The organism is Streptomyces sp. NPDC001137, from assembly GCF_040298885.1.
In the GTDB taxonomy this organism is placed as follows: Bacteria; Actinomycetota; Actinomycetes; order Streptomycetales; family Streptomycetaceae; genus Streptomyces.
Window position 1 is genome coordinate 1 of the sequence record NZ_JBEPBA010000046.1, and the last position, 44,958, is coordinate 44,958.

Sequence of the window (44,958 nt, forward strand, 5' to 3'; positions counted from 1 at the left end):
CCAGAAGCTGGACCGGGCGCCCACGGTGGCGGAGCTCGCGGAGCGCCTCGAGCTGACCAGGGACGAGGTAGCAGGACAGCGCCCCCTCTGCCGTATGAGCCGGTCGTGCGGGCCCTAGAACTTGTTCTTCGGGGTGATCCCCAGCGACAGCCCCGAAAGGCCGCGCTGGCGGCCGCCCAGCTTGCCCGCGATGCCGCGCAGGGCCGCGCCCGCCGGGGAGTCGGGGTCGGTCAGGACCACCGGCTTGCCCTCGTCGCCGCCCTCGCGGAGGCGGACGTCGATCGGGATGGCGCCGAGGACCGGGACGGTCGCGCCGGTCGTGCGGGTGAGGCCGTCGGCCACCGTCTGGCCGCCGCCCGTGCCGAAGACGTCGACCATCTCGCCGCAGTGCGGGCAGGGCAGGCCGGACATGTTCTCGACCACGCCGACGATCTTCTGGTGGGTCTGCACGGCGATGGAGCCGGCCCGCTCGGCGACCTCGGCGGCCGCCTGCTGCGGGGTGGTCACGACCAGGATCTCGGCGTTCGGGACCAGCTGGGCGACCGAGATGGCGATGTCGCCCGTGCCCGGCGGGAGGTCGAGGAGCAGGACGTCCAGGTCGCCCCAGTACACGTCCGCGAGGAACTGCTGCAGCGCGCGGTGGAGCATCGGGCCGCGCCAGACCACCGGGGCGTTGCCGGGCGTGAACATGCCGATGGAGATGACCTTCACGCCGTTGGCCGAAGGGGGCATGATCATGTTCTCGACCTGGGTGGGACGACCGTCGGCGCCCAGCATGCGCGGCACCGAGTGGCCGTAGATGTCGGCGTCGACGACGCCCACCTTGAGGCCGTCGGCGGCCATCGCCGCCGCCAGGTTCACCGTCACCGAGGACTTGCCGACGCCGCCCTTGCCGGACGCGACCGCGTACACACGGGTCAGCGAGCCCGGCTTGGCGAAGGGGACCTCGCGCTCTGCCGTGCCGCCGCGCAGGGCGGCCGCCAGCTCCTTGCGCTGCTCGTCGCTCATGACGTCGAGCGTGACGTCGACGCGGGTGACGCCGTCGACCCGGGAGACCGCCTCGGTCACGCGCTGCGTGATCGTCTCGCGCATCGGGCAGCCCGAGACCGTCAGGTACACGGTGACCGCGACCGTCCCGTCCGCGCCGATCTCCACCGACTTCACCATCCCGAGTTCGGTGATGGGCCGGTTGATCTCGGGGTCGTTCACCGTCGCCAGTGCCTCGCGCACCGCGTCTTCGCTAGCCATAGGAACGATGGTACGGCTCGGTAGCCTGGCCCCGGAAAGCCCGTCACCGGTCGTCTACGTCACGTCCGCGCGACCGTTCTGCCGGGAATACGGCATGTTCGTGGTGGCCGTCCTGCCGTCCCTCCAGCTCCTTGACCAGGTCCTGCAGCTCGGAGCGGATCCAGTCGCGGGTCGCCACCTCGCCGAGGCCGATGCGCAGGGCGGCGATCTCGCGGGTCAGATACTCGGTGTCGGCGATGGAGCGCTCGTTCTGCTTGCGGTCCTGTTCGAGGTTGACCCGGTCCCGGTCGTCCTGCCGGTTCTGCGCGAGCAGGATCAGCGGGGCCGCGTAGGAGGCCTGGAGCGACAGCATGAGGGTCAGGAAGATGAACGGGTAGTTGTCGAAGCGCAGGTCGTGCGGGGCGAAGACGTTCCACAGCACCCACGCGATGATGACGACCGTCATCCAGACGATGAACCGCCCGGTGCCCAGGAAGCGCGCGATGCGCTCCGAGAGCCGTCCGAAGGCCTCCGGGTCCCACTCGGGCAGGATCCGGCGGCGGGGCGGGCGCGGCTGGTCGAGGCGGGGCCGCGTGCGCGTGGTCGCCGTCGCGCCCGCCGGGGTGCGCTCGCGGCCGGTCTCGCGCTCAGGAGGCATGGGGGGCCGCCCCCTCGTCGTCCTCGTCCTCCAGGTGGAACTCGGTCTCCCGCCAGTCCTCGGGCAGCATGTGGTCCAGTACGTCGTCCACGGTCACCGCGCCGAGCAGCGACCCGGCCTCGTCGACGACGGGCGCCGCGACCATGTCGTACGTCGCGAAGAACCCGGCGACCAGGGGCAGCGTGGCGCTCGGGGCGAGGGCCTGCAGGTCGTCGTCGACGACTGCGCTGACCAGCGTGTACGGCGGCTCGCGCAGCAGGCGCTGGAAATGGACCGTACCCAGGTACTTGCCGGTCGGCGTCTCGTCGGGCGGGCGGCAGACATAGACCTGTGCGGCCAGGGCGGGCGACAGGTCCGGGTTGCGCACGCGCGCGAGGGCGTCGGCGACGGAGGCGTCGGGGCGGAGCACGATCGGCTCGGTGGTCATGAGCCCGCCGGCGGTCTTCTCCTCGTACGCCATCAGGCGGCGCACGTCCGCGGCCTCGTCCGGCTGCATCAGCGTCAGCAGCCGCTCCTTGTCCTCCTCCGGGAGCTCGGCGAGCAGGTCGGCCGCGTCGTCCGGGTCCATGGCCTCCAGGACGTCGGCGGCGCGCTCCTCCTTCAGCTTGCCGAGGATCTCGATCTGGTCGTCCTCGGGGAGCTCTTCGAGCACGTCGGCGAGGCGGTCGTCGTCGAGGGCGGCGGCCACCTCGGCGCGGCGCTTGGCGGAGAGGTGGTGCAGGACGTTCGCCAGGTCGGCGGGGCGCAGCTGCTCGAACGTGGCGAGAAGACTCTCGGCGCCCTGTCCGTGCTCCTCCAGGGAGAAGCCGGTGACGGCGGACCACTCGACGGTCAGCGTCTCGCCCTTGGCCCGCCGGAAGGCGCCGCCCTTCCTGCCCTTGCGGACGAAGACACGGTCGACCTCCCAGTCCCGGCGGGCCGGCAGCTGCTGCACCGAAACGTCGAGGACGGTGACCTCCTCGCCGGTCTCGGCGAGCGTGACGCGCCGGTCGAGGAGCTCGCCGAACACGAGGCGCTCGGTGGGGCGCTGCTCGAAGCGGCGGACGTTGAGCACGCCGGTGGTGATGACCTGGCCGGACTCGATGCTGGTGATCCGGGTCATGGGCAGGAAGATGCGGCGCCGGCTGGGCAGTTCGACGACCAGCCCGAGCACGCGCGGGGGCCGCCGCCCGACGCGCAGCATCACGACCAGATCGCGCACCCGGCCCACCTGGTCGCCGTTCGGGTCGAAGGCGGCGACGCCGGCGAGGTGCGAGACGAAGATCCGGGGCGCGCCCGCTGCCATGGCTGCGCCTCCCTTTCGTACGGGTGTCCAGTGCTGTGTGTCGCTGCTGTGCATCTTTTCCGAATTGCCCGCTCGGATGGGCTTCAGGCTAGCCCGTACCGATCGGATCCGCCCTGGTGGGAGCTCCGGAGGAACGGGCTCCGCTCGGCCGCCGGGGCACCCGTTACTCTGCCGTACGCTGCTGGGGCCCTGCCCCGCGCCCCCCGACTGAAAGGCAGCCCCACCTGTGACTGCGATTGCCCTGGGCCGGACCCGTCGGACCTCGCTGGTGAGCGCGGTGTGCGCGCTGGTGGTGACGGGGACGGGGCTGCTTGCGGGATGCAGCGAGGACCCGGACGCGGGCACCAACGGCGTCGGCAAGCTGCCGGCCGCCAAGATCCAGTCGAGGACCAGGGCGGCCGCCGAATCCGCTGAAGCGGTACGGCTCTCCGGGACCGTGGTGACCAACGGGCGGACGTACACACTCGACATGCGCCTGAAGTCCGGCGGCGGCAGCGGCTCGGTCACCTCCCAGGGGGTGGCCTTCGGGCTGCTGAGGATCGGTGAGCAGCTGTATCTGAAGGCCGGCGCGGAGTTCTGGAACCACGCGGACGGCAACACGTCTGCCGGGGGCTCACTCGACGGCAAGTACGTGAAGGTGCCGCAGGGCGACCCCTCGTACAAGAAGTTCAGCGGGTTCACGGACAAGGACGTCCTGCTCGACGGTCTGCTGACCCTGCACGGCGCGCTCGCCACGGACGGCCACCACGAGCAGGCGGGCACCCGCACCATCCGCATCACGGGCGACAAGGGCTCCGGCGGCACGCTGGACGTGTCCCTGGAGGGCACCCCGTACCCCCTCCGCCTGGAACGCGCAGGCGGCGCCGGCACCCTGACCTTCTCCTCCTGGGGCAAGGACTTCCCCCTCACCGAGCCGAAGAAGAGCGAGACGGTGGACTACGGCAAGAAGCTGCCGACGTAGGTGGACCGCGCCCCGAAGGGGCGCGGGGCCGTATCGACATGCGGCTCCGCCGCGTGGGCGCGACCAGCCACGACGGCGCCGCAGACGGCAAACAGCCGATCACGGCACTACGAGCGGCAGCTCACCGCCGCCGCCGCTTCCGGAAAAGCAGCCGCGGCAACCCCTCGGGGATCGGCTGACGGGTCGTGGCCGGCGACGGCAGCGGCGCCTCCGCCAGGCTGCCGTCGGGCAGGGGGCCCGACACCCCCGCAGGCTCCAGACGGAGCACCCGGCACTCACGGGCCCAACGCTCCGTCATCGCCTCGCCGTCGGGGGCGTTCAGCCGCTTGCCCTTCAGCTCGGCGACCGCCGCCTCCCACTCCGCGGAGCCGGACGGCAGCTCGGACACGGTCGCCGCGAACGTCACCAGCCGCCCGCCCTTGTCCTTGCTGCGCACGGTCACCTCGGCGGAGCCGCCGTCGGTCAGCCCCGGCAGCGGCTGCTCCCCGGGCCCGTCGCCGACCAGGCACACCGCACCCTCGTGCCACACGTGCCACAGCGCACGGGCCGCGGAACCCGGGCCCCTGACCCAGATGAGGCCGGACTTCTTGGTGGCCTCCTCGACGAGGGCCTGGTCGAGCAGCTCGCTTGTCATGAGCCCAGCCTATCGAGGCGCCTCAGAGCCAGCCGTTCCGCTTCAACGTGCGGTGGATGCCCAGGCAGACGACTCCGGTGAGCATCATGATCACCGGGTAGCCGTACTTCCAGTGCAGCTCCGGCATGTACTTGAAGTTCATGCCGTACACCCCGCACACCATCGTCGGTACGGCGATGATCGCGGCCCAGGCGGTGATCTTCCGCATGTCCTCGTTCTGTGCGACGGACGCCTGGGCGAGGTTGGCCTGGAGGATCGAGTTGAGCAGCTCGTCGAAGCCGATGACCTGCTCCTGGACCCGGGCGAGGTGGTCGGCGACGTCCCGGAAGTACTTCTGGATGTCGGGGTCGATCAGCCGCATCGGCCGCTCGCTCAGCAGCTGCATGGGACGCAGCAGCGGCGCCACCGCCCGCTTGAACTCCAGCACCTCACGCTTGAGCTGGTAGATCCGCGCCGAGTCCACACCGCGCGAGACACCGCCCCGGCGCCCCGGCGAGAACACCTCGGTCTCCACCTCGTCGATGTCGTCCTGGACGGCGTCGGCGACCGCGACATAGCCGTCGACGACATGGTCGGCGATCGCGTGCAGCACCGCCGAGGGTCCCTTGGCGAGCAGCTCGGGGTCGTCCTGGAGCCGGTGCCGCAGCGCCCGCAGCGAGCCCTGGCCGCCGTGCCGGACGGTGATGAAGAAGTCCCGGCCGGTGAAGCACATGACCTCGCCGGTCTCCACGACCTCGCTGTTGGCGGTGAGCCGGTCGTGCTCGACGTAGTGGATGGTCTTGAAGACGGTGAACAGGGAGTCGTCGTACCGCTCCAGCTTGGGCCGCTGATGGGCCTGGACGGCGTCCTCGACGGCCAGCGGGTGCAGCCCGAACTCGCGGGCGATACCGGCGAATTCGGCCTCGGTCGGCTCGTGCATCCCGATCCACACGAAGCCGCCGTCGCGGCGCACCAGGCGCATGGCCTCGTGCGGGGTCATCGGCTTGCCCAGGTCGACGCGGGTCCCGTCGCGGTAGACGGCGCAGTCGACGACGGCGGACGGCGTCGAGGGGTCGCGCGTCGTGTCGTACACGCCGGTGTCCTTGCGCAGGGAGATGCGGGACGGCCGGACCGCGGCGCGGAGGTCACGGATCATCGACATGGCTGGCTCCTTCGTGACAGGCAACGCAAGGGCGCCGACGACGGATGGAACTGCCCGGAATGGGGACGTCCTGACTTCGTGTGTTTGGCACGTCCACAAAGCGGGGAGCACCGCACCATCGCGGTGGCGAGCTTCGTTACTGATTCAGATCAGACGGATCAGGCAAAACGAAGTGCTCTTCCGCATGAAGACGTGAGCGTGAAAGGCGGCGGTCAGCCGGAGCCGGATCAGCTGTATCAGCGGCGGGAAGAGCGAGTGGTACTGCACGGGTGACTTCGATCCATGACAGCCCCACCTCCTCCGGCCGGTCCCTCGTAAGGGAGTCTCAATCGGCGTCGGGACCCGATCGCGACGCTTTTGCGTGCTGCCCCGACGACCGGGCCAGAGTATCAGCCGCCCAAACTGTCAAGGTGCCGCTTTGCCCGGTGCTGACGAGTTCTATGCTCGCCGCATGGTTGATGTTCTCCCTCTGGTCGAGGCCCGGTTGCGCGGCGCGCTGGGCGAACCGGACGCGCGCGCGGCGGTCACGTTCCTGGGCACGGACCGCATCGAGGTACTGCGTTTCCGGGACGACTCCGGGGACGGGAGCATCGTCCGCTACGCCACCCTCGGCATGTCCGCACAGCCCATGAGCGACCCCACCGCGGCCCTTGCCGACCCGGTCAAGGGCCCGCGCGCGGAGCTGATCCTCTCGGTGCGCGGCGGCCTCGCCGACACCGACAAGGCGCTGCGCCCGCTCGCCGTACTCGCCGCGTCCCCGCAGGTGGAGGGCGTGATCGTGGCCCCGGGCGCCTCGCTCGACGTCGGCGAACCCCTGTGGCCCGGCGCCCCGTTCAGCTCCGTCCTGGTCGCCGAGCCGGGCGGGCTGGTCGAGGACCTCGACCTGGACGAGCCCCTCGATCCGGTCCGCTTCCTGCCCCTGCTCCCCATGACGCCGAACGAGGCCGCCTGGAAGCGTGTGCACGGCGCCCAGGCCCTCCAGGAGCGGTGGCTGACGAACGGCACGGACCTGAGGGATCCGTCCCGCAGGTCCGTCCCACTGGACTGAACGCCGCGTGAGCAAGCTCACCAACACTCGGCCGGAATCGGTCAGTTGGCAAAGGCCGCGCCACCGCGCATCCCGCTTGGGTGGTGACGGTTCCGGTGAAGGGTTCCGTCCGGACGGGTGATCGTCCTTGACGTGGCGCAGCGGGGGTAGGACCGTGGGGCCCTATGAGGGGCGAACCCAGTTGCCCGAAGTGTGGTGGCCGGGTCAGGGCTCCCGGACTCTTCTCCGACACCTGGCAGTGCGATGTGCACGGCACCGTGCATCCGCTGCAGCCCGTGATCCCGCCCAGCGTCGAGGCCCTCAGTGTCGTGGTGCATCGCACGCAGGTGCCGGTGTGGATGCCGTGGCCGCTGCCGATCGGCTGGCTGTTCACGGGTGTGGCCTGCGCGGGCGACGACCGCCACGGCGGCCGCGCCACCGCCGTGGCCTGCTCGGGCCCGGGGCCGCTCGGCGGCATAGGGGAGCTGATCCTGGTCGCCGAGGAGCTCGGGGTCGGACTCGGTGCGCGGTATGCCGGGATCGACGGCCCGGACCCGGGGCCGTACATGAACGTCGAGAAGCCCCCTCAGGCGAAGGTGCTGGCCGGCGGGCGCCCCACCCCGCTGTGGCATGTCGCCGGCAGTCCCGACGACCGGGCGGTGTTCGCGGGCGAGGCGCGGGGGCTGTGGCTGTGGGCGGTGGTGTGGCCCGAGCAGTCGGGGTTGCTGATGTACGACGAGCTGGTGCTGACGGATTTGCGGGACGCGGGGGCCGAGGTCGAGCTGGTGCCCTGCGGGGCACTGTCGCCGCGCTTGCTTGAGCCGTAACGCCCATCCGGGCGGGGTGTGGGGTTGTGCGGCGTGCGCGGGTTGTGGGGGTTGATCGCGCCCACGCGGCGGAGCCGCAGATCGACACGGCCCCGCGGCCCCTGAGGGGGGTGTCGGTAGGGGGTGCTCAGGGTGTACGGGTGTGACAGGTGGCCGTGAAAATCCGGTTATCCTTGAGCGTTCCCTTTCGTGCCGTCACCGCTTGGAGTCTGCGTAGTGCGTATCGATCTGCACGCCCACTCCACTGCTTCCGACGGTACGGACTCCCCGGCTGAGCTGGTGCGGAATGCTGCCGCGGCCGGGCTGGACGTGGTGGCGCTGACCGATCACGACACCACCCGTGGGTATGCCGAGGCCATCGCCGCGGTGCCGGAGGGGCTCACGCTCGTCACCGGCGCCGAGCTGTCCTGTCGTGTCGACGGTGTCTCCATGCACATGCTCGCCTACCTCTTCGATCCCGAGGAGCCGGCGCTGCTCGCCGAGCGGGAGCTGGTGCGGGACGACCGGGTGCCTCGGGCCAAGGGCATGGTCGCCAGGCTGAACGGGCTGGGCGTGCCGGTCACCTGGGAGCAGGTCGAGCGGATCGCCGGGGGCGGTTCCGTCGGGCGGCCGCATGTCGCGACCGCACTCGTGGAGCTGGGTGTCGTACCGACCGTGAGCGACGCGTTCACCGAGGACTGGCTGGCCGACGGCGGGCGGGTCTTCGTCGAGAAGCACGAGACGGATCCCTTCGAGGCGATCCGCCTGGTCAAGGCCGCGGGCGGGGTGACCGTCTTCGCGCACCCGGGCGCCAGCAAGCGCGGCCGCACGGTGCCGGAGGCCGCGATCGCCGAGATGGCCGCCGCCGGGCTCGACGGTATCGAGGTCGACCACATGGACCACGACGAGGAGACCAGGGCGCGGCTGCGGGGGCTGGCCAAGGAACTGGGGCTGCTGACCACCGGGTCCAGCGACTACCACGGCAGCCGCAAGACCTGCGTGCTCGGCGAGTACGTCACGGATCCCGAGGTCTACGGGGAGATCACGCGGCGGGCGACCGGGGCGTTCCCGGTGTCGGGGACCGGCGGAGCCTGAAAACCCCCTCCGCACCCCCCGTTCCCGTCCATCTCTTTTTCCCGCTCTTTTCCTGCAAGGCGTGTAGCTCACCCATGTTCGACGTCGCCGTCTTCGGCTCCCTGTTCCTGACCCTTTTTGTCATCATGGATCCCCCCGGGATCACCCCGATCTTCCTCGCGCTGACCGCCGGGCGCCCCGGCAAGGTGCAGAGGCGGATGGCCTTCCAGGCCGTGTGCGTGGCCGGCGGTGTGATCACCGTCTTCGGGCTGCTGGGGCACCAGATCCTCAACTATCTGCATGTCTCCGTGCCCGCGCTGATGATCGCGGGCGGGCTGCTGCTCCTGCTCATCGCCCTGGATCTACTGACCGGCAAGACCGACGAGCCGAAGCAGACCAAGGACGTCAATGTGGCGCTCGTACCGCTGGGCATGCCGCTGCTGGCCGGCCCCGGCGCCATCGTGTCCGTCATCCTCGCCGTGCAGAAGGCCCACAGTGTCGCCACGCAGATGTCGGTGTGGATGGCGATCCTCGCCATCCATGTCGTGCTGTGGCTGGTGATGCGGTATTCGCTGCTGATCATCCGGGTCATCAAGGACGGGGGCGTGGTCCTCGTGACGCGGCTCGCCGGCATGATGCTCTCCGCGATCGCCGTGCAGCAGATCATCAACGGCATCACGCAAGTGATCAAGGGCGCCTGAACGCCCCCGGAGTCCCGGGCATGCGCAGAGCCCCCGTACGGCGTCGATGCCGTACGGGGGCTCTGAAGCTGCTGCGGTGATCCGCGTTCGTATGCGTCTCTGTGCGTCTGTATCTGTGCGTCTGTATACGTCGTGCTTGCGTCTGCTTGCGTCTGTTACGCGGCCGATTCCTCGGCCGGTCGGATCCAGAGGCGCTGCCCGATGGCCGCGGCCTGCTGAACGATCCTGTTGACGGAGGCGGCGTCCACGACCTTGCTGTCCACGGTCGTACCGTTGACCTCGTCGAGTCGCATGATTTCGAAGCGCATGGCCTCTCCCTTCGTCTCGCTGTGTTCCGTAGTAGTCAACGGGCTGCGTGTTACAAACATTCCCTACGCTAAAGAAATTTTTCGAACGACTAACTACTAGCCGGTAAGGCACCGCCGAGGAGACAGGGGAGACCGACCGGGGCCAGTTGTGTTCGCAGCGTGACCGCCGGAACAATGGAAGCGATGAACGACGACCTCGCGGCCCTCAGCGCCCGCATCGACCGCACGAACGAGCTGCTGCAGCGCATGCTCGCCGAGGTGGCGAAGACGCCCTCGACCCATGCGATCTTCGTCGACGCGGGGTATCTGTACGCGGCTGCGGGCCGGCTGGTGGCGGGGACGGAGGACCGTCGCGCCTTCGACCTGGACGCGGAGGGCCTGATCGAGGCGCTCATCGACCGGGCCCGCACGATCTTCGCGGACAGCCGGCTGCTGCGGGTCTACTGGTACGACGGCGCGCGGCGCCGCATCCACACCGCCGAGCAGCAGTCGATCGCCGAACTCCCCGATGTGAAGGTCCGGCTGGGCAACCTGAACGCCAACAACCAGCAGAAGGGCGTCGATTCGCTGATCAGGACGGACCTGGAGTCACTGGCCAGACACCGGGCGATCAGCGACGCGGCACTGCTGGGCGGTGACGAGGACCTGGTGTCGGCGGTCGAGGCGGCGCAGGGGTACGGAGCGCGCGTCCACCTGTGGGGCATCGAGGCCCCCGAGGGGCGCAACCAGGCGGAGCCGCTGCTCTGGGAGGTCGACAGCCAGCGCACCCTCGACCTCGACTTCTTCAAGCCGTACGTCTCCCGGCGCACCGCGGCCGCCTACGAGGCCACCGCCGCCCGGCCCGGCCGTGACGACGTCCGCTTCGTCGGCGCGCAGATCGCGGCGAAGTGGCTGGCCGCGCGGGGCCGCGACTCCCTGGCGGAACTGCTGCCCGGCCACCCCTATCTGCCGGGCTCGGTGGACCAGGACCTGCTGGTGGAGGCCGAGGGCCTGCTGCAGTACTCCCTGCGCGGCCAGGCGGACCTGCGGCGCGCGCTGCGGGACGGGTTCTGGGAGCACCTGCAGGCGCAGTACTAGCCGCTACCGGCTCGGGTTGTTGCGGTCCCAGAAGTCCGCGAAGGCGCGGGCCGTGTCGAGGGGGCGGTCGGTGTTGGGGGAGTGTTCGGCGCCCTGGACGACGGTGCGGTGCGCGCGCAGGCGCCGCGCCATGTCGTCGAGCAGGGGGACCGGCCAGGTGTCGTCGCTGGAACCCGACAGGACGTGGAACGGCAGTGGTACGGCGGCCAGTTCGGCCACGCGGTCCGGTTCGACGCACAACTGGCGGCCCGTCGCGATGAGTTGGGCCGGCTTGTTGCCCAGCCAGCGGCGGCGCAGGTCGTCCTGGTCGTCGAGGCCGCCGTCCAGTTCCCCGGGCTCGCCGGTCTCGGTCTCCTCCGGCGCCTCCATGGCCTGGATCGCCTCCCACACCTCGGCCATGTTCATCACGGCGAGCGCGTCGCGGAGCAGCTTGACGCGCTGTTGCTGGGAGCCTGAGATCTGGGCGGGGCCGGAGGCCATGAGGGTGAGCGACAGGAAGGGCGTGTGGTCCAGCAGGACCGCGGCGCGCGCGATCTGCCCGCCGAGGGAGTGCCCGACGAGGTGCACGGGGGTGCCGAGGGCGGCGGCCTGGGCGAGCACGTCCCGCGCCAACTCCTCCTGGGCGTAGGCCGATTCGTCGGTCTCGGGACCGTCGGACTCGTACTGCCCCCGTCCGTCCACCGCGACGGTCCGGTAACCGCGGGCCGCGAGCGGCTCGTGCAGCGGGTTGTAGTCCTCCTTGCTGCCGGTGAACCCGGGCAGCAGCAGCGCGGTTCCCTTGGCGGCGACGCCGTCCGCCACGGGCGCGTCGACGACGGCGAACTCCCCGCGCGCGGTGCGCAGCGCGTACGCGCGGGCGCCGGGGGGCGGGGTGAAGGTCGGGGGCCTGCTCATGGGGTGAGGTTATCCGGCTCGGGTGGCGGGGAGGGGGACGGGCCGGGGCAGTCGGCCGAACGCCGACGGCCCGGCCCCTCCTGTGCGGTGGGGGCCGGGCCGTCGGTGAGTGAGCGCATCAGCTCTCCGTGGCCTCCGCGGCGGCAGCGGCCTTCCGCGTGCGGCGCACCGCGGGCTTGGCCTCGGCCGCGCCGGCCGTGGCCTTGCGGGCGCGGGTGCGCGGCTTGGCCTCGGGCTCCTCGGCGGCCTGCGCCGGGATCTCCGCCACGGCGGCGGCCTTGCGGGTACGGGGCTTCGCCTCCTCGGCGGTCTCCGCGGCGGCGGCCGTCTTCCGCGTGCGGCGCGGCTTGGCCTCCGTGTCGACAGCGGCCTCGGGGGCTGCTGCCGCCTTGCGCGTACGACGAGGGTTCGCCACCTCCGGCGCCGGGGCGGCGTCGGAGGTCTCGGCGACCTTGCGGGTACGCCGACGGGGCGCGGCCTCGGCGGTCTCCTCGGCGGCGGCCGTCTTGCGGGCGCGGGTGCGCGGCTTGGCTTCCGTGCCCTCGACGGTGTCGACCACGGCCTCCGCGGCCTTGCGGGTCCGCGTGCGCGGCTTGGCCTCGGGCTCCTCGGCGGCCTGCGCCGGGATCTCGGCCACGGCGGCCTTGCGGGTACGGCGAGGCTTGGCCTCGGCCGCCTCGGCGGTGACCTCTGCGGCAGCGGCGGTCTTCCGGGTGCGGCGCGGCTTGGCCTCGACGGCCTCGGCCGTGTCGACCGCGGCTTCAGCAACGGCGGCCGCCTTGCGCGTACGGCGCGGCCTGGCCTCCGTCGCCTCGGCGGTGTCGACCGCGGCTTCCGCGGCAGCCGTCGCCTTGCGGGTGCGGCGCGGCTTGGCCTCGGTGGCCTCGGCCGTGGGCTCCGCGGCGGCCGTGGCCTTGCGGGTCCGGGTGCGGGGCTTGGCCTCGGTCGCCTCCGCGGTGTCGACCGCGGCCTCTGCGGCGGCGGTCTTGCGGGTGCGGCGCGGCTTGGCCTCGGTGGCCTCGACCGTGGGCTCCGCGGCAACCGTCGCCTTGCGGGTACGGCGGCGCGGGGCGGTCTCCGCCGGCTCCGGGGCCGACTCGGTGGTGCCCTCGGCGGTGTCGACCGCGGTCTGCGCGGCCGTCGCCCTGCGGGTCCGGGTGCGCGGCTTGGCCTCGGTCGCTTCCGCGGTGTCGACAGCGGTCTCCGCAGCAGCCGTCGCCTTGCGGGTCCGGCGGCGCGGTGCGGCGGCGGGGGCCTCGGGCTCCGGGGCGGCCGGGGCTTCCTGTGCCGCCGGAGCCTCAGCGGCGAGCGGCTCCGCGGCCAGCGTGCTCTCCGCGGCCCCGCGGGTGCGGCGGCGACGCGGCTTCGACGGGGCCTGAGGGGCGTCCAGTGCGGGACGCTCCGCCGTCGTGACGGCGGCTTCCGCGGACTCGGGTGCCGTGGTGGTGGTCACCGGCTCCGAGGCGGCACCGGCACGGGTGCGGCGACGGCGACGAGGGGTGCGGGGACCGGAGGTCTCCTCGGACGGCGAGAGAGCCGTCGAGGCCTCCGGAGCGGCCGTCGCGTCCAGGGCCGCCCCACCGCGCGTACGGCGGCGGCGACGCGGCGTACGCTCCGTGCGCTCGCGCTCGGTGGGCCGGGACTCGCCCCGGCCCCCCCGCTCGGGGCGGCCGCCGCGACCGCGTGCGCCGCGGCCGCCGGTCTCGCCCAGGTCCTCGAGCTCCTCCGCGTCGAGCCCGGCACGCGTGCGCTCGGCGCGCGGCAGGACACCCTTGGTGCCCGCCGGGATGTTCAGCTCCTCGAAGAGGTGCGGGGAGGTGGAGTACGTCTCCGGCGGGTCGTTGAAGGACAGCTCCAGCGCCTTGTTGATCAGCTGCCAGCGCGGGATGTCGTCCCAGTCGACGAGCGTGATCGCGATGCCCTTGGCACCCGCGCGGCCCGTACGGCCGATGCGGTGCAGGTACGTCTTCTCCTCTTCGGGAGACTGGTAGTTGATGACGTGCGTCACGCCCTCGACGTCGATGCCGCGGGCGGCGACGTCGGTGCAGACGAGGACGTCCACCTTGCCGTTGCGGAACGCGCGCAGCGCCTGCTCGCGGGCGCCCTGGCCGAGGTCGCCGTGGACGGCGCCGGCCGCGAAGCCGCGCTGCTTGAGCTGGTCGGCGAGATCGGCCGCGGTGCGCTTGGTGCGGCAGAAGACCATGGCCAGTCCCCGGCCGTCGGCCTGCAGTATGCGCGCGACCATCTCGGGCTTGTCCATGTTGTGCGCGCGGTACACGTGCTGCGAGGTGTTCGCGACCGTCGCGCCCTCGTCGTCCGGCGCGGTGGCGCGGATGTGCGTGGGCTGCGACATGTAGCGGCGCGCGAGACCGATGACCGCGCCCGGCATGGTCGCCGAGAACAGCATGGTCTGGCGGCGGGCCGGCAGCAGATTGATGATCTTCTCGACGTCGGGCAGGAAGCCCAGGTCGAGCATCTCGTCGGCCTCGTCGAGGACAAGGGCCTTGACGTGCTTGAGGTTGAGCTTCTTCTGGCCCGCGAGGTCCAGGAGCCGGCCCGGGGTGCCGACGACCACGTCGACGCCCTGCTTGAGGGCCTCGACCTGGGGCTCGTAGGCCCGGCCGCCGTAGATGGCGAGAACGCGTACGTTGCGCACCTTGCCCGCGGTCAGCAGGTCGTTGGTCACCTGCGTGCACAGCTCGCGGGTGGGGACGACGACGAGCGCCTGCGGGGTGTCGGTGAGGTCCTCGGGCTTGGCGCGGCCCGCCTCCACGTCCGCGGGGACGGTGACGCGCTCGAGGAGCGGGAGGCCGAAGCCCAGCGTCTTGCCGGTGCCGGTCTTCGCCTGGCCGATGACGTCCGTGCCGGAGAGGGCGACGGGGAGGGTCATCTCCTGGATGGGGAAGGGGGTGACGATGCCGACGGCCTCGAGGGCCTCGGCGGTCTCGGGAAGGATGCCGAGATCTCTGAACGTGGTAGTCAGGGTGCTGCCTCTTCTGTGTGCGCGGTGCGAGGCGAGCGCGGGGGGTCTTTGACGGACCGTGCCGGGGACGTCGGCTGCCTTACGGGCTAGCCGTAGGGCACGGGACCACTGCCGACGCTCTAGCGCTCGTACCGCTGAGGGTGTCCCTCCGGACGCCGTACGCAATGTGCCGTACGGGCTTGGAGGGCTGTCGGGTCGGAGCCGATCGGGCCACCGACCGGGCATCCTCATACGTGCGGCCCGTCGAGTAGTCGGCAGGCGCATTACCACCATACCCCGGAATCACGCACACGCGATGGCCGATTTGGTCACGTAGCCGTCATCACACTGATTGACCAGGGACTTCCAGGGCTCGGCAAGCGGACTATTGTGCGCTTCATGACGACGCCTGACAACACCTCTGACGCACCCGCCGAGCAGACCGGAGTGGCCGCCCAGGACTGGGGCCGGGCCTCCGCGGACCCGCAGTACCGGGCCGCGGTCGTCGATCTCCTCGGTGCCCTCGCGTACGGCGAACTCGCGGCGTTCGAGCGGCTCGCGGAGGACGCCAAGCTGGCGCCGACTCTGGCGGACAAGGCGGAGCTGGCCAAGATGGCGTCGGCGGAGTTCCACCACTTCGAGCGGCTGCGTGACCGGCTCACGGAGATCGGCGAGGAGCCCACGCGCGCGATGGAGCCGTTCGTCGCCGCGCTGGACGGCTTCCACAAGCAGACGGCGCCCTCGGACTGGCTGGAAGGGCTCGTGAAGGCCTACGTCGGCGACTCGATCGCCAGCGACTTCTACCGCGAGGTCGCCGCGCGGCTCGACTCGGACTCGCGTGAGCTGGTGCTGGCCGTGCTGGACGACACCGGGCACGCCGGTTTCGCCGTGGAGAAGGTGCGGGCCGCGATCGACGCCGACCCGCGCGTGGGCGGCCGTCTCGCCCTGTGGGCCCGGCGTCTCATGGGCGAGGCCCTGTCGCAGTCCCAGCGGGTTGTCGCGGACCGCGACGCGCTGTCGACGATGCTCGTCGGCGGCGTCGCGGACGGCTTCGACCTCGCCGAGGTCGGCCGGATGTTCTCCCGGATCACCGAGGCCCACACCAAGCGGATGGCCGCCCTCGGGCTTGCCGCCTAGCTCTCGCTTCCCTGGTCGTCCTCGTCGTCCCGGTCGGGGGTTACGCCGGCGCTGATCGCCGGCGGAGTCTCCCGGCCGGGCGCACCAGCAGGGAGAGCGAGGCCGCGGAGACGATCGCCGCGCCGAGCAGGATCAGCAGGAAGTTGCCCGGGTCCAGCGCGCTGTGGGTGACGAAGGCGCCGAAGAGGGCGCCGGCCACACCGGTCGCGAGCACCAGCGAACGGTTGGGCAGACGCTCGGAGAGACGGTGGATCGCCGCCCCTGCCAGCACGAGACCGAGAAGTGCGGAGCCGAGCGCTTCGAACAACATCATGGAGTCCCTCCCACACGGCCACACTGCCGATCACGGTCGTAGCCCGTCATACCCGTGACCTGCGGAATGCAATCCTCCCCTGTGCGCGACTTGTGCTCCAGTTGTGGAGAAAAAATCCCGCGGGAGAAGCCGGAGGGGCCCGGCGACCATCGGTCGCCGGGCCCCTCCGGGTGATGTGCTGGTGTGTGCCTACAGCGCTCCGAAACCCACCTTGCGCGGGGCCGGCTCGCCGAGCTCGACGTAGGCGAGGCGCTCGGCCGGGACGAGGACCTTGCGGCCGTGCTCGTCCACGAGGGTCAGCAGCTGCGACTTCCCGGCCAGTGCCTCGGCCACGACCCGCTCGACCTCCTCGGCACTCTGACCGCTCTCCAGAACGATCTCGCGGGGCGCGTGCTGCACGCCGATCTTGACCTCCACGGCTATGTCCCTCCGACGGTCAGTGAAGCGCGACCTTTACGCGCCGTACCCAGCACACATTAGCCCGGTGAGGGGACGTACACCCTCCGCGCCTGCACGCCAGGAGCGAACAACGGACGGGAACAAACGGCCTGTACGCGCGTGTGCGGGTCAGTGGTGCTGTTCGGTGCCGTGCAGCGGGAAGCCCGCGATGCCGCGCCAGGCGAGTGACGTCAGCAGCTGCACCGCCTCGTCGCGCGGCACGCTGCGGTCGCTGTGCAGCCAGGACCGGGCCACCACCTGGGCGAGCCCGCCGAGACCGGAGGCCAGCAGCATCGCCTCCGCGGGCGAGAGGCCGGTGTCCTCGGCGATCACGTCACGGATCGCCTCCGCGCACTCGTTCGTGACCTTGTCGACGCGCTCGCGCACCGCGGGCTCGTTCGTCAGGTCCGACTCGAAGACCAGGCGGAAGGCGCCGCCGTCGTCCTCGACGTACGCGAAGTAGGCGTCCATCGTCGCCCGCACGCGCTGCTTGTTGTCGGTCGTCGAGGCGAGCGCCCCGCGTACCGCCCCGATCAGCGACTCGCAGTGCTGGTCCAGCAGTGCGAGGTAGAGGTCCAGCTTGCCCGGGAAGTGCTGGTAGAGCACCGGCTTGCTGACGCCGGCGCGCTCCGCGATGTCGTCCATCGCGGCCGCGTGGTACCCCTGCGCCACAAAGACTTCCTGTGCGGCGCCCAGCAACTGGTTCCGTCGGGCACGGCGCGGCAGGCGCGTGCCCCGCGGGCGTGCCGCCTCTGTCTGCTCGATGGCTGTCACGCCGCCTCCCAAAATCGTCCACATGCGGTGTGCGCCGCGCGGCCATCGTACTTTTCGGTAACCCTGTCGTGCGCGGTGCGAGCGCAGAATTTCACGGACCGGACGGCGGCGAAAGCCGTACAGAGGGTTTCAAAGCAGGCTGAATGGGGCAGGGGGCTGCCCCATTCCAGCTCAGCGGCACCCTCCGGCGCCCCGCAAGCGCTTGTCAGCGGTAGTCGTCCTCGTCGATGGAGACCACGCGGCGCTGCTCGACGAGGTCGGCCTCGTTCGCGCGGGCCGGGTCCACGTCCTCGAGAGGGTCGTCGCGGTCGGGCACGAGGTGGGCGGACTGTTCCGCGGCGTCGTTCTCGGGGGCCTCGACGTCGATCTCCTGGGCTTCCTGCGTGTCCTCGTCCTCGAACGTCTCGGGGTCGGTGGGGTCTACGGCCATGGCTGGGCTCCCTTCCTACGAATGTCCCTGGAAGAAGCAGGGACCACAGCGGGTGCCCTCTGTACGAGCCTAGGAGACACCCGATCCGGACGCTATGTGTTGTGCGCGCGATCTGTGACGGCGAACACATGAGTCACTGCGTGATCGTCTCGTAACATTGCCGCATGTCTTCGACCGAGCTGCCCTCCGTGCCGGCGACCAATGCGCTCCCGAAGGTGGCGCCCGTCAGGGTCGCGGACGGTGAGCGGCTCAGGTCGGTCGGGCTGCCGGGGATCACGCTGTCGGTGCGGTCGAGACCACCGGCCCGTGAGGGACTGCCGCCCGCGCTGTACGTCCACGGGCTCGGCGGCTCCTCGCAGAACTGGTCGGCGCTGATGCAGGAGCTGGAGGGCGTCGTCGACGGCGAGGCGGTCGATCTGCCGGGCTTCGGCGACTCGCCGCCGCCGGACGACGGCGACTACTCGGTGACCGGGCACGCGCGCGCGGTCATCCGTTTTCTCGACGCGTCCGGGCGCGGGCCGGTGCACCTCTTCGGCAACTCGCTCGGCGGTGCCGTCAGCACCCGTGTCGCGGCGCTGCGGCCCGACCTCGTGCGGACGCTCACGCTGGTGTCGCCGGCGCTGCCGGAGATCCGCGTCCAGCGGACCGCGGTCCCCACGGCGCTGCTGGCGCTGCCCGGTGTCACCGCACTCTTCACCCGCTTCACCAAGGAGTGGTCGGCGGAGGAGCGGGTCCGCGGGGTCACGGCGCTCTGTTACGGCGACCCCGGCCGGGTGACGCCGGAAGGTTTCCGCAATGCGGTCGAGGAGATGGAGCGGCGCCTGCGACTGCCGTATTTCTGGGATGCCTTGACGCGCTCCGCGCGCGGGGTGGTGAACGCCTACACGCTGGGCGGCCAGCACGGCCTGTGGCGCCAGGCCGAGCGCGTCCTCGCCCCGACCCTGCTCGTGTACGGCGGCCGGGACCAGCTCGTCGGCTTCCGCATGGCCCAGCGGGCGGCTCGCGCCTTCCGTGACTCCCGTCTGCTGACCCTGCCGGACGCCGGGCATGTGGCGATGATGGAGTACCCCGACACGGTGGCCCGCGCCTTCTGCGAACTCCTCGGCGAGACGGGACAGTTGGCCGACGCGGTCCCGTCCGGCGAACCGGCTCGTGTCGCAGCCGCGGTTTCCTCCGGCGGAGGTGGTCCGGTCGTCGACGACGGCGAGGCCGCCGCCGAGAGCGCGGGGAGCTGAGGGCCGACGTGGGACGCCACAGCCGCCGCGGAGGCGCTGCCGCCGCGAAGGGTGACGCCGGTGACACAGGTGTGGGGCAGGACGGTGCGGGGGGCCGCGGGGTGCCCGGGCCGTCGGGCGGGCAGCAGCAGGCTCCGATGCACGGGACGCCGAGGACGGCGGACGGCACACCTGCGCGCGGGGTGCCGCGGCTGCCGGACGGCACACCTGAGCATGGGGTGCCGCGGTTTCCGGACGGTACCCCCGCGCACGGCACCCCCCAGGTCCGCAGCGGTCACCCCGAGCAGCGTGAAGCCGGCGGTGGATGGGGCGAGTTGAGGGGGCCGGGCAGCGGTGCCGGCCCCGGTGTCGCCATACCGCGGCAGCGGCGGATGCCGCCGCGTGCGCCGCGGCAGGACTATCTCGACGCCTTCGACGAGGACGACGACGTCTTCGCGCCCCGCACCGGTGGCTCGGCGCATTCCTCGGACCCGTACGCCTCCGTCACCAACTGGGATCCCGGCACCGGTGTCGGCGTGCCCTCGGACACCGACGACGACGCGCCGCCCACCGGCGTGCCCGCGCAGACCAGGGGCAGCAAGGGGCGGACGTTCACCGGTATCGCGGCCGCCGCCGTCACCACTGTGCTGGCCGTCGTCGTCGCCGGGCAGGTCACGAACGGACGCGAGGACACCGGCGTAGGAGCGCAGTCGGCCACCGGCCAGGCGCGGGACGCCCGGGACTCGGGGCCGTCGCCGTTCTCGTCGCCCAGCGTGGCGACGCTGACGTACGCGCAGGCGATGGGGGAGAAGTACCCGCTCGGCGCCACGCTCAAGGGGTCGGGGAAGTTCGACGCGGTTCCGGGCTTCGACAAGGCGCCGGGCACGGGACAGAAGTACACCTACCGCGTGGACGTGGAGCAGGGGCTCGGGCTCGACGGCGCACTGTTCGCCCAGGCCGTGCAGAAGACGCTCAACGACGACCGGAGCTGGGCCCACCACGGTGCCCGCACCTTCGAGCGCATCTACACCGGCAAGCCCGACTTCGTGATCACGCTCGCCAGCCCCGGGACGACCGCGAAATGGTGTGCGAAGTCGGGGCTCGACACGACGGAGGACAACGTCTCGTGCGACTCGGCCGCCACCGAGCGCGTGATGATCAATGCATACAGATGGGCGCAGGGATCGAAGACGTACGGTGATCAAATTCATGCCTACCGGCAGATGTTGATCAATCACGAGGTGGGTCACCGGCTGGGCTACAGCCACGTCACCTGCAGCAAGAATGGCCAGCTCGCGCCGGTCATGCAGCAGCAGACCAAGTTCCTCGACCATGACGGGATCCACTGTCTGCCCAACCCCTGGCCCTATCCCAGGAGTTGACGGGCGCCTCATATGTCACGTTGACATGCGCAGAAAGTTCATACATATTTCTGGGCATGTCGACCCCCCACGCCTTCGACCGCGCCGCCATCGAGCTGGCGCTCATCGGCGTGACCCCGCTCTGCGTGGCCGACATCCACTGTCGCTGACGCTCGCCCCTTGGCGTTCGCGTCGCGATCTTTTTCCCTCCGTGACTCGCTCACGGTTTTCGACGACCTGACGCCCGGGCAGAGGTCTGTTCACGTTCGTCTCACTCCTCGTCCATCCGTCTCACCATTCGGGACCATTCCGGTCTTACCGGCCCGAACCACTCCGAGAGGTCGTCATTCCGATGCGTCAACCGTCCGTCAGAGCGCGCCGCGTGGCCGCGGCATCCGTAGGCCTGGTCCTGGCAGCGGGAGCAGCCGCCTGCGGGCCGAAGGACAACGATGCCAAGGGCTCCGGTGGCGACTCCACGCCGCACAAGGGCGGCACCCTGACCATCCTGAACTCCAACCCGCAGCAGGACTTCGACCCCGCCCGCCTGTACACCTCCGGCGGCGGCAAGGTGCCCTCCCTCGTCTTCCGCACGCTCACCACGCGCAACCGTGAGAACGGCGCCGCCGGCGCCAAGGTCGTCCCGGACCTCGCCACCGACACCGGGCGCCCCAACAAGGACGCGACCGTGTGGGCGTTCACACTCAAGAAGGGCCTGAAGTACGAGGACGGCTCGCCGATCACCTCGGCCGACATCAAGTACGGCATCGAGCGCTCCTTCGCCCCCGAGCTCTCGGGCGGCGCGCCCTACCTGCGGGACTGGCTGATCGGCGGCGCCGACTACCAGGGCCCCTACAAGGACAAGGGCGGGCTCGACTCCATCCAGACGCCTGACGCGCGGACCATCGTCTTCCACCTGAACAAGCCCGAGGGCGAGTTCCCGTTCCTCGCGACGCAGACGCAGTTCGCGCCGGTGCCCAAGGACAAGGACACCGGCACGAAGTACGAACAGCACCCGATCTCGTCCGGGCCGTACAAGGTCGTCAAGAACGAGAACGACGGTGAGCGGCTGACCCTGGAGCGCAACACCTACTGGTCCGCTGCCACGGACGCCGAGCGGAAGGCCTACCCGGACAAGATCGACGTGCGGTCCGGACTCGACTCGTCCGTCATCAACCAGCGGCTCTCCGCGTCGCAGGGCGCCGACGCCGCCGCCGTGACCACCGACACCAACCTCGGCCCCGCCGAGCTGGCCAAGGTCACCGGCGACAAGAACCTCGCCGCGCGCGTGGGCACCGGACACTTCGGCTACACCAACTACATAGCGTTCAACCCGAAGGTGAAGCCGTTCGACGACATCCGGGTGCGGCAGGCGATCTCGTACGCCATCGACCGTTCCTCCGTGGTCAACGCGGCCGGCGGCTCGTCGCTGGCCGAGGCCGCGACCACCTTCCTGCCGAACCAGAAGTCCTTCGGCTACACGCCGTACGACCTGTTCCCGGCCGGCAAGACCGGCAACCCGGCCAAGGCCAAGGAGCTGCTGGCACAGGCGGGCCACAAGAACGGGCTCACCGTCACCCTCACCCATTCCAACAGCAAGGACTTCGAGACCAGCCCCGAGATCGCGACCGCGATCCAGGACGCGCTCAAGAAGGCCGGCATCACCGTCAAGCTCCAGGGTCTGGAGGAGAACGACTACTCCGACAAGACTCACAACGCGAAGACCGAGCCCGGCTTCTTCCTCGCCCATTGGGGTGCCGACTGGCCTTCCGGCGGCCCGTTCCTGGCACCGATCTTCGATGGCCGGCAGATCGTCAAGGACGGCGCGAACTTCAACACGGGCTTCCTCAACGACAAGTCGGTCAATGACGAGATTGACGCGATCAACAAGTTGACCGACCTTGACGAGGCGGCCAAGCGGTGGGGCGCGCTGGACAAGAAGATCGGCGAGCAGGCGCTGACCGTCCCGCTGTTCCACCCCGTCTACAAGCGGCTGTACGGCAAGGACGTCCGCAACATCGTGATCAGCGACTGGGACGGCGTCCTGGACCCCTCGCAGGTCGCGGTGAAGTGACACCGTGAGCGAGGCACTTCTCACCGCCCAGACCCCCGGGACGGACACCGTCGTCCCGGGGGCCTCGGGCGCTCGTCAGTTCTGGCGGCGGCTGCGGGCGCAGCGCGCCGCCCTCGTCGCGGCGGCCGTCGTCGGACTGCTCGTCCTGATCGCGCTCGCCGCACCCCTGCTCACGGCGATCGAGGGCCAGGATCCCACCGCCTACCACCCGTCGCTCATCGACTCCGCACGCGGCGGCGTCCCCGTGGGGTCGCTCGGCGGCATCAGCGTCGACCACTGGCTCGGCGTGGAACCGCAGACCGGCCGCGACCTGTTCGCGCGTCTGGTCTACGGCGCACGGGTCTCCCTCGGTGTCGCGCTGGCGGCCACCGTCGTCCAGGTCGCCATCGGTGTCGTGGTCGGCGTCGCGGCCGCGCTCGGCAGCCGATGGGTTGATCAACTGTTGAGCCGCATCACTGACATCATCGTGGCACTGCCGCTGATGATCATGGCGCTGGCGCTGCTCGCCATCGTGCCGTCGACCTTCCCGCGACCCGTCCTGGTCGCCCTGGTCATCGGCCTGATCGCCTGGGGCAACGTCGCCAAGATCGTGCGCGCGCAGACCCTCACCCTCAAGGGGCTCGACCACGTCGCCGCCTCCCGGCTCAGCGGCTGGGGCACATGGCAGGTCGCCCGCCGCGAGCTGCTGCCCGGACTCGCCGCACCCGTCATCACCTACTCCGCGCTCCTCGTCCCGACCAACATCACCGTCGAGGCCGCGCTGTCCTTCCTCGGCGTCGGCGTGAAGCCGCCGACCCCCTCCTGGGGACAGATGCTCACCGCCGCCGACGTCTGGTACCAGGCGGCGCCGCAGTACCTGCTCCTCCCGGCCGGCGCGCTGTTCGTCACCGTCCTCGCGCTCACCGTCCTCGGCGACGGCGTCCGTACGGCCCTCGACCCGCGCGCGGCCTCCCGGCTGCGCGTCGGAACGGGCCGCAAGCGGGAGGCCAGGGCCGATGCGGCCGACCCGAAGGGCCACACCTCCGACGCCACCGAACCGAAGGGGGGTGCCGCATGAGCGGCTTCGCCGGCTTCGTCCTGCGCCGCGCCCTCGGCATGCTGATCACCCTCCTCGCCATCTCGGTGATCGTCTACGTCGTCTTCTACGTCACCCCCGGCAACGTCGCCCAGATCACCTGCGGTCCGCGCTGCTCGCCCGTCCAGGTGCACCAGGTCGCTCAGCAACTGCACCTCGACGACCCGCTGTACGTGCGCTACTGGCACTTCCTGCAGGGCCTCTTCGCCGGCCAGGACTACTCGACGGGCACGGCGGTCCAGCACTGCTCGGCGCCCTGCCTCGGCCTGTCGTACCAGAGCGACCAGCAGGTCACCCAGCTGATCCTGGCCAAGCTCCCGGTCAGCCTGTCGCTCGTGTTCGGCGGCATGGTCGTGTGGCTGGTCCTCGGCGTGGGCACCGGTGTGCTCTCCGCCTGGCGGCGTGGCCGGCTCTCCGAGCGGCTGCTGACCGGCATCACCCTGGCCGGCGTGGCCACGCCCGTCTTCGTCATCGGCCTGGTCCTGATGATCGTGGTCTGCGGCGAACTGGAACTGCTGCCCTTCCCGCAATACGTCGCGCTGACCGACGACCCCGAGCAGTGGGCGTGGAACCTGCTGCTGCCCTGGCTCTCGCTCGCCCTCATCGAGGCCGCCGCGTTCGCCCGGCTGACCCGGGCGTCGATGCTGGAGACGCTCGCCGAGGACCACATCCGCACCTTCCGCGCGTACGGCGTCGGCGAACGGTCGATCATCGGCCGGCACGCGCTGCGGGGGGCCTTCGCGCCGGTCATCGCGCTCAACGCCAACAACGTCGGCAGCGCGGTCGGCGGCGCGGTCCTCACCGAGACGCTCTTCGGCCTGCCCGGCATCGGACAGGAACTGGTCCACGCCGTCAACGTCGTCGACCTGCCGGTGGTCGTCGGCATGGTCCTGGTCATCGGGTTCTTCGTGGTCGTCGCCAACGCCGTCGCGGACGTGCTGTACGCGGTGGCCGACCGACGGGTGGTGCTGGCATGAGTCTCGTGGAAGTCACTGATCTCACGGTCGCGTTCGGCGAGCTGCGGGCCGTCGACGGACTGTCCTTCACGCTGGAGCAGGGCGCCGCCCTCGCCCTGGTCGGCGAGTCCGGCTCCGGCAAGTCCACGGTCGCCTCGGCCCTGCTGGGGCTGCACCGCGGCACCGGCGCGCGGGTCGGCGGCTCGATCGAGGTCGCCGGCACCGACGTACAGCAGGCGTCGGACGACGAACTGCGGCGGCTGCGCGGCGCGAAGGCCGCCATGGTCTTCCAGGACCCGCTGTCCTCCCTCGACCCGTACTACGCCATCGGCGACCAGATCGCCGAGGTGTACCGCGTGCACACGCGCGTGTCGAGACGGGCGGCACGCGCGCGTGCGGTCGAGGTGCTGGACCGGGTGGGAATTCCGGACGCACAGCGCCGGTCCCGTTCCCGTCCGCACGAGTTCAGCGGCGGCATGCGCCAGCGCGCGCTCATCGCCATGGCGCTGGCCTGCCGGCCCGAGCTGCTGATCGCCGACGAGCCGACCACCGCGCTCGACGTCACCGTCCAGGCCCAGATCCTCGACCTGCTGCACGCCCTGCGCGAGGAGACGGGCATGGGGCTGCTCCTCGTCACGCACGACGTGGGCGTCGCCGCCGAGAGCGTCGACGAGGTCCTCGTCATGCGGCACGGGCGCGTGGTCGAACACGGGCCGGTCACGGACGTACTGGAAGCGCCGACGGAGCAGTACACCCGGGCCCTCCTGGCAGCGGTCCCACGGGTGGACGCCCGGCGAACGCTCCCCGGAGCCGTCCCGAAACCCGCGACGGGGGACGGCGAGATCGCCCTGCCGGAGGCTTCGGCGGAGGATGCGGCGGCGGTCTCGTCGGGGGATGACGGGGCTGAGTCCCCGGCCGTTGCGCAGGGTGATGCAGAGGCGGTTTCTTCGGGGGCTTCGGCGGAGGGCGTCCGGGGTGCCTCCCCGGCGACCGTGACGGAGAGCGCCCAGGGCGTCTCTTCGGGGGCGTCCGGGGACGTCGTACTGGAGGCGGTCGGGCTGCGGCGTGAATTCGGGCGCGGCAAGCGGGCGTTCGCCGCCGTGGACGACGTGTCGCTGACCCTCCGGCGCGGCGAGACCCTCGGTGTCGTCGGCGAGAGCGGCAGCGGCAAGACGACGCTCGGGCGGATGCTGGTCGGGCTGCTGGGACCGACGGCCGGAGAGGTCCGTTACGACGGGCACGCGCGCGTGGGCGTGAATCCCGCCGTCCAGATGGTCTTCCAGGACCCCGTCTCCTCCCTCAACCCGCGTCGCAGCGTGGGCGAGTCCATCGCCGATCCGCTGCGCGCGCGTGGAGAGCGGAACGAGCGGGGCATCCGGGAGCGCGTGACGGAACTGCTGGAGCGCGTGGGACTCGACGGGGCGCACTACGACCGCTACCCGCACGAGTTCAGCGGCGGCCAGCGCCAGCGCGTGGGCATCGCGCGGGCGCTCGCTGCCGACCCGCGCGTCATCGTCTGCGACGAGCCTGTCTCCGCCCTCGACGTGACCACCCAGGCCCAGGTGGTCGCCCTGCTCGGCGAGTTGCAGCGCGAACTCGGGCTCGCGCTCGTCTTCGTCGCCCACGACCTCGCCGTCGTACGACAGGTCAGCGACCGGGTCGCGGTGATGCGCCGCGGCCGGATCGTCGAGTCCGGGCCCGCCGACGAGGTGTACGACGACCCCCAGGACCCGTACACCAGGCAACTGCTCGCCGCCGTACCGGCACTCGACCCCCAGGTCGCGGCCCGGCGCAGGGCCGCCCGGCGGGAACTCGCCGCGGTCTGACGTAACGTGACTGCTTGATCTCGTAGCGCGATCGAACGCGATCCGCACGGGAAAGTTACGACCGTTCACCCCTTTTGGTGGCGCGATGGACAACCGTCCGTCGCGCCACCGCCTTGTCCGCATACGTTCTTCCCGCTGCGAGCCGCCGGGTCAACGGCGGCTCCCCGGACGGGAGATCGGGGGTGCGCTCGTGCGCATCGGACTGCTTACGGAGGGTGGCTATCCGTATGTGAGCGGTGACGCCAGGCTCTGGTGCGACCGGCTCGTGCGTGGGCTCGGGCAGCACGAGTTCGACGTCTACGCGCTCAGCCGCAGCGAACGCCAGGAGAGCGAGGGCTGGGTCGCGCTCCCGCCGCAGGTCGCCCGGGTGCGGACGGCGCCGCTGTGGACGGCCGAGGACGACGGGACGAGCTACGGGCGCCGGGCACGGCGGCGGTTCGCCGAGTGCTACGGGGAGCTGGCGGCCGCGCTGTGTGCGGGCAACGCCGGGGACCCTTCCGGCGGTTCGGGGGAGGCTCCGGCCGCTGAGGCGGACCGTTTCGGCAGCGCGCTGTACGGGCTCGCCGAACTGGCCCGGGACGAGCGCGGCCTGGTGGGAACGCTCCGCTCCGAGGCCGCCGTACGAATTCTGGAGCGCGCCTGTCGCGCGCCGGGCGCCCTGGGAGCGGCGCGTGAGGCGCGCGTACCGGATCTGCTCGCCGTCGCCGCGCACCTGGAACGCGCCCTGCGCCCTCTCTCGCTCGACTGGTACGAGGACGACGGCCTCGGCTCGGTCGACCTGTGCCATGCGACGTCCGGCGGGCCCGCGGCCCTGCCCGGGCTGCTCGCCCGCCACTTCCACGGCGTGCCCCTCCTGCTGACCGAGTACGGCGTGCGGCTGCGCACGCACTACCTGGCCGCCACGGACGCGCCGCCCGCCGTACGGTCCCTGCTCGCCGCCTTCCACGGCCGGCTCGCCGCCGAGATCTACGACCGGGCCGCGATCGTCACGCCCGGCAACGCGCACGCCCGCCGCTGGCAGGAACGGTGCGGCGCCGACCGCGCGAAGCTCCGCACGGTCTACCCGGGCATGGACGCCTCCCGTTTCGCCGAGGTGGGCGAGTCCCCCGAGTCCGCGGACCCCGACACGCTCGTCTGGGTCGGCCGCGTGGAACCCGCCAAGGACCTGGTGTCGCTGCTGCACGCCTTCGCGGAGATCCGCAAGGAGGCGCCGAAGACCCTGCTGCGGATCGTCGGTGCCCCGGACGGCCCCGACGGTGAGGCCTATCTCGGCCACTGCCGGGCACTTGCCGCGCAGCTCTTCCCCGACGAGGCGGCAGGGCTGCACGCCGTCGGCGACAACCCCGTGTCCTTCGAGGAGATCGGCGGCCCGGAGCTGCCGAGCCTCGCCGACGCGTACGCCGCCGGCGCGGTGACCGTACTGTCCAGTGTCGTCGAGGGCTTCCCGATCAGCCTCGTCGAGGCGATGTTCTGCGGCCGCGCCACCGTCTCCACGGATGTCGGCGCGGTCGTGGAGGTCATCGGAGGCACGGGGCTCGTCGTGCCGCCGCGCAACCCGCGGGCGCTCGCCGAGGCATGTCTGGCGCTGCTGCGGGACCCCGAGCGCCGCGAGCGCCTGGGCGCCGCCGCACGCGCGCGTGCGCTCGAACTGTTCACCGTCGAGCAGAACACCACGGCATTTCACGGCATTTACCTGGAGATCGTCTCGCGCACCCCGGTGCGCCGCATCGTGCTCGACGACACGGGAGAGCCCCTGCCGTTCGCCGTACCCGCCGAGGCGCACCTCCCCGGCCGCTGGACCCACCCGGACGCGCGTGTGGTGGCCCGCGGCGGCCCCGGCTGGGCGACGGGCACACCGGTACGCGCGACGCCGCCGCGCACCACACCCCCGATGCCGGCCACCGAGGGGGCGCGATGAGCGACTTGGGAGCACTGGACCGCCCTGGCACCCCGGACAGCCCCGGAGCCTGGGACGAACGGTCACAGGGATGGCTCGCGGGGGAGACCGCCGCCTCGGACACCACCAGCGGAGAGACGGCACGTGGTGCATGCGACGGCGACGAGGCCCTGGCACGCGCGCGTGCCGATGCTGAAGCCTCGGTGCGCACGGGTGTCGAGACGCAACCTCCGGCTCGCGTACGTGCCGAAGCCGAAGGCCCGGCACGCACGCGCGGCGGCGGTGAAGCCCCGGCACACACGCGTGCGGACACCCAAGCCCCGGCGCCCGCGCAGGCAGGCGCCGACCCGTCGGCCGCCCCCCGCCAACCCGCTGCTGTCCGGCGCGCCGCCGCCGACCCGGTGAAGGCGCTGATGCACCGTCACCGCGAGCTGTGCGAGCGGGCGGTGGACCCCTTGGAGATCGCTGCGGGTCTGGAGGCCCACGGCGTCACCGACCGGACCGCCGCACAGTTCCGGCACCGGGACGTCTTCTCCCTGGCGGAGGAGATGTACGCGCGCGTACCCCGCGACGACGGCGCCCCCGCCCGCCCGGCGGCCCTCGACGTGCCCAGGGCACGTGCGGACTGGGCCCTGCTCACCCTCCTGCCCGGAGCGCTGAGCGCGGCGACCGTCGCCGCCCTGCACCTCACCCACGGACAGACCCGCGCGATCGCGGCCGCCGTCGGAGTCCTCGCCGTCGCCCTCGCCCTGCGCCCGGCGCTCACCCGCGGACCCCTCGGCGCCACGGACCGCAGGCCCCCGGGGCCCCTTCCGCACGCGCCGGGCAGCCGCGTGGGCACGTACTGGCTCCTCGCGTACGCCCTCCTCGGTGACGGCCTCCTGCGCGCGGCCCTCGCCGGGGACTTCGACGGCCCGCCCAACGGCACCGCCGACGGCCCCTGGCCCGTGGCCACGGCCTCCGTCCTCGCCCTCATGCTGGCCTGCGCCCCCGCGGCCTGGAGCGCCCACCTCTTCGCCGTACGCGCCCGCCGCAGACTGACCGCCAGCCGTGCCCTGGAGGAGTACGCCGCCTCCGTACGACCGCTCCTCATCGGTACGTTCGCCCTGTTCCTGTGCGCGCTGACGGCCCTGCTCGCCCTGTGCGGCACGACCCTGGGCGAGCCCGCGGCCTACGCCCAGACCGTCACCCTGGGCGCCCTGCTGCTCCTCGCCCGCCTCCTCACCGCGCACGGCTTCACCCATGCCCCCGCGCTCGTCCTCACCGCCACGGCCACGGCCGAGGCCGCCGCCACGGCCACCGTCCTCGCGGGCCGCCTCCCCGGCTGCGGCTTCCTCGCCACCCCCGTGGAGACCCTCGTCGACCACTGGGGCCCCGGCAGCGTCCCGGCACTCGCCTGCGGGGCAGCCGCACTGACCCTCCTGATCCACGCGACCCGCACCCTCACCCGGGCCTCGGCCCATGCACCCGCGGACCGGCCGTGCTGACGCGGCAGCCGTCCCCGGCGCATCCCCACGAGCCGCACGCACGACGACGCGCGTCGGCCCACGCCCTGCCGCAGGCGCCCGGCCCCGCCGCCCCAGGCAAGCGCACCACCCCCTCTGAAGGAGAACCCGAGATGATCACCTCCCGACCCGACACCTCGGCCCCGGGAGCCGCCCGATGAGAGTCCTGCTGATCGGAGCCAACGGCTACCTGGGCCGCTTCGTCGCCGACCGTCTGCTCGCCGACCCGGCCGTCCAGCTCACCGCGCTCGGCCGCGGCGACGACGCCGACGTCCGCTTCGACCTCGCCTCCGGCAGCCCCGGAGCCCTCACCCGCTTCCTCGACGCGGTCCACCCCGGCGTCGTCATCAACTGCGCGGGCGCCACCCGGGGCGGCGCGCGCGACCTCACCCGCCACAACACCGTCGCCGTCGCCACCGTCTGCGAGGCCCTGCGCCGCAGCGGCTGCGGCGCCCGCCTGGTGCAGATCGGCTGCGGCGCCGAGTACGGCCCGAGCCAGCCGGGTTCGTCGACGGCGGAGGACGCCGTCCCGCGCCCCGGCGGCCCGTACGGGGTGAGCAAGCTCGCCGCCACCGAACTGGTCCTGGGCTCGGGCCTGGACGCGGTCGTCCTCCGGGTCTTCTCACCGGCCGGCCCCGGCACCCCCGCCGGCTCCCCGCTCGGCCGGCTCGCCGAGGCCATGCGCCGCGCCATGCAATCCGGCGACGGCGAACTCAAGCTGGGCGGCCTCGGCGTCCAGCGCGACTTCATCGACGTACGCGACGTGGCCCGTGCCGTGCACGCCGCCTCGCTCTCCGCCGCGCAGGGCGTCATCAACATCGGCTCGGGCCGTGCCGTCCGGCTGCGCGACGCCGCCGCCGTGCTCGCCCGCGTGGCCGGATACGGCGGTGCGCTCCACGAACTCGACGGCCCGCCAGGCCCGCTGCGTGCCACCATCGGCCACCCCCGCGGCGAATCCGACCACGCGGCCCCGGTCGCGTACCCGTACCCGGACGGCTGCGGCAGCTGGCAGCAGGCCGATGTGCGCACCGCACGCGACCGGCTCGGCTGGCGGCCCCGCATCAACCTCGAAGAGTCCCTCGCCGACATCTGGATGGAGGCGGCATGCCGTATCTGACCAGCACCAGAGCGGGCACCGCGAGCACCGACGTCCGCACCGGGTTCGGCATCCCCGGCTACGCACACCCCCTCCTCGCACCCACCGAGTGGGGCGAACTCACCCGCCCCGGAACGCCCTTGCACTGGGTCGTCCTCAATGTGGCCGACGGCCCCGGCTCCCGCCCCGACCCGCACTGCCTGGAGGCCGCCGGCCGCCTGCGCAACGCTGGCGTGCGGGTCCTCGGCCACCTCGACACCGCCCACGGGGCCCGCACCTTCGGCGAGGTGATCTCCGGCGCGCACCGCTACCTCGACTGGTACCAGGTCGACGGCTTCCTGCTGGACCGCTGCCCGTCCGACCGCGCCTCCCTCCCCGAGGTCCACCGCACGGTCACCACGCTCCGCGCTGTCCGTGACGATGCCCACATCGTCCTCGGCCACGGCACCCACCCGCACCCCGGCTACGTGGAGAGTGCCGACCAGCTGGTCACCTTCTCCGGATCCTGGAGCGACTACCGCTGGTCTCAGGTGGCGGAGTGGACCGCGGACCACCCGCCCGAGCGCTTCTGCCACTTCGTCCACGGAGTGCCCCGCCCCCACCTGGAGGAAGCACTGCGCATCGCCCGCTGGCAGGGCGCCTCGACCATCTACTTCACCGACCGCACCGACCGGGGCGGCCGCGCCGACCCCTGGGAGACCATGCCCGGCTACTGGGACGAAATCGTCTCGCGGATCGGAACGGGTGTCTCGGAATGAAGAAGGCCATGGCAGTGTTACAGGGAGAACAACTGTAGTGATTGACCGACCAACGGAGTCCCCGTGTCGCTGCCACCCCTGGTCGAGCCAGCCTCTGAGCTCACCGTAGACGAGGTCCGCAGGTACTCCCGCCACCTGATCATCCCCGACGTCGGGATGGACGGGCAGAAGCGGCTGAAGAACGCCAAGGTGCTCTGTGTGGGCGCCGGCGGCCTGGGCTCGCCGGCGCTGATGTACCTGGCCGCGGCGGGCGTCGGCACGCTCGGCATCGTGGAGTTCGACGAGGTCGACGAGTCGAACCTGCAGCGGCAGATCATCCACAGCCAGGCCGACATCGGCCGCTCCAAGGCCGAGTCCGCCCGTGACTCCGTCCTCGGCATCAACCCGTACGTGAACGTGATCCTTCACGAGGAGCGGCTCGAGGCCGACAACGTGATGGACATCTTCAGCCAGTACGACCTGATCGTCGACGGCACCGACAACTTCGCGACCCGCTACCTGGTCAACGACGCGTGCGTGCTGCTCAACAAGCCGTACGTATGGGGTTCGATCTACCGCTTCGACGGCCAGGCCTCCGTCTTCTGGTCCGAGCACGGCCCCTGCTACCGCTGCCTCTACCCGGAGCCCCCGCCGCCGGGCATGGTCCCCTCCTGCGCCGAGGGCGGTGTGCTGGGCGTGCTGTGCGCGTCCATCGGCTCCATCCAGGTCACGGAGGCCATCAAGGTCCTCACCGGCACCGGTGAGCCTCTGGTCGGCCGCCTGATGATCTACGACGCCCTGGAGATGCAGTACCGCCAGGTCAAGGTCCGCAAGGACCCGAACTGCGCGGTCTGCGGCGAGAACCCGACCGTCACCGAGCTCATCGACTACGAGGCCTTCTGCGGCGTCGTGTCCGAGGAGGCCCAGGAGGCGGCCGCCGGCTCGACGATCACTCCGAAGCAGCTCAAGGAGTGGATCGACGACGGCGAGAACATCGAGATCATCGACGTCCGCGAGATCAACGAGTACGAGATCGTCTCGATCCCCGGCGCCAAGCTGATCCCGAAGAACGAGTTCCTCATGGGCACCGCCCTGGAGACCCTCCCGCAGGACAAGAAGATCGTCCTGCACTGCAAGACGGGTGTCCGCAGTGCGGAAGTCCTCGCGGTCCTGAAGTCCGCGGGCTTCGCCGACGCCGTACACGTCGGCGGCGGAGTGATCGGCTGGGTCAACCAGATCGAGCCGCACAAGCCTGTCTACTAGGCGCACGCCTTCCCGGGAGGGGCTCGGCACCGTGGGTGCCGGGCCCCTTTGCGCTGCTCGGGCTGGGAGTCCCGGTGCCCGGGTTACGAGGCGCAGACCTTTCCGTCCTTCGGTGGCGTCCCGTTCAGCAGATACGCGTTCACCGTCGAGTCGACACAGTCGCTGGACCCGTACGCGCCATGGCCCTCGCCCTTCCAGGTGAGCTCCACGCCGACGCCCTTGCCCAGTTCGTCGGCCATCTTCCGGGCGCCCTCGTAGGGCGTGGCCGGGTCGCCCGTGTTGCCGACCACGAGGATCGGGGCCGCGCCGGGCGCACTGGCCGGCGGGGTGTCCCACTGGCCGGCCACCGGCCAGTCGTGGCACCAGCCGGCGGTGTCCCAGCCCATGAAGTCGCCGAAGACGGGCGAGATCTGCTCGAACTGCGCCAGCCGCTTCTTCGTTTCGGCGGGGGTCGGACGCAGCTTGCTGTCCAGGCACGATATGACCCGTTGCGAGTGGGTCGTCGTCTCGTAGTGCCCCGAAGCGTCGCGGCCGTTGTAGCCGTCGGCAAGCGACAGCAGTTCCGAACCGTCCCCGCTCTCGGCGGCGTTCAGCGCGCTGGTGAGACTGGGCCAGCTCTGCCGGGAGTAGAGGGGGTAGGTCAGTCCGGTCAGGGCGAGCGTCTGGGTGAGCTTGCGGCCGCTCGAGGTCGGCAGCGGACGGCTGTCGATCCGCTTCAGCAGGGCCGCGATCCTCCGGGATCCCTGAGCCGGGTCCTGTCCCGTCGACTTGAGGTAGTCGTCGAGCGCCCGCTGGAAGCCCCTGGCCTGGTTCTCTGCGTGCCCCACCATGTCGGCGCTCGGGTCGACCACGGCGTCGAGGACGAGCCGCGCCACCTTCTTCGGGAACAAGTGGGCGTAGACACCGCCGAGTTCGGTGCCGTACGAGATGCCGAAGTAGTGCATCTTCGAGTCGCCCAGCACCTGGCGCATCAGGTCCATGTCGCGGGCGGTGTCGGTCGTCGACGCGTGCGACATCAGCCGCCCGGCGGCCTTCGCGCAGCCCTTGCCGAAGTCGGCGGCGTCCTGGAGGTACGCCTTCTCCTCGGACGGGGTGTCCGGTGTGGTGTCCACCGACTCCGCGGCCTGGATCTCCTTGTCGCTGCGGCAGCGGATTCCCCCGCTCGATCCGACGCCGCGCGGGTCCCAGCTCACCAGGTCGTACTGTTCACGGAGTTTGGCGAAGGTGGGTCCGAACGACGGCAGGTAGGAGACGCCCGGGGCGCCGGGGCCGCCGAAGTTGAAGAGCAGCGAGCCGATGCGCTTGCCCCCGCGGGCCTCGGCGCGGATCAGCGCGAGGCCCATCGTCTCGCCCTGCGGCTTCGACCAGTCCAGCGGCACCCGGAGCGTCGCGCACTGCCAGTCGTTACCCGGTGCCGGGGAGTCGTCGGTGGCCCTGCAACGGCCCCAGTCGAGCTTTTGCGCGGTCAGCGAGGAGGGCAGCGCGGCCGTCGTGCCGGAGGAGCCGGACGACGGCGAGGCGGTCGCGCTGGTCCTCCCGCCGCCCTTGCCACCGTCGGACGACGAACCACCGCTGCAACCCCCCACCAGGAGCGCTGCGGCGGCCCCCAGAGCCGTCCACCGTGCGAATCGCGCCATGTGCGTCCCCCCTCACGGGCCGTCCGCATCGAGCAGCAGACGGCTGTCAGGCCATCGTAGGCGGATCAAGCCAGACCCGCCGCAGCCTGTGGATAACCTTCTGACCTGCTGCTTTGCCCGTTGCTCTGGTGGGGTCTCAGGAGCAGACGGTTCCGGCCGCCGGTACCTTCCCGTCCAGCAGATAGCCGTTCACGACAGCCTGCACGCACTTGTTCTTGCTGTCGTAGGAACCGTGTCCCTGCCCCTTGTACGTCAGCTCCACGCCCACGCCCTTGCCCAGCGCGTCCACCATCTTCTTCGCACCCTCGTACGGCGTGGCGGGGTCGCCGGTGTTGCCCACGACGAGGATCGGCGGTGCCCCCGGCGCGCTCACGTCCGGATGGTCGGCGGCACCCGCGACGGGCCAGTCGGTGCAGCTGAGCATGGACCAGGCCAGGAAGTCGCCGAACAGCGGCGAGGCGGCCCGGAACTCGGGCAGTTTCTGCTCCACGTAGCCCGTGCTGTAACGGGGCTTTTCGTCGGCGCAGTTGATGGCGATGTTGGCGGCGCTGATGTTGCTGTACTCGCCGTTCTCGCTGCGCCCGTTCAGCGAGTCGGACAGCGCCATGAGGACTTTGCCGTCGCCGCTGTACGCCTGTTGCAGACCCTCGGTGAGGTATTGCCAGTAGTCCTTGGAGTACAGGGCCTGCGCGATGCCGTTGGTCGCGGCGGTCTGGGTCAGCCGGCGGGGGAAAATGCCGGAGATCGGCTTCGCGTCGAGGTCCTCGAGCAGCTTGGCGATACGGTCCTTCACGTCCTGCGGGGTGTCGCCGAGCGGGCACGGAGTGGCCTGCGACGTGCAGTCCGCGGCGAAGTTGTCGAGCGCGAGCTGGAAGCCCCGGGCCTGTCCGAGCGAGCTCTGCTCGGCGTTCTGTGTCGGGTCGACGACCGCGTCGAGGACCGCGCGGCCCACGTTCTTCGGGAACAAGTGGGCGTAGACGCCGCCGAGTTCGGTGCCGTACGAGATGCCGAAGTAGTACAGCTTGTCGTCGCCGAGGACCTGCCGCATGAGGTCCATGTCACGGGCCGCGTCGGTGGTGCGCACATGCGGCAGCACCTTCTTGGAGTTCTTCTCGCAGGCCGCGTTGAACTTCTTGGTGTTGTCCAGGTACGCGGTGCGCTCGGCGGCGTCGTCGGGGGTCGCGTCCTGCTGGAAGTACGCGTCGAGTTGCTGGTCGTTCTCGCATTTCACGGGGGCGCTGCTGCCGACGCCGCGCGGGTCGAAGCTGACCAGGTCGTAGCGGGTGCGCAGTTTCGCGTAGTCCTGGCCGAAGGCGGGCAGGGTGGTGACGCCCGAGCCGCCGGGCCCGCCGAAGTTGAAGACGAGCGAGCCGATGCGCTTGCTGCTGTCGCCGCTGGTCTTCGCCCGGATCAGCGCGATGCCGATCGTGTCGCCCTTGGGCTTCGCCCAGTCGAGGGGCGCCTTCATGGTGGCGCACTGCCACTGGCCGCCGTTCGGCAGAGGTGACGGGGCGTTGCCGCCGCCTTCCGCCGCGGACGGGGCCGGACAGTCCTTCCAGTCCAGCTTCTGGGCCGACAGGTCCCCGTCCTTGGCCTCCTTGGAGCTGTCGCTGCAGCCCGCCAGCACGCAGGACAGCAGCAGGGCGGTGGCGGTCAGGGCGGTCGCGCGCGGGCGGGAAGGGCGGGAAGGGTTCGGCATGGTCCCATCCTGTCGTCACGCGCGCGTGGGCGCTCGGGGCACGGGCCGTAAGAGGTAGGCCGGCTACGGTCTTCGTACTACAGAGCACCCTTGCGCGACAGCTGGTTGAAGGCCAGCCAGCCCGGCAGCACCGGCAGCCACAGCGTCAGCAGCCGGAACAGCAGCACGGCGGGGGCCGCCACCTCCTTGGGGAGGCCGACGGCGATCAGGCCGACCGTCAGGGTCGCCTCCACGGCGCCCACGCCGCCCGGGGTCGGGGCCGCGGAGCCGAGTGCGTTGCCGGCGAGGAAGACGACGGCGACGCTGGCGATGCTGAGCGAGGTCCCTTGCTGGCCGAAGGCGCGGATCGAGGCGTCCAGGCACATCACGAAGCAGGCGGTCAGCAGCAGCATGCCGCCGATGCCGGTGACCAGCTTCTGCGGCCGCTGCAGCACGTCCAGCATGCGCGGCACGACACCGGCGAAAAGCGACCGCACGCGCGTGGAGACGAATTTCCGCAGGAACGGCACGGAGGTGACGACGAGGACGAGCACGGCCACCGTCAGCAGACCCGCGATGACGGTCCGGGACGGTGACAGGGACGGCGTCTTCTCGGTGCCGGTCAGATAGCCGAACGACAGCAGCATCAGGATGTGGCAGCCGAGCCCGAACAGCTGCGAGGCGCCGACGCTCGCCACCGCGAGCCCCGGGCGCACCCCAGCGCGCTGCAGGAAGCGCGTGTTGAGGGCGACACCGCCCACCGCGGCGGGCGCGACGATCTTGACGAACGACCCGGCGACCTGCGCCGCCACGGCCCGCAGGAACGGCACCCGCTCCGGCACGAACCCGAGGAGGGCCATGGCCGCCGCGACGTAACTCAGCGCCGAGAACAGCACGGCCGCGACGACCCAGCCCCACTGCGCGTTGGCGACCAGGGGACCGAACTCGATGTGGGTGAGCTGCGTCAGCAGGAAGTACGCGCCGATGGCACCGGCGATGAAACTGATCAGCGTCCGCGGCCGTACCCGCTCGAGCCGGGCCGGCTCGACCGGCGCCTGCGGTCTGATCAACAACACCTGGTGCCGGATCTGCGTGAGCAGGTCCTCCTCGCGCGCCTCTTCGATGGCCTCGTCGATGGCCCGCTTCTCGGCACGCTGCTCAGCGCGTACGGCCTTCTTGTCGGGCTTTTCGAGTACGGGGCCGGTCTCGTCCGGGGCCTCTTCCAAGCGGGCCTGTTTGGCCTGCCGGGACGCCTCCAGGACCGCCTCACGCTCGCGCTGGGCCCGTTCCCGGGCCAGTTTGCGCAGGGTCGCGCGGGAGGTGCGGCTGAGCGCGATGGGCTGCAGCATCGGCAGACAGTCGGCCACGTCGTCAGGGCCGAGCACGCTCACCGCGGACGCCACGGCGCGCTCGGCGCCCACCCGCAGCCCCAGCGTCACCAGGAGCTGCGAGATGTCCATGCGCAGCAGCAGATCGCCGGCCGCGATCTCGCCGACGCGCAGGTCGGTGAGGATGACCGTGCCGGAACGATCCACCAGAATCGCGTCGCCCACCAGCCTGCGGTGCGCGATGCGCCGGGACTGCAGTGCGCGAACCTGGTGCCAGGTGTCGTGCAGCAGCTCGTCGGTGATCTCGTCGTCGGCGAGGGAGTCGAGGGTGCGCCCGCCGGTGTGCTCGTAGACGAGCATCACGGCGTCGGGACCGAGCTCGGAGGTCGCGATCAGCTTCGGCGCGTTCGCTCCGGCCGCGATCGCCGCGTAGGCGAGCAGGGCCTCCTGCTCCAGTGCCTGGCGCAGCGACTGGAGGCTGCTGCGGGTGGCGAAGCCGCGCAGCGTCAGATTGCGCCACACGCGGTAGAAGAAGCCCTGCGCCTGCTGCTCCCGGTCGACGACCGTCACGTCCAGGGGCGGGCCGTCCTCGAGTGTGACGAAGTAGCGCCGTCCGCGGTCGCCGGTCTCCGGTGTCTCCGGCAGTTCCTCGCGCGACGCGGTCACCGGGCGGAATCCGACGTGCCGCAGGCCCGCCATCAGCGTCCGACCGGTGGGGCGGACGTTGGGCGAGCCGACCGCGTAGAGCGTCCCGTAGGCGACGGTCCAGCCGATCAGCACCGTCAGGATGATCGAGAACGGTGTCGTGTAGCCGGTGACGAGCATCGAGAACGCGTCGAGGAGCAGCACGATCCACAGCACCGCGCGCCAGCGCGGCCGCCGCGACATGCCGACGGCCGTCATGTACGCGATGACCGGCGCGAGATAGCCGTGCACGGGGTCGGTCAGGGCGTGGATGTCGCCGGGGGAGGGCTGGGTGAGCGCCTCCTGGATGGAGCCGGGGGCGCCCTTGGCGACCCACAGGTCTGTGGCGAGAGTCACTCCGTGCGCGAGGACCGCCGCGAGGACGCCGTCGGCGATGCGCAGCCCGTCGCGCTTGATCAGCCGTTCGATCGCGAACGCGACCGGCACCAGCAGGATCGCGATGCTGGAGGCCAGACCGGCGATCTTGATGAGCAGATCGGGCGCCTGCCCGGTGCCCTTGTTGATGTCCTGTTCGAGCCCGGAGGTGGTGCCGTGGGCGAACGCGGCGATCGCCAGCAGCAGGATGATCCCGAGCACGCCCACCAGGAGGCGCATCAGATCCGACGGGCGGTGCACGCGCGCGGGGAGCAGCGGTTCGTCGCCCTCGACCTCGTCGATGTGCGCCTCGTCCAGGAAGGCGTCGCCGCGCGTGTCGACGTCCTTCGAAGCGGTGCCCTTGCCGTCGGTGCGGGAAGCGGAGCCGGTGCCGGGGCGCGACGAAGCGTCAGAGGCGCTCTCGGCGCCCTCTGGGTGCGCACCCTGCTGCTTCATCGTCTCTTCTTGATCTCGTATCACCAGTCACCGCCCGCATGATGGTGGCATGCCCCACCGACACACGGGGGCGTCAGGGTGCAGGAGCGGGGGCGCACAGTCTGCCGGAAGCGCCGCCCGGGGGCGAGGGATACGCATCGTTGCGAGCGCGTCACGCTGTCGGTGGCTTGCGGCAGGATGGGCAGGATGAGCGAGGAGAGCCTGCCGCGGGACGCCGGCCCGGAGCACACGGACGCGCTGCCGGAGTACGCCGAGCGCGTACTCGAGGTCGCCGAACTGATTCCGCCCGGGCGTGTCATGACGTACGGGGACGTCGCCGAATGGCTGGAGCAGGGCGGGCCCCGTCAGGTCGGCCGCGTGATGGCTCTCTACGGGGGAGCCGTTCCGTGGTGGCGCGTCGTGCGCGCGGACGGCGCGCTCCTCCCGGGGCACGAGCTGCGTGCTCTCGGTCACTACCGAGCAGAGGGCACCCCCCTGAAGGAAGCGAGCAGGACCGCCGAGGGCCACCTGCCGCGCCTCGACATGATGCGGGCGCGATGGGACGGCGGCGAACGCGCAGACGGTCACACCTGAAAGCTTCCGCCATGGGGCGCACCGGTGTGTGACCCGTGATCCGTACGGGGGACCCGGGGCACGTTTGTCGCATGGCGTACGTTCGTGGGGCGAGGGGCCCGCGGGGTGCGAGTGCCGCGAGGGAAGAAGAGGAAGCCCTGCTTCCGCAACCCGCGTCGGCGTAGCGTCGGCGGCACGTGCCCCCCTCACCCCCCGATCACCGCCCTGCACGCGCGGTGGTCCGACGACCAGCACAACCACCGGGACCGGCGAACCACGTGAGCTCCTCTTCCTCCACCAGGCGCCTGTCGCACCCCCAGGTGCGACAGGGGGGCCGTGGCGCCTACCGACTGGTGCGTACCCCGCCGAGCCGACAGGATCCCCCTCGTCTGGACGCGCCACAGCGCTCCGTGGTTGACCACGAGAGCGGCCCGCTGCTCGTCCTCGCAGGTCCGGGCACCGGCAAGACCACCACGCTCGTCGAGTCCGTGGCGGCACGGATCGCCCGTGGCGGGGACCCCGAGCGCATCCTGGTGCTGACGTTCAGCCGCAAGGCGGCCGTCGAACTGCGCGACCGCATGGCGCTGCGCATAGGGGCGGCACGTGCGCCCCAGGCGACCACCTTCCACTCGTTCAGCTACGCCCTGGTCCGCGCGCACCAGGACAGCGACCTGTTCGTGGAGCCGCTGCGCCTGCTGTCCGGGCCCGAGCAGGACGTGACGGTCCGTGAACTGCTCGCGGGCCAGGCCGACCTGGAGCGGCTGGGCCTCGCGCATGTGCGCTGGCCCGACGAACTGCGGGCCTGTCTGACCACCCGGGGCTTCGCCGACGAGGTCCGCGCGGTCCTCGCCCGAAGCCGCGAACTGGGTCTGGGACCCGCCGCCCTGGACGCCTTCGCCCGCCGCATCGGCCGCCCCGACTGGCGGGCCGCGGCCACCTTCCTCGCCGAGTACCTCGACGTCCTCGACCTGCAGGGCGTACTCGACTACGCGGAACTGGTCCACCGGGCGGTCCTCCTCGCCCGCCGCCCCGAGGCCGCGCAGCGGCTCGCCGCGCGCTACGACGCCGTCTTCGTGGACGAGTACCAGGACACGGACGCCGCCCAGGTACGGCTGCTGCACGCCCTCGCGGGCGGCGGCCGCACCCTCGTCGCCTTCGGCGACCCCGACCAGTCGATCTACGCGTTCCGCGGTGCGGACGTGGGCGGCATCCTCGACTTCCCGGTCGCCTTCCCGCGCGCGGACGGCCGCCCCGCGCCGGTCGAGGTCCTGCGCACCTCGCGCCGCTCGGGCGCCGCCCTGCTCGCCGCGACCCGGCTGCTCACCCAGCGCATGCCGCTCACCCGACTCCCGGCGGAGAAGGTACGCGCGCATCGCGACCTCGCCCCGGTGCGGGACGGCGGCCACGTGGAGGTGTACACCTACCCCACGCCCGGCACGGAGCTCGACAACATCGCCGACATCCTGCGCCGCGCACACCTGGAGGACGGCGTCCCCTGGAGTGAGATGGCCGTACTGGTGCGGGCAGGATCGCGCACGATTCCGACGGTGCGCCGCGCGCTCACCGCGGCGGGCGTGCCCCTGGACATCGATGGTGACGACCTGCCGCTGCGGCACGAACCGGCCGTGGCGCCGCTGCTGACGGCACTGCGGGCGGTGGCCGAGGCGGAGGCGGCGCGCACCGATGTGCCGGACGAGACGGGTGCCGCGCCCGCCTCCGCAGGCGCCGTGCCCGAGGAGGGCCCCGAAGAGGCCGCCTCTCAAGGGGGCGTCCCCGAGGAGTCCGAGTCCGCCGCGTGCTGGCTCGACACCGAAACCGCCCTCACTCTGCTGGCCTCCCCGCTCGCCGGCATGGATGCCGCCGACCTGCGCCGCCTCGGGCGTGCCCTGCGCGACGAGGAGCGGGCCGCGGGCAACCCGCTGCCGCCGCCCTCGGACGAGCTGCTCGCGCGGGCGCTGGCCGAGCCGGAGCGCCTCGTGGCGCACGACCCGGCGTACGGGCGTGGCGCCCAGCGGCTCGGCGCACTGCTGCGCACCGCCCGGGAGCGTCTCGCGAGCGGCGGCACGGCCGAAGAGGCCCTGTGGGACCTGTGGGACGGCACACCGTGGCCGGCCCGGCTGGAGCGATCCGCGCGGCGCGGCGGCGCCGCCGGCCGCAACGCCGACCGTGACCTGGACGCCGTGTGCGCCCTGTTCGCGACCGCCGCGCGCGCCGAGGAGCGCACCGGCGGCCGTGGCGCCCTCAACTTCCTGGAGGAGATCGAGGCCGAGGACATCGCCGCCGACACCCTCACACGGCGTGCCGTCCGCCCCGACGCCGTACGCCTGATGACCGCGCACCGCTCCAAGGGCCTGGAGTGGCGCCTGGTCGTCGTCGCGGGCGTGCAGGAGGGACTGTGGCCGGACCTGCGCCGCCGCGGCTCCCTCCTGGAGGCCGACCGCATCGGCCGCGACGGACTCGCCGAACCGCTCACCCCGGGCGCGCTGCTCGCGGAGGAGCGCCGCCTGTTCTACGTGGCCGCCACGCGCGCGCGTGAACGCCTCGTCGTCACCGCCGTGAAGGCCGCCGCGGACGACGGGGACCAGCCCTCCCGCTTCCTCACCGAACTCGGCGTCGAACCCAGGGACGTCACCGGCCGCCCGCGCCGCCCGCTGTCCGTCGCCGCGCTCGTCGCCGAACTGCGCGCCACCACGGTCGACCCGCGCGTCTCGGACACCCTCAGGGAGGCCGCCGCCCACCGCCTGGCCCGGCTCGCCGCGCTCGCCGACGAGGACGGCCGCCCCCTCGTCCCGTCCGCCCACCCCTACCGCTGGTGGGGCATGTACGAGCCGACCGAGAGCAAGGTGCCGCTGCGCAACCGCGACCAGCCCGTCGTGCTCTCGGGCAGCGCCCTCGACCAGCTCGCCAACACCTGCGCCCTGCAGTGGTTCCTCGGCCGGGAGGTGAAGGCCGACGCCCCGGCGACGGCCGCCCAGGGCTTCGGCAACGTGGTGCACGTCCTCGCCGACGAGGTCGCCTCCGGACACACCCCCGCCGACCTCGCCGTCCTCATGGAGCGCCTGGACTCCGTGTGGAACGCGCTCGCCTTCGACGCGCCCTGGAAGTCGGCGCAGGAGAAGGAGAACGCGCGCGTGGCGCTCGAACGCTTCCTGAAGTGGCACGTCATGGACCGCACCGGCCGCACCCCGGTGGCCAGCGAGCACGGTTTCGACGTCACCCTCGAAGCGGGTGACTACGAGGTCCGCATCCGTGGCTCCATGGACCGCGTCGAGGCCGACGGCGAGGGCCGCGCCTACGTCGTCGACTTCAAGACCGGCAAGCAGGTGCCCACCGCGCGCGAGGTGGCACGCCACCCCCAGCTCGCCGTCTACCAGCTCGCCGTCCGCGAAGGCGCCGTCGACGAGGCCTTCGACGGCATACGTCCCGAATCCGGCGGCGCCGAACTCGTCCAGCTGCGCCAGGGCGCCGCCCGGCGCGACGGCGGCGAGACCCTGCCCAAGGTGCAGGCCCAGGACCCCGTCGAGGGCGCGGCGGGGGAGTGGGTCGGCGAGCTGCTGGCCAACGCCGCCGGAAAGGTCCTCGACGAACGGTTCACACCCAGCGCCGGCCAGCACTGCTCGCACTGCGCCTTCCAGGCCTCCTGCAGCGCGAGGCCCGAAGGGCGACACGTCGTCGAATGACGAGGCCGATCTTCCCGGGCCTTCTGTGATCGACCGCACCACTCGTGCTGACCTGCGCTTCTCCTCACCTGGAGGCCGATCCGGCCTCCACTGTCAGTGGCCGCCGCTAGCCTCTCTGACGTGCCACCCCGTATCACCGATCCCGATCAGCTCAAGGAGCTCCTCGGGATTCCGTTCACCCCGGAGCAGACGGCCTGCATCATCGCGCCGCCCGCCCCGCAGGTGATCGTTGCCGGAGCCGGATCGGGCAAGACGACGGTGATGGCGGCACGCGTGGTGTGGCTGGTCGGCACCGGGCAGGTCGCCCCCGAGCAGGTCCTCGGCCTCACCTTCACCAACAAGGCGGCAGGCGAACTCGCCGAGCGCGTCCGCAAGGCGCTCGTCAAGGCGGGCGTCACCGACCCGGACGTGATCGACCCGGACAATCCGCCGGGCGAACCGGTGATCTCGACGTACCACGCCTTCGCGGGCCGCCTCCTGACCGACCACGGCCTGCGCATCGGCCTCGAACCGACCGCCCGGCTGCTCGCCGACGCCACCCGCTACCAGCTCGCCGCGCGCGTGCTGCGCGAGGCCCCGGGCCCCTACCCGGCGCTCACCCGCTCCTTCGCGGACCTCGTCAGCGACCTCCTCGCCCTCGACGCCGAACTCGCCGAGCACCTCGTACGACCCGAGGAACTGCGCGCGTACGACACCGGCCTGCTGCGCACCCTGGAGGGCGCCAAGCTCACCAACGCCGACCTGCGCAAGGTCCCCGAAGCGGCCGCCGCCCGCCGTGAACTCGCCGACCTGGTGGTGCGCTACCGCGCCGCCAAACGCGAGCGCGACCTCCTCGACTTCGGCGACCAGATCGCCCTGTCCGCACAGCTCGCCCGCATCCCCGAGGTGGGCCGCATCCTGCGCGACGAGTTCCGTGTGGTCCTCCTCGACGAGTACCAGGACACCTCCGTCGCCCAACGCATCCTCCTGGCGGGCCTGTTCGGCGACGGCACCGGCCACCCCGTGACCGCCGTCGGCGACCCCTGTCAGGCGATCTACGGCTGGCGCGGCGCCTCCGTCGCCAACCTGGACGACTTCCCGGAGCACTTCGCCCACCCCGACGGCCGCCCGGCAACCCGCCAGGCACTCAGCGAGAACCGCCGCAGCGGCGGCCGTCTCCTCGACCTCGCCAACGGCCTCGCGGAGCCCCTGCGCGCCATGCACGCGGGCGTGGAGGCCCTCCGCCCGGCCCCCGGCGCCGAACGCGACGGCATCGTGCGCTGCGCGCTGCTGCCCACCCACGCCGAGGAGATCGACTGGATCGCCGACTCCATCGCCCACCTCGTCGACACCGGGAAGGCACCCGGGGAGATCGCCGTCCTGTGCCGGACGGCAACCGACTTCGCCGAGATCCAGGGCGCGCTCGTCGCCCGGGACGTCCCCGTCGAGGTGGTCGGCCTGTCCGGGCTGCTGCACCTGCCGGAGATCGCCGATCTGGTCGCCGTCTGCGAGGTCCTCCAGGACCCCGGCGCCAACGCCTCCCTGGTCCGCCTCCTGACCGGCCCGCGCTGGCGCATCGGCCCCCGCGACCTCGCCCTCCTGGGACGCCGCGCCCGGCTCCTGGTCGCCCACGCGCGCGGGGGGGGCCCGGGCGACCGCGCCCGCCCGCGCGCCCCGGGCGGCGGAGGGGGGGGCCCCACCGCGGGGGCCGCCCCCGCGGGCGCCCCGCGCACCCAGCGGG

General features: G+C 71.8%; 37 protein-coding genes and 1 pseudogene. 23 read left to right on the forward strand and 15 right to left on the reverse strand.

What is annotated here, in order from left to right; all coding sequences use genetic code 11:
- Positions 1-70: pseudogene (locus tag ABT254_RS45065) on the forward strand (sigma-70 domain-containing protein); the annotation flags it as partial.
- Between the two features lie 44 nt (positions 71-114).
- On the opposite strand, the gene ABT254_RS45070 reads toward ABT254_RS45065, so the two are convergent.
- From ABT254_RS45070 to ABT254_RS45080, 3 genes are read right to left on the reverse strand one after another with little or no spacing between them, the layout of a single operon-like run.
- The gene (locus ABT254_RS45070) at positions 115-1,248 is read right to left on the reverse strand and encodes an Mrp/NBP35 family ATP-binding protein (protein WP_351483536.1); all 1,134 of its coding nucleotides are present in this window, start codon (positions 1,246-1,248) and stop codon (positions 115-117) included.
- Positions 1,249-1,291: 43 nt separating this feature from the next.
- Positions 1,292-1,885, reverse strand: a complete 594-nt coding sequence (locus ABT254_RS45075) for a DUF1003 domain-containing protein (protein ID WP_351483537.1) — start codon at positions 1,883-1,885, stop codon at positions 1,292-1,294.
- Entirely contained in the window at positions 1,875-3,170 is a 1,296-nt protein-coding gene (locus tag ABT254_RS45080; RefSeq protein ID WP_351483538.1) for a magnesium transporter MgtE N-terminal domain-containing protein, read from the reverse strand. The genes ABT254_RS45075 and ABT254_RS45080 overlap by 11 nt, the downstream gene beginning before the upstream one ends.
- A 226-nt stretch (positions 3,171-3,396) precedes the next feature.
- Between ABT254_RS45080 and ABT254_RS45085 the strand changes: the two genes are divergently transcribed.
- Entirely contained in the window at positions 3,397-4,131 is a 735-nt protein-coding gene (locus tag ABT254_RS45085; RefSeq protein WP_351483539.1) for a hypothetical protein, read from the forward strand.
- 121 nt (positions 4,132-4,252) lie between these two features.
- On the opposite strand, the gene ABT254_RS45090 is transcribed toward ABT254_RS45085, so the two are convergent.
- Together ABT254_RS45090 and ABT254_RS45095 are read right to left on the reverse strand one after the other, a co-directional pair.
- Positions 4,253-4,765, reverse strand: coding sequence for a hypothetical protein (locus ABT254_RS45090; RefSeq protein WP_351483540.1), 513 nt, complete (start codon positions 4,763-4,765; stop codon positions 4,253-4,255).
- Positions 4,766-4,787: 22 nt separating this feature from the next.
- Positions 4,788-5,906, reverse strand: coding sequence for a magnesium and cobalt transport protein CorA (locus tag ABT254_RS45095; protein WP_351483541.1), 1,119 nt, complete (start codon positions 5,904-5,906; stop codon positions 4,788-4,790).
- Between the two features lie 451 nt (positions 5,907-6,357).
- Here ABT254_RS45095 and ABT254_RS45100 point away from each other — a divergent pair, with 451 nt between their 5' ends.
- The 4 genes from ABT254_RS45100 (at position 6,358) to ABT254_RS45115 (ending at position 9,514) form a co-directional block, all read left to right on the forward strand.
- Entirely contained in the window at positions 6,358-6,954 is a 597-nt protein-coding gene (locus tag ABT254_RS45100; RefSeq protein WP_351483542.1) for a suppressor of fused domain protein, read from the forward strand.
- A gap of 164 nt (positions 6,955-7,118) precedes the next feature.
- Positions 7,119-7,760, forward strand: a complete 642-nt coding sequence (locus tag ABT254_RS45105) for a DUF6758 family protein (RefSeq protein ID WP_115906090.1) — start codon at positions 7,119-7,121, stop codon at positions 7,758-7,760.
- Positions 7,761-7,976: 216 nt separating this feature from the next.
- Entirely contained in the window at positions 7,977-8,834 is an 858-nt protein-coding gene (locus ABT254_RS45110; protein WP_351483543.1) for a PHP domain-containing protein, read from the forward strand.
- A 74-nt stretch (positions 8,835-8,908) separates the two neighbouring features.
- Positions 8,909-9,514 carry a MarC family protein gene (locus tag ABT254_RS45115; RefSeq protein WP_351483544.1) on the forward strand — a complete coding sequence of 202 codons (606 nt, stop codon included), beginning with the start codon at positions 8,909-8,911 and terminating at the stop codon, positions 9,512-9,514.
- Between the two features lie 155 nt (positions 9,515-9,669).
- Here ABT254_RS45115 and ABT254_RS45120 read toward each other — a convergent pair whose 3' ends face one another.
- Positions 9,670-9,822: a DUF8834 family protein gene (locus ABT254_RS45120; RefSeq protein WP_185124170.1), complete on the reverse strand. Its 153-nt coding sequence runs from the start codon at positions 9,820-9,822 to the stop codon at positions 9,670-9,672.
- Positions 9,823-10,005: 183 nt separating this feature from the next.
- Here ABT254_RS45120 and ABT254_RS45125 point away from each other — a divergent pair, with 183 nt between their 5' ends.
- The gene (locus tag ABT254_RS45125) at positions 10,006-10,899 is read left to right on the forward strand and encodes an NYN domain-containing protein (RefSeq protein ID WP_351483545.1); all 894 of its coding nucleotides are present in this window, start codon (positions 10,006-10,008) and stop codon (positions 10,897-10,899) included.
- Between the two features lie 3 nt (positions 10,900-10,902).
- Here ABT254_RS45125 and ABT254_RS45130 read toward each other — a convergent pair whose 3' ends face one another.
- Both ABT254_RS45130 and ABT254_RS45135 read right to left on the reverse strand, forming a co-directional pair.
- Positions 10,903-11,793 carry an alpha/beta fold hydrolase gene (locus ABT254_RS45130; protein WP_351483546.1) on the reverse strand — a complete coding sequence of 297 codons (891 nt, stop codon included), beginning with the start codon at positions 11,791-11,793 and terminating at the stop codon, positions 10,903-10,905.
- Positions 11,794-11,911: 118 nt separating this feature from the next.
- The gene (locus tag ABT254_RS45135) at positions 11,912-14,683 is read right to left on the reverse strand and encodes a DEAD/DEAH box helicase (RefSeq protein WP_351483547.1); all 2,772 of its coding nucleotides are present in this window, start codon (positions 14,681-14,683) and stop codon (positions 11,912-11,914) included.
- Between the two features lie 471 nt (positions 14,684-15,154).
- On the opposite strand from ABT254_RS45135, the gene ABT254_RS45140 reads away from it, so the two are divergent.
- Positions 15,155-15,892, forward strand: coding sequence for a ferritin-like fold-containing protein (locus ABT254_RS45140; protein ID WP_351483548.1), 738 nt, complete (start codon positions 15,155-15,157; stop codon positions 15,890-15,892).
- A 40-nt stretch (positions 15,893-15,932) separates the two neighbouring features.
- Here the strand turns inward: ABT254_RS45140 and ABT254_RS45145 are convergent, their stop codons facing one another.
- From ABT254_RS45145 to ABT254_RS45160, 4 genes are all read right to left on the reverse strand, one after another.
- Complete coding sequence (locus tag ABT254_RS45145) at positions 15,933-16,205, reverse strand: hypothetical protein (RefSeq protein ID WP_351483549.1); 273 nt, start codon at positions 16,203-16,205, stop codon at positions 15,933-15,935.
- Positions 16,206-16,394: 189 nt separating this feature from the next.
- Complete coding sequence (locus tag ABT254_RS45150; protein ID WP_030929216.1) at positions 16,395-16,622, reverse strand: DUF3107 domain-containing protein; 228 nt, start codon at positions 16,620-16,622, stop codon at positions 16,395-16,397.
- Positions 16,623-16,772: 150 nt separating this feature from the next.
- Entirely contained in the window at positions 16,773-17,417 is a 645-nt protein-coding gene (locus tag ABT254_RS45155; RefSeq protein WP_351483550.1) for a TetR/AcrR family transcriptional regulator, read from the reverse strand.
- A gap of 205 nt (positions 17,418-17,622) precedes the next feature.
- On the reverse strand, positions 17,623-17,847 hold the full coding sequence (locus tag ABT254_RS45160) for an Rv3202a family protein (RefSeq protein WP_351483551.1): 225 nt from the start codon (positions 17,845-17,847) through the stop codon (positions 17,623-17,625).
- Positions 17,848-18,011: 164 nt separating this feature from the next.
- Between ABT254_RS45160 and ABT254_RS45165 the strand changes: the two genes are divergently transcribed.
- From ABT254_RS45165 to moeZ, 12 genes are all read left to right on the forward strand, one after another.
- A complete protein-coding gene (locus ABT254_RS45165) occupies positions 18,012-19,082 on the forward strand; it encodes an alpha/beta fold hydrolase (protein ID WP_351483552.1) in 1,071 nt (356 codons plus the stop codon).
- A gap of 137 nt (positions 19,083-19,219) precedes the next feature.
- Positions 19,220-20,443: a DUF3152 domain-containing protein gene (locus ABT254_RS45170; protein ID WP_351483553.1), complete on the forward strand. Its 1,224-nt coding sequence runs from the start codon at positions 19,220-19,222 to the stop codon at positions 20,441-20,443.
- A 56-nt stretch (positions 20,444-20,499) separates the two neighbouring features.
- Positions 20,500-20,592: an Ms4533A family Cys-rich leader peptide gene (locus tag ABT254_RS45175; protein WP_351483554.1), complete on the forward strand. Its 93-nt coding sequence runs from the start codon at positions 20,500-20,502 to the stop codon at positions 20,590-20,592.
- Positions 20,593-20,774: 182 nt separating this feature from the next.
- Positions 20,775-22,493 carry an ABC transporter substrate-binding protein gene (locus tag ABT254_RS45180; protein WP_351483555.1) on the forward strand — a complete coding sequence of 573 codons (1,719 nt, stop codon included), beginning with the start codon at positions 20,775-20,777 and terminating at the stop codon, positions 22,491-22,493.
- Between the two features lie 4 nt (positions 22,494-22,497).
- Positions 22,498-23,550: an ABC transporter permease gene (locus tag ABT254_RS45185; protein ID WP_351483556.1), complete on the forward strand. Its 1,053-nt coding sequence runs from the start codon at positions 22,498-22,500 to the stop codon at positions 23,548-23,550.
- Positions 23,547-24,545, forward strand: coding sequence for an ABC transporter permease (locus tag ABT254_RS45190; RefSeq protein WP_351483557.1), 999 nt, complete (start codon positions 23,547-23,549; stop codon positions 24,543-24,545). The genes ABT254_RS45185 and ABT254_RS45190 overlap by 4 nt, the downstream gene beginning before the upstream one ends.
- Positions 24,542-26,350: a dipeptide ABC transporter ATP-binding protein gene (locus ABT254_RS45195; protein WP_351483558.1), complete on the forward strand. Its 1,809-nt coding sequence runs from the start codon at positions 24,542-24,544 to the stop codon at positions 26,348-26,350. Before ABT254_RS45190 ends, ABT254_RS45195 begins: the two co-directional genes overlap by 4 nt.
- 190 nt (positions 26,351-26,540) lie before the next feature.
- Complete coding sequence (locus ABT254_RS45200; RefSeq protein ID WP_351483559.1) at positions 26,541-28,268, forward strand: DUF3492 domain-containing protein; 1,728 nt, start codon at positions 26,541-26,543, stop codon at positions 28,266-28,268.
- A complete protein-coding gene (locus ABT254_RS45205; RefSeq protein ID WP_351483560.1) occupies positions 28,265-29,734 on the forward strand; it encodes a hypothetical protein in 1,470 nt (489 codons plus the stop codon). Before ABT254_RS45200 ends, ABT254_RS45205 begins: the two co-directional genes overlap by 4 nt.
- 175 nt (positions 29,735-29,909) lie before the next feature.
- The gene (locus tag ABT254_RS45210; RefSeq protein WP_351483561.1) at positions 29,910-30,869 is read left to right on the forward strand and encodes an NAD-dependent epimerase/dehydratase family protein; all 960 of its coding nucleotides are present in this window, start codon (positions 29,910-29,912) and stop codon (positions 30,867-30,869) included.
- Positions 30,857-31,606 (forward strand): spherulation-specific family 4 protein, encoded by a 750-nt coding sequence (locus tag ABT254_RS45215; protein WP_351483562.1) that lies wholly within the window; start codon positions 30,857-30,859, stop codon positions 31,604-31,606. Before ABT254_RS45210 ends, ABT254_RS45215 begins: the two co-directional genes overlap by 13 nt.
- Before the next feature lie 63 nt (positions 31,607-31,669).
- Positions 31,670-32,848, forward strand: coding sequence for an adenylyltransferase/sulfurtransferase MoeZ (gene moeZ / locus ABT254_RS45220; RefSeq protein ID WP_344405423.1), 1,179 nt, complete (start codon positions 31,670-31,672; stop codon positions 32,846-32,848).
- Positions 32,849-32,931: 83 nt separating this feature from the next.
- Here moeZ and ABT254_RS45225 read toward each other — a convergent pair whose 3' ends face one another.
- The 3 genes from ABT254_RS45225 to ABT254_RS45235 all read right to left on the reverse strand — a co-directional run bounded on the left by ABT254_RS45225 (position 32,932) and on the right by ABT254_RS45235 (position 39,006).
- Positions 32,932-34,485 carry an alpha/beta hydrolase gene (locus tag ABT254_RS45225; protein WP_351483563.1) on the reverse strand — a complete coding sequence of 518 codons (1,554 nt, stop codon included), beginning with the start codon at positions 34,483-34,485 and terminating at the stop codon, positions 32,932-32,934.
- Between the two features lie 136 nt (positions 34,486-34,621).
- A complete protein-coding gene (locus ABT254_RS45230) occupies positions 34,622-36,184 on the reverse strand; it encodes an alpha/beta hydrolase (protein WP_351483564.1) in 1,563 nt (520 codons plus the stop codon).
- Positions 36,185-36,261: 77 nt separating this feature from the next.
- A complete protein-coding gene (locus ABT254_RS45235) occupies positions 36,262-39,006 on the reverse strand; it encodes a lysylphosphatidylglycerol synthase domain-containing protein (protein ID WP_351483565.1) in 2,745 nt (914 codons plus the stop codon).
- Between the two features lie 186 nt (positions 39,007-39,192).
- Here ABT254_RS45235 and ABT254_RS45240 point away from each other — a divergent pair, with 186 nt between their 5' ends.
- The 3 genes from ABT254_RS45240 to ABT254_RS45250 all read left to right on the forward strand — a co-directional run.
- Positions 39,193-39,579, forward strand: coding sequence for an MGMT family protein (locus tag ABT254_RS45240; protein ID WP_351483566.1), 387 nt, complete (start codon positions 39,193-39,195; stop codon positions 39,577-39,579).
- 257 nt (positions 39,580-39,836) lie between these two features.
- Complete coding sequence (locus ABT254_RS45245; protein WP_351483567.1) at positions 39,837-43,238, forward strand: ATP-dependent helicase; 3,402 nt, start codon at positions 39,837-39,839, stop codon at positions 43,236-43,238.
- Positions 43,239-43,358: 120 nt separating this feature from the next.
- Positions 43,359-44,958: ATP-dependent helicase (locus ABT254_RS45250; protein WP_351483568.1), on the forward strand; the 1,600-nt coding region annotated here is incomplete at its 3' end.

What these genes read in the sequence shown, in the direction of transcription:
- ABT254_RS45170 (WP_351483553.1), top strand. Translation starts at nt 19,220, where the DNA reads ATGCACGGGACGCCGAGGACGGCGGACGGCACACCTGCGCGCGGGGTG.
- ABT254_RS45140 (WP_351483548.1), top strand. Translation starts at nt 15,155, where the DNA reads ATGACGACGCCTGACAACACCTCTGACGCACCCGCCGAGCAGACCGGA.
- ABT254_RS45190 (WP_351483557.1), top strand. Translation starts at nt 23,547, where the DNA reads ATGAGCGGCTTCGCCGGCTTCGTCCTGCGCCGCGCCCTCGGCATGCTG.
- ABT254_RS45075 (WP_351483537.1), bottom strand. Translation starts at nt 1,885, where the DNA reads ATGCCTCCTGAGCGCGAGACCGGCCGCGAGCGCACCCCGGCGGGCGCG.
- ABT254_RS45080 (WP_351483538.1), bottom strand. Translation starts at nt 3,170, where the DNA reads ATGGCAGCGGGCGCGCCCCGGATCTTCGTCTCGCACCTCGCCGGCGTC.
- ABT254_RS45230 (WP_351483564.1), bottom strand. Translation starts at nt 36,184, where the DNA reads ATGCCGAACCCTTCCCGCCCTTCCCGCCCGCGCGCGACCGCCCTGACC.
- ABT254_RS45070 (WP_351483536.1), bottom strand. Translation starts at nt 1,248, where the DNA reads ATGGCTAGCGAAGACGCGGTGCGCGAGGCACTGGCGACGGTGAACGAC.
- ABT254_RS45195 (WP_351483558.1), top strand. Translation starts at nt 24,542, where the DNA reads ATGAGTCTCGTGGAAGTCACTGATCTCACGGTCGCGTTCGGCGAGCTG.
- ABT254_RS45120 (WP_185124170.1), bottom strand. Translation starts at nt 9,822, where the DNA reads ATGCGCTTCGAAATCATGCGACTCGACGAGGTCAACGGTACGACCGTG.
- ABT254_RS45125 (WP_351483545.1), top strand. Translation starts at nt 10,006, where the DNA reads ATGAACGACGACCTCGCGGCCCTCAGCGCCCGCATCGACCGCACGAAC.
- ABT254_RS45135 (WP_351483547.1), bottom strand. Translation starts at nt 14,683, where the DNA reads ATGACCCTCCCCGTCGCCCTCTCCGGCACGGACGTCATCGGCCAGGCG.
- ABT254_RS45130 (WP_351483546.1), bottom strand. Translation starts at nt 11,793, where the DNA reads ATGAGCAGGCCCCCGACCTTCACCCCGCCCCCCGGCGCCCGCGCGTAC.
- ABT254_RS45210 (WP_351483561.1), top strand. Translation starts at nt 29,910, where the DNA reads ATGAGAGTCCTGCTGATCGGAGCCAACGGCTACCTGGGCCGCTTCGTC.
- ABT254_RS45240 (WP_351483566.1), top strand. Translation starts at nt 39,193, where the DNA reads ATGAGCGAGGAGAGCCTGCCGCGGGACGCCGGCCCGGAGCACACGGAC.
- ABT254_RS45225 (WP_351483563.1), bottom strand. Translation starts at nt 34,485, where the DNA reads ATGGCGCGATTCGCACGGTGGACGGCTCTGGGGGCCGCCGCAGCGCTC.
- ABT254_RS45115 (WP_351483544.1), top strand. Translation starts at nt 8,909, where the DNA reads ATGTTCGACGTCGCCGTCTTCGGCTCCCTGTTCCTGACCCTTTTTGTC.
- ABT254_RS45090 (WP_351483540.1), bottom strand. Translation starts at nt 4,765, where the DNA reads ATGACAAGCGAGCTGCTCGACCAGGCCCTCGTCGAGGAGGCCACCAAG.
- ABT254_RS45205 (WP_351483560.1), top strand. Translation starts at nt 28,265, where the DNA reads ATGAGCGACTTGGGAGCACTGGACCGCCCTGGCACCCCGGACAGCCCC.
- ABT254_RS45215 (WP_351483562.1), top strand. Translation starts at nt 30,857, where the DNA reads ATGCCGTATCTGACCAGCACCAGAGCGGGCACCGCGAGCACCGACGTC.
- ABT254_RS45165 (WP_351483552.1), top strand. Translation starts at nt 18,012, where the DNA reads ATGTCTTCGACCGAGCTGCCCTCCGTGCCGGCGACCAATGCGCTCCCG.
- ABT254_RS45095 (WP_351483541.1), bottom strand. Translation starts at nt 5,906, where the DNA reads ATGTCGATGATCCGTGACCTCCGCGCCGCGGTCCGGCCGTCCCGCATC.
- ABT254_RS45100 (WP_351483542.1), top strand. Translation starts at nt 6,358, where the DNA reads ATGGTTGATGTTCTCCCTCTGGTCGAGGCCCGGTTGCGCGGCGCGCTG.
- ABT254_RS45175 (WP_351483554.1), top strand. Translation starts at nt 20,500, where the DNA reads ATGTCGACCCCCCACGCCTTCGACCGCGCCGCCATCGAGCTGGCGCTC.
- ABT254_RS45145 (WP_351483549.1), bottom strand. Translation starts at nt 16,205, where the DNA reads ATGATGTTGTTCGAAGCGCTCGGCTCCGCACTTCTCGGTCTCGTGCTG.
- ABT254_RS45105 (WP_115906090.1), top strand. Translation starts at nt 7,119, where the DNA reads ATGAGGGGCGAACCCAGTTGCCCGAAGTGTGGTGGCCGGGTCAGGGCT.
- ABT254_RS45235 (WP_351483565.1), bottom strand. Translation starts at nt 39,006, where the DNA reads ATGAAGCAGCAGGGTGCGCACCCAGAGGGCGCCGAGAGCGCCTCTGAC.
- ABT254_RS45160 (WP_351483551.1), bottom strand. Translation starts at nt 17,847, where the DNA reads ATGGCCGTAGACCCCACCGACCCCGAGACGTTCGAGGACGAGGACACG.
- ABT254_RS45180 (WP_351483555.1), top strand. Translation starts at nt 20,775, where the DNA reads ATGCGTCAACCGTCCGTCAGAGCGCGCCGCGTGGCCGCGGCATCCGTA.